56 protein-coding genes and 6 tRNA genes (1 of these 62 running past the window's edge) are annotated in these 57,671 nt (G+C 41.4%); 29 read left to right on the top strand and 33 right to left on the bottom strand.

The genetic code is table 11. The features are described 5' to 3' along the window. Positions 1-315: the beginning of a carboxy-S-adenosyl-L-methionine synthase CmoA gene (cmoA, locus tag L1068_RS17255; RefSeq protein WP_054978423.1), read on the bottom strand. 408 nt of this gene lie to the left of the window's left edge; only the first 315 of its 723 coding nucleotides appear in the window; it begins with the start codon at positions 313-315; its stop codon lies off the left edge, out of view. A gap of 448 nt (positions 316-763) precedes the next feature. On the opposite strand from cmoA, the gene L1068_RS17250 reads away from it, so the two are divergent. From L1068_RS17250 to L1068_RS17240, 3 genes are all read left to right on the top strand, one after another. Continuing rightward, positions 764-1,450 (top strand): DUF3334 family protein, encoded by a 687-nt coding sequence (locus L1068_RS17250; RefSeq protein ID WP_054978424.1) that lies wholly within the window; start codon positions 764-766, stop codon positions 1,448-1,450. A 167-nt stretch (positions 1,451-1,617) separates the two neighbouring features. Next, a complete protein-coding gene (locus L1068_RS17245; protein WP_054978425.1) occupies positions 1,618-2,355 on the top strand; it encodes a hypothetical protein in 738 nt (245 codons plus the stop codon). A gap of 23 nt (positions 2,356-2,378) precedes the next feature. After that, entirely contained in the window at positions 2,379-3,125 is a 747-nt protein-coding gene (locus L1068_RS17240; protein ID WP_237131231.1) for a zinc-dependent metalloprotease family protein, read from the top strand. A 17-nt stretch (positions 3,126-3,142) separates the two neighbouring features. Here the strand turns inward: L1068_RS17240 and L1068_RS17235 are convergent, their stop codons facing one another. Both L1068_RS17235 and L1068_RS17230 read right to left on the bottom strand, forming a co-directional pair. Further along, positions 3,143-3,673 (bottom strand): YgjP-like metallopeptidase domain-containing protein, encoded by a 531-nt coding sequence (locus L1068_RS17235; protein WP_082428472.1) that lies wholly within the window; start codon positions 3,671-3,673, stop codon positions 3,143-3,145. Between the two features lie 6 nt (positions 3,674-3,679). Beyond that, positions 3,680-4,528, bottom strand: a complete 849-nt coding sequence (locus tag L1068_RS17230) for a DUF72 domain-containing protein (RefSeq protein WP_237131230.1) — start codon at positions 4,526-4,528, stop codon at positions 3,680-3,682. A gap of 173 nt (positions 4,529-4,701) precedes the next feature. Between L1068_RS17230 and aspS the strand changes: the two genes are divergently transcribed. Further along, positions 4,702-6,468, top strand: a complete 1,767-nt coding sequence (aspS, locus tag L1068_RS17225; RefSeq protein ID WP_237131229.1) for an aspartate--tRNA ligase — start codon at positions 4,702-4,704, stop codon at positions 6,466-6,468. A gap of 68 nt (positions 6,469-6,536) precedes the next feature. Here the strand turns inward: aspS and L1068_RS17220 are convergent, their stop codons facing one another. After that, the gene (locus L1068_RS17220) at positions 6,537-8,387 is read right to left on the bottom strand and encodes a methyl-accepting chemotaxis protein (protein WP_237131228.1); all 1,851 of its coding nucleotides are present in this window, start codon (positions 8,385-8,387) and stop codon (positions 6,537-6,539) included. 575 nt (positions 8,388-8,962) lie between these two features. On the opposite strand from L1068_RS17220, the gene L1068_RS17215 reads away from it, so the two are divergent. From L1068_RS17215 to L1068_RS17125, 19 genes are all read left to right on the top strand, one after another. Beyond that, complete coding sequence (locus L1068_RS17215) at positions 8,963-10,054, top strand: DUF418 domain-containing protein (RefSeq protein ID WP_237131227.1); 1,092 nt, start codon at positions 8,963-8,965, stop codon at positions 10,052-10,054. A gap of 105 nt (positions 10,055-10,159) precedes the next feature. Then, entirely contained in the window at positions 10,160-10,684 is a 525-nt protein-coding gene (gene ruvC / locus L1068_RS17210; protein WP_010560443.1) for a crossover junction endodeoxyribonuclease RuvC, read from the top strand. After that, complete coding sequence (gene ruvA, locus L1068_RS17205; protein WP_010560442.1) at positions 10,681-11,298, top strand: Holliday junction branch migration protein RuvA; 618 nt, start codon at positions 10,681-10,683, stop codon at positions 11,296-11,298. Before ruvC ends, ruvA begins: the two co-directional genes overlap by 4 nt. Before the next feature lies 1 nt (position 11,299). After that, positions 11,300-12,307: a Holliday junction branch migration DNA helicase RuvB gene (gene ruvB, locus L1068_RS17200; protein ID WP_010560441.1), complete on the top strand. Its 1,008-nt coding sequence runs from the start codon at positions 11,300-11,302 to the stop codon at positions 12,305-12,307. A gap of 841 nt (positions 12,308-13,148) precedes the next feature. After that, positions 13,149-13,835, top strand: a complete 687-nt coding sequence (gene tolQ, locus L1068_RS17195) for a protein TolQ (protein ID WP_054978430.1) — start codon at positions 13,149-13,151, stop codon at positions 13,833-13,835. Next, positions 13,835-14,260, top strand: a complete 426-nt coding sequence (tolR, locus tag L1068_RS17190; RefSeq protein WP_237131226.1) for a protein TolR — start codon at positions 13,835-13,837, stop codon at positions 14,258-14,260. The genes tolQ and tolR overlap by 1 nt, the downstream gene beginning before the upstream one ends. Before the next feature lie 2 nt (positions 14,261-14,262). Further along, a complete protein-coding gene (tolA, locus tag L1068_RS17185; protein ID WP_237131225.1) occupies positions 14,263-15,150 on the top strand; it encodes a cell envelope integrity protein TolA in 888 nt (295 codons plus the stop codon). A gap of 8 nt (positions 15,151-15,158) precedes the next feature. Next, positions 15,159-16,514, top strand: a complete 1,356-nt coding sequence (gene tolB / locus L1068_RS17180) for a Tol-Pal system beta propeller repeat protein TolB (RefSeq protein WP_010560437.1) — start codon at positions 15,159-15,161, stop codon at positions 16,512-16,514. A gap of 38 nt (positions 16,515-16,552) precedes the next feature. Continuing rightward, a complete protein-coding gene (gene pal, locus L1068_RS17175) occupies positions 16,553-17,080 on the top strand; it encodes a peptidoglycan-associated lipoprotein Pal (protein WP_054978433.1) in 528 nt (175 codons plus the stop codon). Positions 17,081-17,096: 16 nt separating this feature from the next. Then, positions 17,097-17,855 (top strand): tol-pal system protein YbgF, encoded by a 759-nt coding sequence (gene ybgF, locus L1068_RS17170; protein WP_054978471.1) that lies wholly within the window; start codon positions 17,097-17,099, stop codon positions 17,853-17,855. Positions 17,856-18,064: 209 nt separating this feature from the next. Further along, positions 18,065-18,140, top strand: a tRNA-Lys gene (locus L1068_RS17165). A gap of 44 nt (positions 18,141-18,184) precedes the next feature. Then, a tRNA-Lys gene (locus L1068_RS17160) sits at positions 18,185-18,260 on the top strand. 23 nt (positions 18,261-18,283) lie between these two features. Continuing rightward, a tRNA-Lys gene (locus L1068_RS17155) sits at positions 18,284-18,359 on the top strand. A 23-nt stretch (positions 18,360-18,382) separates the two neighbouring features. After that, positions 18,383-18,458, top strand: a tRNA-Lys gene (locus tag L1068_RS17150). Positions 18,459-18,497: 39 nt separating this feature from the next. Next, positions 18,498-18,573, top strand: a tRNA-Lys gene (locus L1068_RS17145). Positions 18,574-18,699: 126 nt separating this feature from the next. Beyond that, positions 18,700-19,758: a quinolinate synthase NadA gene (gene nadA, locus L1068_RS17140; protein ID WP_237131224.1), complete on the top strand. Its 1,059-nt coding sequence runs from the start codon at positions 18,700-18,702 to the stop codon at positions 19,756-19,758. Between the two features lie 103 nt (positions 19,759-19,861). Next, positions 19,862-19,951: transfer RNA gene (locus L1068_RS17135), tRNA-Ser, on the top strand. Between the two features lie 757 nt (positions 19,952-20,708). After that, positions 20,709-23,312 carry an ExeM/NucH family extracellular endonuclease gene (locus tag L1068_RS17130; protein ID WP_237131223.1) on the top strand — a complete coding sequence of 868 codons (2,604 nt, stop codon included), beginning with the start codon at positions 20,709-20,711 and terminating at the stop codon, positions 23,310-23,312. Positions 23,313-23,375: 63 nt separating this feature from the next. Next, positions 23,376-24,359: a phosphotransferase gene (locus L1068_RS17125; RefSeq protein WP_237131222.1), complete on the top strand. Its 984-nt coding sequence runs from the start codon at positions 23,376-23,378 to the stop codon at positions 24,357-24,359. Between the two features lie 29 nt (positions 24,360-24,388). Here L1068_RS17125 and L1068_RS17120 read toward each other — a convergent pair whose 3' ends face one another. From L1068_RS17120 to L1068_RS17090, 7 genes are all read right to left on the bottom strand, one after another. Next, entirely contained in the window at positions 24,389-25,255 is an 867-nt protein-coding gene (locus L1068_RS17120; RefSeq protein WP_237131221.1) for an amidohydrolase family protein, read from the bottom strand. Further along, complete coding sequence (locus tag L1068_RS17115; protein WP_237131220.1) at positions 25,236-25,961, bottom strand: SDR family oxidoreductase; 726 nt, start codon at positions 25,959-25,961, stop codon at positions 25,236-25,238. Before L1068_RS17115 ends, L1068_RS17120 begins: the two co-directional genes overlap by 20 nt. Before the next feature lie 3 nt (positions 25,962-25,964). Continuing rightward, positions 25,965-26,444 carry a peptidylprolyl isomerase gene (locus L1068_RS17110; protein WP_010560427.1) on the bottom strand — a complete coding sequence of 160 codons (480 nt, stop codon included), beginning with the start codon at positions 26,442-26,444 and terminating at the stop codon, positions 25,965-25,967. Between the two features lie 60 nt (positions 26,445-26,504). Next, on the bottom strand, positions 26,505-27,860 hold the full coding sequence (locus L1068_RS17105) for a LysM peptidoglycan-binding domain-containing protein (protein WP_237131219.1): 1,356 nt from the start codon (positions 27,858-27,860) through the stop codon (positions 26,505-26,507). A gap of 95 nt (positions 27,861-27,955) precedes the next feature. Beyond that, entirely contained in the window at positions 27,956-28,270 is a 315-nt protein-coding gene (locus tag L1068_RS17100) for a hypothetical protein (RefSeq protein WP_010560425.1), read from the bottom strand. Positions 28,271-28,349: 79 nt separating this feature from the next. Next, positions 28,350-28,625 carry a cell division protein ZapA gene (locus L1068_RS17095; RefSeq protein WP_237131218.1) on the bottom strand — a complete coding sequence of 92 codons (276 nt, stop codon included), beginning with the start codon at positions 28,623-28,625 and terminating at the stop codon, positions 28,350-28,352. Positions 28,626-28,628: 3 nt separating this feature from the next. Continuing rightward, positions 28,629-28,853, bottom strand: coding sequence for a hypothetical protein (locus L1068_RS17090; RefSeq protein ID WP_054978442.1), 225 nt, complete (start codon positions 28,851-28,853; stop codon positions 28,629-28,631). A gap of 181 nt (positions 28,854-29,034) precedes the next feature. Here L1068_RS17090 and rlmJ point away from each other — a divergent pair, with 181 nt between their 5' ends. After that, positions 29,035-29,883, top strand: coding sequence for a 23S rRNA (adenine(2030)-N(6))-methyltransferase RlmJ (gene rlmJ, locus L1068_RS17085; RefSeq protein ID WP_237131217.1), 849 nt, complete (start codon positions 29,035-29,037; stop codon positions 29,881-29,883). 47 nt (positions 29,884-29,930) lie between these two features. Here the strand turns inward: rlmJ and L1068_RS17080 are convergent, their stop codons facing one another. Both L1068_RS17080 and L1068_RS17075 read right to left on the bottom strand, forming a co-directional pair. Continuing rightward, complete coding sequence (locus tag L1068_RS17080) at positions 29,931-30,722, bottom strand: META domain-containing protein (RefSeq protein WP_237131216.1); 792 nt, start codon at positions 30,720-30,722, stop codon at positions 29,931-29,933. Positions 30,723-30,879: 157 nt separating this feature from the next. Next, on the bottom strand, positions 30,880-31,410 hold the full coding sequence (locus L1068_RS17075; RefSeq protein ID WP_237131215.1) for a TetR family transcriptional regulator: 531 nt from the start codon (positions 31,408-31,410) through the stop codon (positions 30,880-30,882). A 122-nt stretch (positions 31,411-31,532) separates the two neighbouring features. Between L1068_RS17075 and L1068_RS17070 the strand changes: the two genes are divergently transcribed. Both L1068_RS17070 and L1068_RS17065 read left to right on the top strand, forming a co-directional pair. Further along, on the top strand, positions 31,533-31,730 hold the full coding sequence (locus L1068_RS17070; RefSeq protein WP_237131214.1) for a hypothetical protein: 198 nt from the start codon (positions 31,533-31,535) through the stop codon (positions 31,728-31,730). Beyond that, positions 31,696-32,217 carry a DUF2867 domain-containing protein gene (locus tag L1068_RS17065; RefSeq protein ID WP_237131213.1) on the top strand — a complete coding sequence of 174 codons (522 nt, stop codon included), beginning with the start codon at positions 31,696-31,698 and terminating at the stop codon, positions 32,215-32,217. The genes L1068_RS17070 and L1068_RS17065 overlap by 35 nt, the downstream gene beginning before the upstream one ends. Positions 32,218-32,284: 67 nt before the next feature. Here L1068_RS17065 and lipA read toward each other — a convergent pair whose 3' ends face one another. The 13 genes from lipA to leuS form a co-directional block, all read right to left on the bottom strand. Then, the gene (gene lipA, locus L1068_RS17060) at positions 32,285-33,250 is read right to left on the bottom strand and encodes a lipoyl synthase (RefSeq protein WP_054978448.1); all 966 of its coding nucleotides are present in this window, start codon (positions 33,248-33,250) and stop codon (positions 32,285-32,287) included. A gap of 3 nt (positions 33,251-33,253) precedes the next feature. Then, positions 33,254-33,898: a lipoyl(octanoyl) transferase LipB gene (gene lipB / locus L1068_RS17055; RefSeq protein ID WP_105171611.1), complete on the bottom strand. Its 645-nt coding sequence runs from the start codon at positions 33,896-33,898 to the stop codon at positions 33,254-33,256. Between the two features lie 5 nt (positions 33,899-33,903). Further along, positions 33,904-34,182, bottom strand: coding sequence for a DUF493 family protein YbeD (gene ybeD / locus L1068_RS17050; protein ID WP_010560415.1), 279 nt, complete (start codon positions 34,180-34,182; stop codon positions 33,904-33,906). A gap of 169 nt (positions 34,183-34,351) precedes the next feature. Beyond that, a complete protein-coding gene (locus L1068_RS17045; RefSeq protein WP_237131212.1) occupies positions 34,352-35,503 on the bottom strand; it encodes a serine hydrolase in 1,152 nt (383 codons plus the stop codon). Positions 35,504-35,562: 59 nt separating this feature from the next. Continuing rightward, the gene (locus L1068_RS17040; RefSeq protein WP_237131211.1) at positions 35,563-36,306 is read right to left on the bottom strand and encodes a septal ring lytic transglycosylase RlpA family protein; all 744 of its coding nucleotides are present in this window, start codon (positions 36,304-36,306) and stop codon (positions 35,563-35,565) included. 4 nt (positions 36,307-36,310) lie between these two features. Further along, positions 36,311-37,414 (bottom strand): rod shape-determining protein RodA, encoded by a 1,104-nt coding sequence (gene rodA / locus L1068_RS17035; protein ID WP_054978452.1) that lies wholly within the window; start codon positions 37,412-37,414, stop codon positions 36,311-36,313. Then, positions 37,411-39,285 (bottom strand): penicillin-binding protein 2, encoded by a 1,875-nt coding sequence (gene mrdA / locus L1068_RS17030; protein WP_237131210.1) that lies wholly within the window; start codon positions 39,283-39,285, stop codon positions 37,411-37,413. Before mrdA ends, rodA begins: the two co-directional genes overlap by 4 nt. Before the next feature lie 16 nt (positions 39,286-39,301). After that, a complete protein-coding gene (gene rlmH, locus L1068_RS17025; RefSeq protein WP_010560410.1) occupies positions 39,302-39,772 on the bottom strand; it encodes a 23S rRNA (pseudouridine(1915)-N(3))-methyltransferase RlmH in 471 nt (156 codons plus the stop codon). 4 nt (positions 39,773-39,776) lie between these two features. Then, positions 39,777-40,094 (bottom strand): ribosome silencing factor, encoded by a 318-nt coding sequence (gene rsfS, locus L1068_RS17020; protein WP_010560409.1) that lies wholly within the window; start codon positions 40,092-40,094, stop codon positions 39,777-39,779. Between the two features lie 62 nt (positions 40,095-40,156). Then, positions 40,157-40,771, bottom strand: coding sequence for a nicotinate-nucleotide adenylyltransferase (gene nadD / locus L1068_RS17015; protein WP_237131209.1), 615 nt, complete (start codon positions 40,769-40,771; stop codon positions 40,157-40,159). Next, positions 40,768-41,823, bottom strand: coding sequence for a DNA polymerase III subunit delta (gene holA / locus L1068_RS17010; RefSeq protein WP_237131208.1), 1,056 nt, complete (start codon positions 41,821-41,823; stop codon positions 40,768-40,770). The genes nadD and holA overlap by 4 nt, the downstream gene beginning before the upstream one ends. Next, positions 41,823-42,308 (bottom strand): LPS assembly lipoprotein LptE, encoded by a 486-nt coding sequence (gene lptE, locus L1068_RS17005; protein ID WP_237131207.1) that lies wholly within the window; start codon positions 42,306-42,308, stop codon positions 41,823-41,825. The genes holA and lptE overlap by 1 nt, the downstream gene beginning before the upstream one ends. Further along, positions 42,308-44,896: a leucine--tRNA ligase gene (gene leuS / locus L1068_RS17000; protein ID WP_237131206.1), complete on the bottom strand. Its 2,589-nt coding sequence runs from the start codon at positions 44,894-44,896 to the stop codon at positions 42,308-42,310. The genes lptE and leuS overlap by 1 nt, the downstream gene beginning before the upstream one ends. A gap of 238 nt (positions 44,897-45,134) precedes the next feature. Between leuS and L1068_RS16995 the strand changes: the two genes are divergently transcribed. Together L1068_RS16995 and L1068_RS16990 are read left to right on the top strand one after the other, a co-directional pair. After that, the gene (locus L1068_RS16995) at positions 45,135-45,611 is read left to right on the top strand and encodes a hypothetical protein (RefSeq protein ID WP_010560404.1); all 477 of its coding nucleotides are present in this window, start codon (positions 45,135-45,137) and stop codon (positions 45,609-45,611) included. Positions 45,612-45,702: 91 nt separating this feature from the next. After that, on the top strand, positions 45,703-48,093 hold the full coding sequence (locus L1068_RS16990) for an ATP-binding protein (RefSeq protein ID WP_237131205.1): 2,391 nt from the start codon (positions 45,703-45,705) through the stop codon (positions 48,091-48,093). 45 nt (positions 48,094-48,138) lie between these two features. Here L1068_RS16990 and L1068_RS16985 read toward each other — a convergent pair whose 3' ends face one another. From L1068_RS16985 to miaB, 7 genes are all read right to left on the bottom strand, one after another. Beyond that, positions 48,139-49,566: an ATP-binding protein gene (locus tag L1068_RS16985; RefSeq protein ID WP_237131248.1), complete on the bottom strand. Its 1,428-nt coding sequence runs from the start codon at positions 49,564-49,566 to the stop codon at positions 48,139-48,141. Beyond that, positions 49,485-50,492 carry an MASE3 domain-containing protein gene (locus tag L1068_RS16980; RefSeq protein ID WP_237131204.1) on the bottom strand — a complete coding sequence of 336 codons (1,008 nt, stop codon included), beginning with the start codon at positions 50,490-50,492 and terminating at the stop codon, positions 49,485-49,487. The genes L1068_RS16985 and L1068_RS16980 overlap by 82 nt, the downstream gene beginning before the upstream one ends. A gap of 84 nt (positions 50,493-50,576) precedes the next feature. Beyond that, positions 50,577-52,085 carry an apolipoprotein N-acyltransferase gene (gene lnt / locus L1068_RS16975; protein WP_237131247.1) on the bottom strand — a complete coding sequence of 503 codons (1,509 nt, stop codon included), beginning with the start codon at positions 52,083-52,085 and terminating at the stop codon, positions 50,577-50,579. A gap of 29 nt (positions 52,086-52,114) precedes the next feature. After that, positions 52,115-53,002, bottom strand: a complete 888-nt coding sequence (gene corC, locus L1068_RS16970; RefSeq protein ID WP_237131203.1) for a CNNM family magnesium/cobalt transport protein CorC — start codon at positions 53,000-53,002, stop codon at positions 52,115-52,117. Positions 53,003-53,099: 97 nt separating this feature from the next. Continuing rightward, on the bottom strand, positions 53,100-53,549 hold the full coding sequence (gene ybeY / locus L1068_RS16965) for an rRNA maturation RNase YbeY (RefSeq protein WP_237131202.1): 450 nt from the start codon (positions 53,547-53,549) through the stop codon (positions 53,100-53,102). Further along, positions 53,546-54,601, bottom strand: a complete 1,056-nt coding sequence (locus L1068_RS16960; RefSeq protein ID WP_237131201.1) for a PhoH family protein — start codon at positions 54,599-54,601, stop codon at positions 53,546-53,548. Before L1068_RS16960 ends, ybeY begins: the two co-directional genes overlap by 4 nt. A gap of 46 nt (positions 54,602-54,647) precedes the next feature. After that, positions 54,648-56,078: a tRNA (N6-isopentenyl adenosine(37)-C2)-methylthiotransferase MiaB gene (gene miaB / locus L1068_RS16955; protein ID WP_010560397.1), complete on the bottom strand. Its 1,431-nt coding sequence runs from the start codon at positions 56,076-56,078 to the stop codon at positions 54,648-54,650. Positions 56,079-56,302: 224 nt separating this feature from the next. On the opposite strand from miaB, the gene L1068_RS16950 reads away from it, so the two are divergent. Continuing rightward, on the top strand, positions 56,303-57,460 hold the full coding sequence (locus tag L1068_RS16950) for an FAD-dependent oxidoreductase (RefSeq protein WP_237131200.1): 1,158 nt from the start codon (positions 56,303-56,305) through the stop codon (positions 57,458-57,460). The last annotated feature ends 211 nt before the right edge of the window (positions 57,461-57,671 follow it).

Genomic DNA, 57,671 nt, shown 5'->3' with positions numbered 1-57,671 from the left:
AGAACGGAAGCCCTCAAGGTGAAGTTTACAGCGTTCAACCATTGCCGCAGAATTATCAACCGCGATAATTTGGCAGTTTTGCTTGTCGATATTACGGCGCATGCTCAGCGTTACCGCGCCAAGCGAGCTGCCTAAATCATATAAATTGGAATTGTTTTGCGCATATTGTCCCGCAAGCTTGCCCATTGTGCTTACAATGGTTGCGTAGCCAGGCACAGAGCGCTGGATCATATCTGGAAATACCTCAACAACGCGTTCATCAAAGGTAAAATCTTTAACCGCTTGTTGGTTTGCGTAAATATTGTCTTTACTCACTTGCGTGATCTCTCAAGCTTTTAATCGGCATATTTTACGTTTTTTCTTGTCATTAGTCAGTGCCTTCATACAATCATTAATTAAAATTTTGATGTTTTTAGTAAAATTTAGTTTTCTCTTTTGTTAATTAGGTGTAGTTTGCTGTCTATACTCAATATAGTTGCAGTTCTAGGGTCTGTTGACCTTTTAAGTTCGTTTTTGCAGCAGTTTGATTGGGTTTTATACAAGGCAGAGGCTGCGTAGTATAGTTGTTCTATGTAAGTCAGCCGATAACACAGTAGAAAACCCAATCAAGCGTTGCCGAACGGTTCTTTTGAGCGCACTTTTCTCATTGTTGCTCGATATTCGCTTAGATTGCTAGGCCACACATCGAGCGCCGCGATAAAAGCACGCTCAAAGAGAACAAAAATAGAACAGCAAAGATCAACAGACCCTAGGCAGAGTAAGAATGAGAAAAAATAATACAATCAGTACCGAAGATATTTTAGCGACCTTATGTAAATCCGTAACCGAAGTGCTGTCGGCGGCAACCAACAATAAAATCGCCTATTCTGCCATGGTGCAGAAAATAACACGCACCTGTATGCGTCCCGATATCGGCTGCTTTGTGCTGTTTGACGGTGGCTTTACTGGTCTTGTTGTGAAAAACTTCACGGCGCAAGCTGCGATGGAAATTTATGGCGACTATATGCGTAATATGGGTATGCCAGAAAGTGAGATTGCTAAGAGCCACTTATCAGACGACGTGTCAAATGTGCTTGGTGAACTTATGAACCAAGTTGTCGGTGATTTTACCAATAAGGTACGTGAGCAATTACATACATCCATTACGCAGAACCAGCCAAAAATGATGGCAATTAATAAGCAAGTTCAAATCTCTGTTGATACCACCATGGATAGACCGCAAGCACGCCGCGTCACGTTTACCACAGAAGATCAAAATATCTTTTACCTAGAACTCGCAATGGATAAAACCGAGTTTATAAAACTGCATGATTTTGATATTGCTGAAGCCGTTGATCCAGACGATATTATTGCCAACGAAAAAGCAAAGCCAACAAAAAAGAAGACAGAAGTAAAATCATCGGCAAACGATGATATTGATGACGACTTTATGGCAGACCTTGGGTTGTAACACCTTTTACCATTTTATTAAGGCCTCATTCGTGAGGCCTTTTTTGTATCTGCAGCTAAATCATTGTTCCTCATAACAAACTTAGTAAACAACTGTTAACAGGTGGTTGTTTATTGGTCATTTCTTTAATATTTTGTACCTAAAATAGATAAATTCAAAAGTAAGTTATGAAAATTAAAGTCGTGATTTTAATCCTAGTGTCTCTCGTTGTGGGTGCAGCCTATTTATACGGAATATCTGATGAGCACACGCAGCCTGCTCAGCAAGTTGAGTCTGTGGTTGTTGCCACAGAACAGCCTAGCGAATTAGTGCTCGCCGCTGGCACTTTAGGGGCAGGAAAAGACGTTACCACGGATGAAATAGAAATCACAGTTCAGCCAGCAAAGCCACAAGGCGCCGACATGCCTGAGCAAACAAAAAGTCATTACAGCAATATCATAAAATCGTCACCAGAAGCAAAACACTATTTAGCCGATGCTGGGCTTATTCCTTCTGATTTAAACGGTGAGCACTATGTTGAATTTGATCTCGACGCGTTACGGGCGCTTGAAGAGGGCAATACGTTTGATATGGCAATACCACAAACGGCTGAAGAATTTTCAGCGGAAGTCACTAAGGTAACGGTTTTCCCCAATGGGGATAAAAGTGTTCATGCCTTAGTGGTGGGTGGCGATGGGCGTTTTCATAATACCGTACTGACGGTTGGCAGTGACGCGCTTTATGGCCAATTTACGGTACCGTCAGGTAACTATGCATTTGAATCTAAAAATCAGCATGGTTGGATAGCCGCTAAACGTGATCTTTATAAAAATCATGTTGAGCATATGCCAAACCAAGGTGATAGCGATGACCACACGTCATCACATAATCATGACCCCATGTCGGTGGTCGATAATGGCAAATAAGCCAATCTAAAAGGGAAATCAAAATGAAGAAAATGGTAAAATCGGCTGCAGTAGCGGCAGCCTTACTTGCGTCTAACGCTTATGCAGCAACCATTGATATTGCAGTGTTATACACAGATGAAGCAGCGCGCAAAACGGGTAACATTAACACTAAAATCAACCAGTTAATCTCGTTTTCAAATCAGGTGTATAGCCAAAATGGCAATAACATTACATTACGCTTAGTAGGCTCTTCAAGTATTGGCAATGTTAGCGCACAGCCAACAGAAGGTATGCTACGTTCATTAACAAACAGTTCAAGCATTCAAAATTACCGTAACCAAACACGTGCAGATATGGTTGCATTACTGGGCACTAGTCAAGCTGTTGGTGATAATTCGGGTTTAATTTCATGCGGTATTGCGTGGGTTGGCCAAGGCAGCAACGGTCGCTTATACAATTCGTCAAGTGATCTAATGTATAGCATTACAGCGGTAGATTGTGGTGCTACGACCTTTGTTCATGAACTTGGCCACAATATGGGATTAGCGCACTCACGTAAGCAAGGTGATACGAGTGGTGGCGTGTATGTTGATGGCATGGGTCATGGTGTACAAAATGTATTTGCTTCAATTATGGCGTATCCGCATGTGTTTGGCAGTGCAACACAGTACGACTATTTTTCTAATCCAAATTGGAGCCTTGGTAGTTACCCGTATGGCGTAACAGGCCAATCATACGCGCACAAAACCGTAAATGCTGTGCGCGACCAAATTGCTAGCTTTAAATAATTTTTAAAGCATCCCTGTTAAGGAGAGTAAAAGTTCTCTCCTTTTTCACACAACACCATAAATAAGCGCAGATCCAATTCACATTCAAAATAGTTTGCTTGCATGTGGCAGCATAAGTTGTAAAAGCTCTTGTTATGGTCTTTTTCTTTAAAATGTGCGAGTTCATGAACGACTAACGCTTTTAAAACTTCTAAAGGGGCATATTTTAATTGATTTGCCACCGCGATATGGTGCTGAGCTTTAAGTTTTTTACCGTGTGCGTGTCGTTTAAAGGTATGCGTACCAAGTGCATTGAGCACCAAGTCTTTTCGCTTTTCATACCTTACCGAGTTCAATTTTGCGGCATTTTTCAAAAACTGTTGTTTTAGCGTGTTGGTATATTCATAAAGCGTTTTTTCAGAATTATATTGATGGCCGCTTGGGTATTTTTTCTTAAAGTACTGAATTAACTTACCTGAGCTTATCAGGGTGTTAACCTGCGCTTTTATTGGCTCAGGGTAACCGTTAAAGTAGTTCATGTACGGTGAGGTGTTATCGATTGCTGACATACATACCTAAAATAAGTCGTTTTGTTTTGCTTCTGTTTGCGCAGGAAAAGGCGCTAACACATTATGGTTAAAGCCACCATCTTGGCAAAACTGGCGCGCAAGTTGGGCTGAGTCGTGGTTGTCGGCAGTATGAAAAAATACATACGGTGTTTTACCTTCACTTTGCCATTGTTTTATTTTTTTGACCCAAGGCGCATAAAAGGCATGATTATTTTTTAATGTTGAACAGCCAACAAAACGGATAATCGGCTTTTCTCCGGTTGCGATAACATTGACAGGCACGCGTGGTTTTTTATTTTGCGCATCGATAATCGCATCTGTATTTGCAGGCTCAGAAAAAAGTGCTCGGGTATCCATTATAATGCGGTCAACATTGTGACGCATGAGTAGCTGATTAAAACGCTTTTCATTGTCGTCTTTTTGGAAAAAGCCAAGGTGTCTTACTTCAATGGATAATGGAATGTGCTTCGGCCAAATTTGAATAAATTGCTCAATTCGCGGCATGTAAGCGGGCGAACATGATTTGGGCAACTGCAGCATTACAGAACCTATTTTTGGCAGTAATGGGTCAAATAAGGTGAGCCAATCTTTGAGGTCTTGATTTATGCCTTCTAGCGCCATTTGATGCGAAATACGTTTCGGTATTTTAAAGGTAAAGCGAAATTCATCACCAGTGCTTTGATACCAGTTATTAATTGCTGTTGGCGTAGGGTCGGCGTAAAAGCTGGTATTGCCCTCCACAGTATTAAAAATTTGGGCATATTGCGAAAGCATTTCACTGTTTTTACAGTGGCGTGTGAACACACGACCTTTCCAGTGATTACTGGACCACTGTGGGCAACCTAAATACAGCATTTAGAAAATTATTTGATGAGCAATTTTTGTAGTTTATCAAAGACGGAATTTACTCTCTACACTCGCAATTTTAAAGCGCTTAAGTATAATTGGCGTTTATTTTTTAGTGATGACTAATTTCGAGCCGATTATGTGTTCGAAAAATTGATAAGTCTTTTACGGACAGGATAGATATGCGCTCTATATATTGCGGACAAGTAAATAAATCAAACGTAGAACAAACGGTCGAACTGTGTGGTTGGATCAATAAACGCCGTGACCTAGGTGGCTTAATCTTTATCGACTTACGCGACCGCGAAGGGTTAGTGCAAGTGGTATTTGATCCAGACGTTGAAGGCTTAATGGATACCGCTAACCAATTACGTAACGAGTTTTGTGTAAAAGTAACGGGTGTTGTACGTGCTCGCCCAGAAAGCCAAATCAACAAAGATATGGCAACAGGTGAAGTAGAAATTTTAGGTAAAGGGTTAGAGATCATTAACCGTTCTGAACCATTACCACTTGATTTTAATCAGCAAAACTCTGAAGAAATGCGTTTGAAGTATCGCTATTTAGATCTTCGTCGTATCGAAATGAGTGAGCGCATTAAGTTACGTGCTAAAGCGTCATCATTTGTTCGTCGTTTCTTAGACGATAACGGTTTCTTAGATATTGAAACACCAGTACTTACTAAAGCGACTCCTGAAGGTGCTCGTGACTATTTAGTGCCAAGCCGTGTACACAATGGTAGTTTTTACGCATTGCCTCAGTCGCCACAGCTGTTCAAACAGTTATTAATGATGTCGGGTTTTGACCGTTACTATCAAATTGTTAAGTGTTTCCGCGACGAAGACTTACGTGCTGACCGTCAACCTGAATTCACTCAAATCGATTTAGAAACGTCATTTATGAGCTCTGACGAAGTGCGCGCAATGACTGAAAAGCTGATCAAAGATATGTGGCAAGAGCTACTAAACGTTGACCTTGGTACATTCCCAGCTATGTCGTACGCAGATGCAATGCGCCGTTTTGGTTCAGATAAGCCAGATCTACGTAACCCAATGGAATTAGTTGATGTTGCGGATTTAGTTAAAGACGTTGAGTTTAAAGTTTTCTCAGGTCCTGCTAACGATGAAAAAGGTCGCGTAGCGGTACTTACTGTACCAGGTGGTGCATCACTTTCACGTAAGCAAATTGATGAATACACTAAGTTCATCGGCATTTACGGCGCGAAAGGCTTAGCTTGGATGAAGGTGAACGACCTTGCAGCTGGCGTTGAAGGCGTACAATCACCAATTGCTAAATTCTTAAGCGAAGAGGTGATCAGCCAATTACTTGAGCGCACTAATGCGCAAACAGGCGACATCATTTTATTTGGTGCCGACAAGCGCAATGTTGTTGACGAAGCAATGGGCGCGCTTCGTTTGAAAATTGGTTTAGATCTTGAAATTACTGACCTAACAAAGTGGGCACCACTTTGGGTTGTTGATTTCCCAATGTTTGAAGAAGACGATGAAGGCACATTGCACGCGGTTCACCACCCATTTACTGCACCAAAAGACGTTTCTGCGGCTGAACTAGAAGCAAACCCAGCAGCAGCGATTTCAGATGCATACGATATGGTACTTAATGGCTACGAAGTAGGTGGTGGTTCTGTTCGTATTCATAACAATGATATGCAACAAGCGGCATTCCGCATCTTAGGCATTGAGGCGCAAGAGCAAGAAGACAAGTTTGGCTTCTTACTTGATGCACTTAAGTACGGTACACCACCACATGCAGGTTTAGCATTTGGTTTAGACCGTTTAGTAATGTTGCTATGTGGCACAGAAAATATCCGTGACGTAATTGCGTTCCCGAAAACAACGCAAGCATCATGTTTATTAACAAACGCTCCAAGCGTTGCAAACCCAGATGCACTGGTTGAACTAGGTGTATCTGTGGTTGAGGCGGCTGACTAGTAATCGTTACCAAATCTAAAAAAGGCGCACGTTAATGTGCGCCTTTTTTGTTTGCTTGCAAAGGGAAACTAAACGGTAAAACGCGCGACATCTTGCTTCATATTTTGCGCATCGGTTTCAAGTGCATGACAATTTTGACTGTTTTCGCATGAATCAATAAACAATTGTTCAGCCGAAACAGAGATATTTTCGGTTGCACTTTCTACTTCCTTCACTGTGTACATTTGTTCTTGTGTGGCACCTGCAATTTGAATAACGCGATCCCGAATGGCATCGAGCGATTGTTTATTGCGATCCATACTTTCTCTCGCAGTATCAAGAGAGTCGTTCATTTCACTGGTGAGACTTAAACTTTGTTCCATTGCCTGTTCAGAACGAACCACTAGATCTTGCAATGTTTTAATCATTTTTCCGATTTCTACTGTTGATTGCTGTGTGCGTTTGGCAAGCGTTCTCACTTCATCGGCAACAACGGCAAATCCTCGGCCTGTTTCGCCGGCACGTGCAGCTTCAATTGCGGCATTAAGTGCAAGCAAGTTGGTTTGCTCAGTGATATCACTTATCACGCTCGTTACCCCTTCAATTTCACGACTTGATAGGGTTAATTCACTCATAATCTCGCTGGTGGACTCTACTTGTGACTTTAACAATCCCATATTGGTGTGTGTTTGGCTCATTACATCAGTGCCTTCACGCATATCTTGTTCCGCTTGCTCTACACTTGCCTCTACGTCAACACTGCTTTGGGCAATGAGCTCAACGGCTTTAACCAGTTCTGACACCGCTTGTTTGACTGCGAGCGTATTATTTTTTTGATCTTCAATTGCGGTTTGCGAACGTAAACTTAACTCGGCAGAGTGGTGGGCGCCTTTTTCAACGGCTTCACCTTTATGCTTAATTTCACGTACTATTTCTGCTGTGGTATCAATAAACTCGTTAATGCTGTCGGTAAACTCTGACAATTCATCTTCACCGTCTAATTCAATGTGTTGGGTTAAATCGCCATTGCCGTGGCTAATATCTGCCATTTTTTCATTGGCACTGTGTAGGCGATGAATAATGCGATAAGTTTGCCACAATAAAATAATTGAAATAACCACTGTGATAAGTCCAGACACCATTGCGCCTTGCTTTTTACTTACTTGCAATGTGTTAGAAATTTCAGCGTTAATGCCCGCTGTTAATTGGCTGAGCGTGGATTCTACTTGGTGAATGCTGCCTCGTAATGCACCGCGTAATCCTTCTTCTTCTGATAAACCTCGTTGTTTTAATGCATCAGCAAGGTTTGCTGCGGCATTTTCGAAGTTTGCAAGGGTGGCTGTGGCGCTTACGGTGTCATAAGTAGTGAGATAGGTTTTTACTGTGCTTAGTTTTTCTTGCGCTTGATTTTTGGCTGCAATATCCAGCGATGATTGAAAGTCGTTTTCAAGTAGTACGAGCCGCACCATAGAGCTTATTGCATTGGTGTCGCCAGTTGTTAGCACCGCTTCTTTTAATTGTGTTTCGGCTAAATTGAATGCCTGTCGCAATCCTTGATCTTTTGATAAGCCAATGCGCTTGTCGAGTGCCACTAAGGTAAGAAACTGAGTTTCGTATTGCTCGATTAAATCATGAGTATCGCTAAGTTGTAGCTTTAACGATGGAATGGTATCGAGCGCGTTGTGTAATGCATGAATGTTTTGCTTAATCAACACAATGCGCTGATTAAACTTATCAACATACTTTTCGTTTTTACGCAGTAAAAAGTCTTTTTCATGACGTCTGAGCATCAGCATGTTGTTGCTCAACTCTTTACTTAGCGCCAGTTCGCTTCCGAGTTCTGCCATTTGATTTGTTGAATACCAAATAAGACTCGCCATTACTGCCATAGCTAAAATAATTAGCGCCGATAGTGACAAAAATGATCGTTTGATAGACATGAACACTCCTTATTCATCAGTAGAATTGCTCGTAATTTAGTACGATATTTAACTATCAATAATGCTAGGATCAGTTTTTAATTCTTGCCACAAAAATGTCATATTAGCGGCTTTTTATCTTGCTTTGATAATTGAACTGAGCAAATAAATCACCTTTATCACGGTAAAAACGATGAGGTTGAGTTGTCTATGTATTGTGATAATGAGATTACAAACTACTTTCTAGCAGCTATTTGTAATCATTAAAGCGTTAAATTTGTTTGCGATATGCGAAGCGCGATTGATGCACACGTTTACCGAGTACTCAGACAAACGAACACACTAGAAAGCATAAAATACCAAAGCTCATATACTTTAACTGACGAGTTAACTTTTAAATCTAACTTTTGGCTAAATAAGTTATTTCCATTATTCCACTGGAAGTAGCCATATCACAGCGTTTTATCACATTGATACGGCTACCCATGGCAATTGTTATCATTTAATCTCGCCGTTTATCATTTAATACTTTACCAACAGTTACTTGAAGCACATTATGGCTGCGTTTTTAGTTTTCTCGAATGTAGGTTGTATGTATGCCACGTATTAAAACGCTAGATGTACTGAGAGGTTTTGCTGTGTTGGGTATTCTGTTTATGAATATTTACTATCATAGCGTTTTTGAATTAGGTTACGTGCCGCTTCAAGTCGCACCGCTTAGCGATAATGTGATTGAGGTGATAAATGCCTTTTTTATTGATGGTCGTTTTAGGGCCTTATTTTGTTTACTGTTCGGTGTAGGCTTAGCTATTTTGTATGATAAGCATGGTCAAGAGGATGCCTTTACGCTATTGAAGTCGCGTTTAAATTGGCTTCTTATTTTTGGCTTTATCCATAGCGTGTTTATTTTTTCTGGCGATATTTTGGTTAACTACGCACTAGCGGGGTTGATAGTTTATCGCGAAATCGGCAGTAGCCAAGAAGTGCTCTTAAAAAAAGCAAAAACTTATTTTGCTATAGGCTTTTCATTAATATTGCTGTTTGCGTTAATCCCAAACGAACCCATCTACCGCGATAGCGATGAGTACTTCGAAATTATTAACACCTGGCAATCAGGTTATGGCGAGCAATTAATTCAGCAAATTGTGTTTACCATTATTATGTTTGTGTTTAGCTGGGTGTGTTTTATTTGGATTACCGCAGGCATTGTATTGTTTGGTATTTATTTATATCGCGCCGATTTTTTCAATACGGGTTTATCAACAAAGCAATTGCTTGCATCTTTATTGGTGGTGATAACCATATCGAGTATCGACGCGCTGCTGCGTGTTAATTACGTTCACTTGGTTGAACTCACCATGTCCATTGCCACATTTTCAGGACTAGTGTGCGCGTTAATGTATTGCCATGTTTTTATTAAGTTAAATGAAAAGCTTACCGTATTAAACAGTATTTTTGCGCCTGCGGGACGTATGGCATTTACGCTTTATATTTTACAATCAATTGTCTTTGCGCTCTTCTTTCGCTATTTTTCACCTGAATTTGTGCATAGCGCAACGCGTTTAGACTATATCTACTTGTGTTTAATGTTCTCAGTTTTTCAGCTGGTATTTGCGTTTTTCTATTTAAAACTTTTTAAGTCAGGGCCAATAGAGTGGCTTTGGCGCAAAGCATATAGCGCAAAATAAGTTAAATTTTGTGCAACTGTGCGTAGTTTAAAAACTATTACTGGTAATCCATACAGTTATTAGTCATTATTAGTTATCACAAGAAAACATCGCAAAAGGTGTGCATTGGCAATAATACTTGGCATCGACCCTGGCTCTCGCTTTACGGGCTATGGTTTAATTAAACAGCAAGGTATGAAGTTTGAATACTTGGGTAGCGGCTGTATTAAAATGGGCGAAAAGCCAATGGCCGAGCGCCTTAAAATAATTTTTCAAGGTGTTACGCAGCTAATTGAACAATATCAGCCAGATAGCTTTGCGATTGAACAAGTATTTATGGCGCGAAATCCCGATTCTGCATTAAAACTTGGCCAAGCCCGTGGCGCTGCAATGGTGGCGGCTTCGCTTCAGTCACTTGAGGTATTTGAATATTCCGCAAGGCAAGTTAAGCAGGCAGTTGTTGGCACCGGTGGTGCTGATAAATCGCAAGTACAACATATGGTAAAGAGCTTTTTAAAATTGCCTGGTACACCACAAGCAGATGCCGCCGATGCGTTGGCAATCGCCATTTGCCATGGCCATTCACAACAACATTTAATCAAGCTTTCAGGGCAAGCGAGTAAAACAGTAAGAGGACGATTAAGACGATGATAGGGCGATTACGCGGAACATTAGTAGAAAAACAGCCACCGGAAATCTTAATTGAAGTGAGTGGTGTTGGCTATGAAGTGAATATGCCAATGACCTGCTTTTACAACTTGCCGAAAGAAGGTGAAGAAGCGGTTGTTTACACCCATTTTGTGGTGAGAGAAGATGCACAATTATTGTTTGGTTTTAACAATAAAACGGAACGTGCACTATTTCGTGAATTATTAAAAGCCAATGGTGTAGGGCCTAAGTTAGGTTTGGCAATTTTATCGGGCATGTCTGCCGAGCAATTTGTTGCCTGTGTACATAATGAAGATGCAACAAGCTTGGTTAAATTGCCGGGTGTTGGTAAAAAGACCGCTGAGCGTTTAGTGCTTGAAATGAAAGACAGGCTGAAAGATTGGGGTATGGATCTCTTTACTCCTTATACCGATGGTGCAATATTGGAAATGCAAGAAGATCCAACCGTTAAAGGGTGTGCACAAGATGATGCGATAGCAGCGTTAATGGCACTCGGTTATAAAGCAAATCAAGCAGAAAAAGCCGTTAAAGCAATTAAAGGCAGTGGCTTATCAAGCGAAGCGCTAATTAAAGAAGCGCTCAAGGCAATGATGTAAAATGATTGAAGCAGATAGATTAATAGAGCCCGAGAAAAAAGGAAATGAGGATGTTATTGATAGAGCGATACGTCCAAAGCTGTTGTCTGATTACCGTGGTCAACCCCATGTAAAGGAGCAGATGGAAATTTTTATTGAAGCGGCGCGCTCTCGTGAAGAAGCACTTGACCATTTGCTTATTTTTGGTCCGCCGGGTTTAGGTAAAACTACGTTAGCGAATATTGTTGCTAACGAGCTGAACGTAAATATTAAAACGACGTCAGGTCCGGTACTTGAAAAAGCCGGCGATCTTGCGGCGATGCTAACCAACTTAGAAGAAAATGATGTGCTTTTCATTGATGAAATACATCGTTTAAGCCCACATGTTGAAGAAATTCTTTACCCAGCAATGGAAGATTACCAGCTTGATATTATGATAGGTGAAGGCCCGGCTGCACGCTCTATTAAATTAGACTTACCACCGTTTACATTAGTTGGTGCAACAACCCGTGCAGGTTCTCTTACTTCGCCACTTAGAGATCGTTTTGGTATTGTTCAGCGTTTAGAGTTTTATTCAGTTGAAGATTTATCACACATAGTTAGTCGCTCTGCGGATTTCTTATCCCTTGAAATGGAAGATGAAGGGGCGGTTGAAGTGGCGCGTCGTGCTCGTGGTACCCCGCGTATTGCCAACCGATTATTACGCCGCGTGCGAGATTATGCGGAAGTGAAAGCCGATGGTGTCGTTACAGCTGAAGTCGCAGGCAGCGCCCTTGATATGGTAGATGTTGATAAAAGCGGTTTTGATTATATGGACCGCAAATATTTACTGTGTCTTATAGAGAAGTTTATGGGCGGCCCTGTAGGCCTTGATAATATTGCAGCGGCAATTGGAGAGGAACGCGAAACAATTGAAGATGTGATTGAGCCATATTTGATACAGCAAGGGTTTATTCAGCGTACGCCAAGAGGGCGTATTGCCCAAGAGTTTGCCTATAAACATTTTGGCTTTCCAATAAAAGACGCGTAACGTTAGTTTCGGTTAAATAATTAATAAAGGTCGCTTAGCGGCCTTTTTTGTTATGTAGCTTTCACTTTGTAACAGGTAATGCTTGTAAAACACTCTTTCATGTAAAGACGCTCTATTGCCAATCAATTAAATATAGCAGTTAGCAAAAGTATAGGTTACAAGTCGATTTGTTATTTATATCTGAGCGTATTTATAGTGGAATTAGTAGGGTTTTTATAAATTTTAGGCAAAAAAAAAGCCCGCTAGGGAGCGGGCAAACAACAAGTTGAAGGAAGTAATCCAGGGAACGCATTTTAAAAAATGCTACACAATGACAAATCAGTAATCACTGTGTATATGAAACTAGGGTTAGCACAGTGTGTGTGCATGTCCTCGTGTTTACAGGTGCTATATTACGGATTAGTGTGGTTTTCATCAAACTAGAAAAATTATTTTTTGATATAAAAAAAACTAATGTGACAGTGTTTTTTATTGTGTGTATAACCATCAGTTAATTAATTGTTAATGATTATACCCTTGTATTTAAAGGAAAAATAATTAAAGCGTAAAATTTGTTCTATAAGTTTTATTGTTTTGGTGATTTGTATATTTCAGGTTTTGAGTATTTATTCATATTTAGTGAATAAACGTTATGTTTTTGAATGTTTAGTGCGTTATAAAATCATCATTTAGTATCATAAAGTTAATTTGTGTGTTTTTTTTGTTCAGTTGACGTGATTCTTACTGTCTAGCCATTGTATGCAGGTATTAGTATGGTTAAACTAAATCTCATACTAACAAGGGAACTTTCCAAGCACTAAACGAACTAACCCTTGACTATCAATCATTTCAGGAGTGAGCAGTGGCCACCGAAATTTCAATTATTGACTTAATATTTAAAGCGAGCTTTTTGGTGCAACTTGTAATGTTGACTTTGGTATTAATGTCTATTTTTTCTTGGGCTATGATCATTCAACGTCGAAAAGCGCTAACAGCGGCAAAAACGAATGCTAAAAAGTTTGAAGACAAATTTTGGTCGGGTGTCGATTTAAGTAAATTGTATGCGGAACTGTCTGCCCGTAATGAACTTGATGGCCTAGAGGCAATGTTCACTGCTGGTTTTAAAGAATATGCACGCCTTGCAAAAAACAATCATGCATCACCAGGTTCTATTTTAGATGGCACGCACCGTGCAATGCGTGTAACGCTGTCTCGTGAAGTGGAAAAATTAGAATCAAGCTTATCATTCCTTGCAACCGTTGGTTCAATTAGCCCATACATTGGTCTGTTTGGCACGGTTTGGGGGATTATGACCGCATTTATCGCACTTGGCTCAGTAAAACAGGCAACATTACAGATGGTTGCGCCTGGTATCGCAGAAGCGTTGATTGCAACTGCAATGGGTTTATTTGCTGCAATTCCTGCTGTTATCGCGTTTAACCGTTTTTCACACACAGTAGAAAAAGTAGAGTCGTCTTACGGCAACTTTATGGAAGAGTTTTCTAATATTCTTCATCGCCAAGCTGTGGCAAAAGTGGAAGCAAACTAATGTACCAACGTAAAAAACGTCGTCCGGTCGCCGAAATCAACGTAGTACCTTATATAGACGTTATGTTGGTTTTACTTATTATTTTTATGGCGACAGCGGCTGTGATCACCCATGGTGTTAAAGTTGATTTACCACAGATGGACCAGTCGGAGCTTGTTGAAGCCACGGAAACACCGCCAATTGTGGTATCAATCGATGCTGATGGTAATTACTATGCCAGCATTGGTATTGATCCAGAAGCGCCAATGGAAGCGGTTGATATTGCTGCCCAAGTTAAATTGGCGTTAGATAAAGACCCAAAAACCCCAGTAATGTTAAAAGGCGATGGTAAGGTAACTTATCAAGAAGTGTTACTGTTAATGGATTTTCTTAAAAAAGCGGGCGTACCGTCGGTGGGATTGATGACGGAGTCTTTTGAGCAGTAATTATGAAAAACGACTTTAAATCTGCCCTGGTAAAATCATCAGCTTTGCATATTGGCATTATTGTCGCGCTTGTTATTGGCAACTGGTTACAGCCATCAACGCCACAAGTAATGGAAGTCACCTTAAATGCTCCCGTTAAGCCAGAGCAAAAAGCCGTTGAGGCCGTGTCGGTTGATAATAAAGCCGTAGAAAAGCGCATTAACGAACTAAAAAAGCAAGAAGCAGATAAAAAAGCGGCTGAGGCAAAACGCATTCGTGACTTAGAACGTCGTGCTGCAAACGCTAAAAAGAAGCGTGAAGAAGAGGCAAGACGTATCGCAAAGCTTGAAAAAGAGCGCGTGCGTAAAGAAAGAGAAAAGAAAAAAGCAGAAGCTGCAGCGCGAGCAGCGAAGAAAAAGCAGCAAGCTGAACAGAAAAAAGCGGCAGAAGCGAAGAAAAAAGCCGAAGCACTTGCGAAAAAACGCAAAGCTGAAGAAGAAAGACTGAAAAAAGCGGAGGCCAAACGTAAGGCCGATGCCGAAGCTGCGCGTCAAAAAGCACTCGCTGAAAAAATGATGCAAGAGCAACTTGCCGCGGAAGCTGCAGCGCGCAGTCGCGCTAAGCAAGCACAAGTACTTTCTGAAGTAGAAAAATACACCGCGCTTATTATCGCTAAAATCCAGCAAAACTTATTGTTAGAAGACAGCATGAAAGGCAAGCAATGTCGTCTTAACTTGCGCCTTGCGTTTAACGGTTTAGTAACACAAGTGGAAGCGCTTAGCGGCGATAAACAAGTGTGTGAAGCCAGTATTCGTGCAGTACGCAGAGCCGATACATTGCCAGTGTCTAAAGACAAAGCGGTTTTTGAAAAACTTAAAAACATTAACTTAACCATTAAACCAGATATTTAAGGGATAACATGATTAGCGCATTACAAAAATGGGCTTTGTTGGTTGTGCTATTAGTGAGTACAGCAGCGAACGCCGCTCTTGAAATTGTAATTACCGAAGGTGTCGATTCAGCACGCCCGATTGGTATCGTGCCATTTAAATATAGCGGAAATGGTATCGCGCCCAGCAACATTACAGACGTGATTGCTGCCGACTTACGTCGCAGTGGTCGTTTTAATCCAGTGGCGCCGGCTAATATGCCGCAGCAGCCAACAACGGATTTAGAAGTAGATTACAGCGCGTGGGTTTCTGAAGGTGTTGAAGCCATTTTAGTTGGTAGCATTACCGAACAAATGGGCGACCGTTACTTAGTGAGCTATCAACTAATTGATGTTATTCGCGGCCAAATTACAGGTGGCGATACAAAGATTTTAAGTAAAGGCCGCTTAGTTAATTCGGAAGACCATATTTTAGATGCGCGTCAAACCGTAATTGGTAGCGATAGTTTCCGCCGTTACGGTCACCGTATTAGCGATGTGGTATACGAAGCGCTTACCGGTGAGCGCGGTGCGTTTTTAACTAAAATTGCGTATGTAATTGTACGTGAAAATGAAGATCGTCCATATCAATTAGTGATTGCAGATTACGACGGTTACAACGAGCAAACGCTATTGCGTTCGAAAGAACCGCTAATGTCGCCAACGTGGTCACCAGATGGCACAAAGCTGGCGTACGTAACATTCGAAAATCGCCAGAGCCAGATTTATATTCAAGATATTTACACCGGTAAACGCGAGCGCTTAACAACCTTTAAAGGCATCAATGGTGCGCCACGATTTTCGCCTGACGGTAATAAGCTAGCAATGGTGCTGTCTAAAGACAAAAATGGTGCGACTGAAATCTATGTAATGGACTTGAAAAGTAAGAAAGCACGCCGCATTACAAGACACAGAAGTATCGACACTGAGCCAAGCTGGCATCCAAACGGTAAAGAAATCATTTTTACGTCGGAAAGGGCTGGTAATGCTCAGATTTATAGCGTAAATTTAGCAACTGGTAAGAAAAGAAGACTTACTTTTGACGGTGATATGAATTTAGCGGGTTCAATCACGCCTGATGGTAATAGCTTGGTGATGGTAAATCGTACCTTAGGTCGATACCATATTGCTAAAAAAGAATTAAAATCAGGTGACTTCAGTGTGTTAACACGTACTCGCTTAGATGAATCACCAAGCATTGCGCCAAATGGCTCAATGATTATCTATAGTACGTTACATAATAATAAACAGGTCCTTGCATTGGTATCAATGGATGGACGGTTTAAAGCTCGCCTACCGGTAGCGGAAGGTGAAGTTAAGGCACCCGCGTGGTCGCCATTTTTGTAAAGATTACAGGTTAGACTTTTAAAAAAGGAATCAACTCAATGCAACTTAACAAACTACTAAAAAGCCTACTCATTGCAGTGCCTGTAATGACGTTAGCTGCTTGTAGCTCATCTTCAACTGTTGAAGAAGATACATCTGCGAATCAAAGCAACCAAAGTCAAGAAGAAACAGTACAAGTTGAAACTGTTGCTAAAGAAAAGACGCCAGAAGAAATTCTTGCAGAAAAATATGAAGCGCTTCGTCAAGAGCAAATCATCTACTTTGGCTTTGATAAATCAACAGTTCGCAGTGATTACGTTGAGTTACTTCAAGCACACGCTGATTTCTTAGTTAAGAACCCAAGTGTTAAAGTACTTGTTGAAGGTCACGCTGATGAGCGCGGTACTCCTGAGTACAATATCGCACTAGGTGAGCGTCGTGGTGAAGCTGTATCTAAATACCTACAAAGCCTAGGTGTTGCGGAAAGCCAAATCTCAGTAGTTAGCTACGGTGAAGAAAAGCCAATGGTTAAAACACGTACTGAAGATGCTTTCGCGAAAAACCGTCGCGCAGTTTTAGTATACTAATATAGAAGATAATATGATTAAGCCGAAAGTTATTTTGGCAACCATGTTTCTTAGCGGGAGCAGTCAGTTACTGGCTGCTCCCGCTCCTGTTTCTGAGGTAGGCGCAAGTTCAAGCATGTCATCGACAGCACTTGAAACGCGTTTACAAACTTTAGAGCGCATGGTTGCAAATCGAAATGTACAATTTCTTCAATTGCAGCAGCAATTGGAATCATTACAAGATGAAGTAAGTCAGCTACGCGGTGTTACCGAAGAGCAAGGCTACCAATTGGAAAAAGTGCTGCAACGTCAGCGTGAGCTGTATCAAGAAATTGAAACGCGTGTATCGAGTTATAGCGCACCGACCCAAGTAGCAGACACAACTTCGGATGTTAGCTCTGGCACAATGAGCAACAACTTGTCTGAGAATGATGCTTACGATCGCGCTGTACAACTCATTATGCAAGATAAACGCTATGATGATGCGATCCCTGAGTTCAAAGCATTCTTAACAAACTACCCTGATTCAGTTTATGTGCCTAATGCGCACTATTGGTTAGGGCAATTGCTGACAATTAAAAATGACAGCAAAGGTGCACTTACGCATTTTGAAAGTTTAGTGAATGGTTTTCCTGACTCAAATAAGCGTTCAGATGCCATGCTGAAACTTGCAAACACCTATTTAAAAGAAGGTGAAACAGTACGTGCGAAAAAAATCTTAAACGATTTAGTGGCACAATACCCTGATTCAACCCCTGCGAAGTTGGCTGTTGAAAAATTAGCGAGTCTTAATTAAGACTCGCAACACCACTTATTTGTAAACGAAAAGTGAAAACATTATCACTTTTTAGGCTAATCTTAATTTGTTGGTATAAAATTAGCCAACTGAGTCACAAAACTTAAAAAAACCGTAATTTTAGGTTGCACTCATTTTTTAAATAAGTATTATAAGCGCCCGCAGCCGCTTGTTACGAAAGACAAAAACGCTGCGCAAAAAATCTGATTGGGTCATTAGCTCAGTTGGTAGAGCAGTGGACTTTTAATCCATTGGTCGATGGTTCGAGTCCATCATGACCCACCATTCAGATTTTTGCACTTCGAGTATTTCCCTTATGGGAATTGAGCGGGTCATTAGCTCAGTTGGTAGAGCAGTGGACTTTTAATCCATTGGTCGATGGTTCGAGTCCATCATGACCCACCATTCGAAATGCACTTGCTTAGAGCGGGTCATTAGCTCAGTTGGTAGAGCAGTGGACTTTTAATCCATTGGTCGATGGTTCGAGTCCATCATGACCCACCATTTTCTAAGCCTTCTCTTTGAGCGGGTCATTAGCTCAGTTGGTAGAGCAGTGGACTTTTAATCCATTGGTCGATGGTTCGAGTCCATCATGACCCACCATTCAAAGACCTTTCTATATGCAATACGCATTCTATGAGCGGGTCATTAGCTCAGTTGGTAGAGCAGTGGACTTTTAATCCATTGGTCGATGGTTCGAGTCCATCATGACCCACCATTCATATCTTATTTATATTTCTTAATTATATACATCGCGTTATTTTATCAATCACAAAACTGTCATTCAGTTGCCATTTTCAGTATAATGCGCGCCAATTTCCTGTAGCAGTTCACGGTCGAGAATATGAGCTTAGCTGAACAAATTATGCCTGAGGATTATATTTTTCCTCCCAAGCCAGCCCCTTTATCAAACGATGAAAAGCAGGCGTATAAAGAACGTATTAAATCACTTCTGAAAGAGAAAGATGCAGTATTAGTGGCACACTATTATACCGATCCTGAAATTCAAGCCCTGGCTGAAGAAACCGGAGGTTGTGTTGCAGACTCGTTAGAAATGGCGCGTTTTGGTAGTAAACACCCAGCAAAAACCATTGTGGTTGCAGGTGTGCGCTTTATGGGCGAGACAGCCAAAATATTAACGCCAGAAAAAACAGTCGTGATGCCAACGCTAGAAGCAACGTGTTCACTGGACGTTGGTTGTCCAATTGATGAGTTCTCAGCGTTTTGCGATCAGCACCCAGATCGCAAAGTGGTGGTGTATGCAAATACTTCAACAGCAGTTAAAGCTCGCGCAGATTGGATTGTTACCTCAAGTTGTGCACTTGAAATTGTTGAGCACCTTGACGAGCAAGGCGACAAGATTATTTGGGGCCCTGATAAACACTTAGGCTCGTATATTCAAAAGCAAACTGGCGCAGATATGATCATGTGGAATGGCGCATGTATCGTTCACGATGAATTCAAAACTAAAGCGCTAAAAGATATGAAAGCCCTGCACCCTGATGCTGCGGTATTAGTGCACCCAGAGTCACCTGCAGAAATTGTTGATTTAGCTGATGCGGTAGGGTCAACTAGCCAGTTAATTAAAGCAGCGCAAGAGATGGACAATCAAAAGTTCATCGTGGCAACAGATCGCGGTATTTTTTATAAAATGCAGCAACTGTGCCCTGAAAAAGAATTCTTTGAAGCACCAACTCAAGGTGAAGGTGCAACATGCCGTAGCTGTGCGCACTGTCCTTGGATGGCGATGAATGGCCTAAAAGCGATTGAAGAGGCATTACTTGATGCAAGCGGTAAAGAAGTGTTTGTTGATATGGAGCTTCGTGAAGGCGCGCTACGTTCGCTTAATCGCATGCTAGATTTTTCTTCATCGTTAAAGTTGGCAACGACAAACAATACTTAATGTGTTGTAATTTTAGGCACTCATAATCAGTGTTCTAAAAAGTACTTGCTTACAATCAAGGCTTTGCATAAGATACGCCACACATTGCAAGGCAGTGTAATGCGGAGAGGTGGCTGAGTGGCTGAAGGCGCACGACTGGAACTCGTGTATAGGTTAACCCCTATCGAGGGTTCGAATCCCTCCCTCTCCGCCATAATGATTTAAAGAAAACGCTTGAGTGTATGCTCAGGCGTTTTTTTATGCCCGCATTATGTCAGGGGGGTGAGGCCCTCGACTAGGGTTCGACACATTATCGGGAATAATTTGAACCGCGAAGGCGCCGCGAAGCGGGTAAATACAGGGAGGTATTTAAGTTTATCCCTCCCTCTGTGCCATTCTAGATTTAAAGAAAACGCTTGAGTGTATGCTTAGGCGTTTTTTATGCCTGCAGTTTACCTAAAAGCTTTTTTAGAGCGTGTGCTATCAAGCTCTTAAGAAAATGAGTCACGCTAGTGAGTTTGGTTTTACATAGTGGGCTGAAGTGGTTTAGGTCACAACGATATGTGATTTTATTCTGCGAAAAGGTAAAAAACGTTATAGGTTTATCAGCTTTTTTTATACAAAAGGTACGGTGTAAAGTTTGCTGTTTGTTATAAATTTCTTGCGAACTAAATACAATAAAACGGCTAATAGTATCGCCATGAATTTTTCATTGGTAGCAGCAAGGTCATATGTCCGAATAGAATTAAAAATAAGTAACGCTAATTCCATTTGGGAATTGATATTCTTTTCTTATTCCTAAAAATAGCTAAAACACCGGACATTCGTCCTTTCATTTTTAAATGTTTCAAAAATGTTAAATTAATCGTAAATCACTGTAAATAAACACTATTTTGTAATTGATTTGTCACTTTATATGCCTAGCATACGATGTTCCTTAGTCGGGTAAAACAAAATCGGGAACAATACTAATGTTAAAGAAAACACTTTTGGCAAGCGCAATTGCCTTGGCAACAGCCAGTGCCAATGCGAATGTGATCATTTCGGAATACGTTGAAGGCGGCAGCTACAATAAAGCGGTTGAAGTTTACAATGCTGGCGATACCGCAGTTGATTTATCAACTTACGCACTAAACTTTTATTTCAATGGTAAGACGGAAATTGGCCGTACCATTACGCTTGCTGGTGAACTTGCACCTAACACTACTTATGTTGTTGCACACTCACGTGCAGCGGAAGCGTTAAAAGCAAAAGCGCAGCTTGATACTGATGGCAGTTGGTTTAACGGTGATGACGCGGTTACATTAACTAACAGCGACACTGTGGTTGATAGCTTAGGCCAAATTGGTGTCGATCCAGGCTCAGCTTGGGTAAGCGGCGATGTACGCACTCAAGACCGTTCATTAGTTAGATTAGAATCTGTAAAATCTGGCCGTACAGATGCATTTGCAGCGTTTGATGGCGAACTTGAATGGATGGCATTGCCAAAAGATGATTTTTCAAATATAGGTAGTCACAATCAGCAAACAGAAGAGCCGGACCCAGTTGAATGCGGTGGTGATGCAACTCTTATTAGTGCTATTCAAGGTAATGGTGATGCGAGCTCGCTTGTTGGCGAAACAGTTGAAGTGCAAGCAGTTGTTACTGTAAGCCTGCAAGGTGACAATCAGTTAAAAGGCTTTTTCTTACAAGAAGAGTCATTTGACCAAGATAGTGACTTAACCACATCAGAAGGTATTTTTGTTTATTACAACAAAACTGAAGTAGCACAAGGTGATGTTGTAAAACTACGTGCAAAAGTAGAAGAAAAATATGGGCAAACTCAACTTGCTTATGTTGGTGATCTTAAAGTGTGTGGCACAGAAAGTTACAGCGCCACAGAAATAACACTACCAGCTGAAGGTGGCTTAGAAGCGTATGAAGGTATGCTTGTAAGTGTATCTAATGAACTAGTTGTAAATGACACTTATGGTCTTTCACGCTATGGCGAGTTAAAACTTGGCACAGAACGTTTATTCCAAAGCACACAAGTTGCCCTACCTGGTGATGCTGCAAATGCAGTAGAGGCTGAAAACAAGCTTAAATCTATTACATTAGATGATGGTTCAAGCGCGCAAAACCCTGAGGTGATCCCATACCCAACGCCAGAACTTGATGCTTACAATACATTGCGTCTAGGCGATAAAGTAAATGGCCTTACTGGTGTGCTTGGCTATGGCTATAGCCAGTACCGTATTCACCCAACAACAACACCAAATTTTATAGCAGAAAATGAGCGTAGCGAAGCACCAGACGTTGTTGAAAACAGTAATTTACGTATTGCTAGCTTTAACGTACTTAATTACTTCAATGGTGACGGCCAAGGCGGTGGTTTCCCAACGCCTCGTGGTGCAGATACAGCAGAAGAATTTGAACGTCAAAAAGCAAAAACAGTGAGTGCAATTTTAGCGCTAGATGCAGATGTGATTGGTTTACTTGAAATGGAAAACGATGGTTTTTCTGATTTAAGTGCAATTGCTGATTTAGTTGCATCACTCAATGCTGCTCAAGCAAACGATACCTATGCCTTTGTTAATTTAAACACGGAGCAGGTCGGTGGCGACGCAATTATGTCGGCGATTATTTATCGCAGTAACAAAGTGGCAGAAATAGGCACAGCTGCGTTCACTGAAGCAGTTCCGTTTGATTACGGAAACCGTCCACCAGTAATGCAAACCTTTACTGATAAGCTAACTAAAGAAAACTTCTCTGTAGTGGTTACTCACTTACGTTCTAAAGGTAGCTGTAGAAAAGCAGAAGGTTTAGATGCAGACCAAAAAGACGGTCAAGGTTGTTGGAACCAAACTCGCGTTAACGCAGTTAATAAACTGAATGAGTGGTTAGCGACTAATCCAACTACTGTTGCTGATGAAGATATGGTTATTCTTGGCGATATGAACGCGTATGGTGAAGAAGATCCAATCTATGCATTTGTTAACAATGGTTTTGTAAACATTAAAAAGCAACGCTTTGGCCATACACGTGATTACTCGTATGTTTATCAAGGTCGTATTGGTAGTTTAGATCACGCTTTTGCATCAAGCAGCATGTATGACAAAGTAGTTGGTATTCAAGATTGGCATATCAATGCTGACGAGCCAGTTTCACTTGACTACAACATGGAATACAAGTCAGATAAGCACCTAGCAAGTTTATATGCCGATCACGCTTATCGTGCATCTGATCACGACCCAATCGTAATTGACTTTGATACACGCCCAGCGCCAACAGTTATTGAAGGTACATTTGAAAACCTATCTGGTTGGTTCTGGTGGGATCACCGTACTATTGAACTGCCAGCGGGTTTTGATACGTTAGAAGTGTCAATTGAAGGCGATGGCGAAGCAGATTTATATGTGCGCCACGGTAAACAGCCTAACTTCTTTAAATATGATTGTCGTCCATATTTATGGGGCAGCAACGAAACATGTACGCTAGACAAGCCTGAAGAGGGTAAGTGGTATTTCCGTCTGCGTGGTATTTTACCGTATGCAAATGTGACACTGCGCTACAAAGCAACTAAGCAAAATTTCTAATTGTTACTCGTTGAACAAAAGAGCGGCATTTGCTGCTCTTTTTTTTGCAATATGGTAGCGTGTATGCGATTTGATAATATCGGTTACGCTATGCTAAATGACACCATTCAACAGCAAATATGCCAAACTCTTGGCAAGCCAAATATTTGCCAAGTAGATACCTTTAAAACAGTTTGGAGTGGCTTTGGTGCACTGCATCGTATTTCGTTTGCAAAAAATGATGAATCGGTGGTAGTAAAATCCATTTGCAAGCCAACTGAAATACACCACCCAAAGGGCTGGAATAGTGACTTTGCATCTGCTCGAAAGCTAAATTCTTATCGCAATGAACAATATTTTTATCGTCACTATAGCAACAAGCTAAATGTCGTCACGCCACAATTTTTAGGGTTTCTGGAAGCTGATAATACACAGTATTTACTGCTCAGTGATTTAGCATCAGCGGGGTTTGAAGCCATAGCCGAAGATGATGTCTCAGCGGTTAAAGGGATTCTTGATTGGTTAGCGTGTTTTCATGCGCAAAATATTAATGTCAGTGACGACAAGCTATGGCAGCAAGGTGGTTATTGGCATCTTGCGACGCGTCCTGATGAATTAAACGCAATGTCGCATACGGCGTTAAAAGCGGCAGCGACAGAGTTAGATAATCAATTAGGGAGCTGTCCGTATCAAACACTTGTTCATGGCGATGCTAAAATTGCTAACTTTATGATGTCGCAAAATACCGTTGCAGGGTATGACTTTCAGTATGTTGGCAAAGGCATTGGTATACAAGACGTAATGTTGTTACTCAGTAGCGCATTTACCAGTGAGCAATTATATGCTGTTGAGCATGAGTTGCTACTTTATTATCAAACGGCGTTTTTAAAGTATTGTGACGTGTTTGCTAAGCCGAGTGGTACGCAAATCTTATCGTGCTGGTTAGCGCTCTATAGCGTTGTGTGGGCCGACTTTGTGCGCTTTTTAAATGGCTGGTCACCGAATCATTGGAAATTACATGACTATGCGTGGCATCACGCTAACAAGGCTCTAGCAAATATCTCGTAAGAGTTAACCTGAGAGCTGGTTAGCTATCGCTATTTCTGTATCTGATATATTCGCTTCGCGTTAGCAAAACTGAGCTTTTGCCACAGTGCTTTATTAGGACATAGGCCGTAATAATGTTGCCAAAGCGAGGCATAACTTGATGTCATTAAACAAATTGGAAAGTTACTGGCAAACATAACGCGGTTTTCGCCAAAATGCGTAACTAGTGTGGTCAACACCGTTTTTCTAAATGGATCGCTTAATGGCAAATCGATCATTTCAAACCCAGAGTACTTTATTGAGATATTTTCAAAGCGTGCCAGTTTTTTGATTGCCGTGTGCCAATCGTCAAACGATTCAGGTGTAACCAGACCTGCGTGATTTAACACAATATTTAATGTTGGACATGCTTTTGCTAAATCACATAAGCGCTTTGTGATAGGGTGTTGGTGAAGTTCAAACTGCGCCTCAAAGATTAACTGATGGCTTTCAAGCAGGGAAAAGTTGCTTGCGACTTCTGGCTTTAATAATCGCTTGGCATCCGCACCTTCACTAATATCACGAATACCAACAAACGTAGCATAGCGTGAAAAATCCTGAATTTGCTCTTTAAAAGTATGCGGGTCTTGGTCAATCTGCGCATAACTTATCGCACAATGCGCGCATTTGTATTTTTGTTCTAAAAAGGCGATTTCGGCCGCGGGGTGAGCATTATTAAAACCCGCTTCAATATGCGCGTAGCCGTCAAGCTGAAAATGTGCCGGTAGTTTTAAATCGACTGGTGTGAAATTGCGTTGAATAAAACTAATTTTTGGCCAAGGGGGCAGTGCATTTTTGAGCCAAAAATAATCACCCTCATCTAAATCAAAAAGATGAAGGTGAGGGTCGAATATGGCGTTATTGCGCTGTGTATCCACCGTCAATAACCTGCAAGCTACCGGTGATAAATGTCGCCTTATCACTGACCAAAAAGCCAATGTAATCTGCTACCTCATTCGCCTGACCTAAACGGTTAAGCGGTTGTAGTGCTTCTTCTTCAGCGTGTACTTCGGCCTTGTTGGCGCCGCTTTTTTCACAGTAACTATCGATAGCTACATGATAAAGCGGTGTTTCAATGGTACCTGGACAAACAGCGTTGGCACGAATGTTATATTCGGCATAGTCTAACGCGGTGGTACGTGCCATTGAGGCAAGTGCCGCTTTAGATAAGTTATATGCGAAGGAGTTTCGCTTACCAATAAGCGCTTGATCAGACGCTACTAGCACAATTGCGCCGCCGTTTTGTTTCATAAAAGGTAGCGCATGCTTAATTAGGCTAAACGCGCCTTTCACATTCAACGAAAATAGCTCATCTAGCATTTGTTCAGACGTGTTCTCGATGTTAGCTGAAAGGTGGCGACCTGCATTAGATACAACCACATCAATTGATTGATGTTGTTGCCCTATATTTGCAATCACGTTGGCAACCGCATCAACATTGCTCACATCGCAGTCGATAAAATGCCCGACGTCTGAATGGCTAATATCAAGGTTGTATACGGTATAACCATCGTCAATTAATCGCGAAACGGTAGCAAGGCCAATGCCTTTACTACCGCCAGTAACTACTGCTACTTTACTCATAATTTAGTGGCCGCAACCGCCAGCGCCATGCACATGACCGTGCGATAACTCTTCGCTTGTTGCTTCGCGTACTGATACAACTTCGATATTAAAGGTTAAATCTTTACCGGCAAATGGGTGGTTTAAATCACAATCAGCGTTAAAGCGACCAACTTTAATGATTGTCACTTGGCGTTGACCTTGATCGGTATGCACAACGGCAGTCATGCCTGGCTTCCATACTTTAGCACCTTGCAAATGTTTTAAAGGAATACGCTGAACTGCATTATCGTGGCGTGGGCCGTACGCGTCTTTAGCTTCAAGCTCAACGCTAAATTTCTCATCAGCTGCTTTGCCATCAAGCGCATTTTCTAAACCTGGTAACATGCCTTCATGGCCATGAAGGTAAGCTAGCGGAGAGCCATCTTTGCTTGATTCTAACTGAGTGTCACCTTCAAAAACGGTGTAATGAAATTCAACAACGGCGTCTTTTGCTATTTGCATAATAATCCTAAATTTAACAATTTTTCGCAGTATATATGAATTCAGATTAAGACGCGAAAATCAATTGTTTAATGTCGCAGTATGGCTAATTGAAAAGTAGGGCAGTTGCTCGGTGATATCGCCAGATGTAAGGATGTTTTGCGGCGCCGCTTTAGCTTGCGTAATAATAATTTTTAATTCTTGCCCTGGTTTTATAATGCCTTTTCGCGGCAAAGCATTCCAATCGCGCAGTTGCTTGATGGTAACATCAAATAAAGTCGCAATATGCCAAAGGGAGTCGCTTGGTTTAACCTGGTAGGATACTTCTAATCTTTCGATTTCCGGTTTTGCCCGTTTGATGTAACGGCTAATGGCATATTCACGCACTAAACTCGGCATGCTTTTACTGCTGGCGGGTAAGATTAAACGCTGCCCAATATACAATACATCTGTTGTTAAACGATTAAGCGCTTTTAACTTTGAAATTGACGTGTTAGTGAGGTTTGCTAGCCGGTATAAAGAGTCCCCTTTTTTAACTGTGTATCCTTTATCTTTACCATAGCGGCTAAACAACAATACTTGTTTTAGTGTGATGCCGAGCTTTTTAGGTAGCAGCAAGTGAAAGGGGCCATTCGGTGCACTTTTATCGGCGATATAGGCGCGATTTAGTTTTAATATTTCCGCGCTTGGCACTTGGAGTAGTTCCGCAATTACAATAATGGAAAAGGGCTGCTCTACATCGATGATACGAGTAGGGGATGTGCTTTCCACAGGTGGAAAAAACGACGGATTGTTCGCAATTAGTTTATTAATTGCTAATAGCTTAGGTACATAATCTTTGGTTTCTTGCGGTAATGGCAAATGCCAAAAATCTACCGGTTTAGCGTTAAGTTTATTTATACGTATTGCTTCTTTTACTTTACCCTCACCGCAGTTATAGGCAGCGATTGCTAACAACCAGTCATTGTCAAAAGTCACATATAGTTCGTTTAAATAACTCAGCGCAGCATGGGTTGAAAGGGCTAAGTCAAAGCGGCCATCGTAATATCCGTTAATTGGCACATTATAATGCTGTGCAATCAGTGGCATAAGCTGCCAAATTCCCGCCGCGCCTTTTTGTGATTTAGTCATACGAAAATCACTTTCAACAATGGGCAGTAAGGCTAATTCTATCGGCATATTCCGTTTTTTAAGCTCTGCAACTATATAGGGTAAGTATGGCTTTGCACGCAATGAAATATTGCTGGCATAAAACGATTGTTGCGAATACCAGTGTAATTTATCGTCAATTCGCGGGTGTGATAGGTTTGCTAGTTGTCTATTTTCAGCAATAAGTTGCCAAATATTCGATTTGTCGCTCACGGCAGATACAGTTGGTGCTACTAATGCAATTAACAGCGATAGCAATAGACCTTTTAACTCGGGTGAGCGATACATAACCAGCATGCCTTTTCAGGAAAACTTGGTTTAAGTGTAGACAAGAAAAAAGTATCAGAAATGACAAAAAAGCAAAAAATTGATAACTGTAAGATTTAAAAGAAGTTAAAAAAACTTGTTACAGAATAAGGGCTTGTCGCAAAAACAAAGGGTAAGGCTATAAAAATCAAGGCCATAATTAAATAGCTTGATGCACGCATTGCGCTGATTTTTTTGAGCTGTAAAAGCGAAATGCCACTCACAATACCACCTGCTACCAAACAGCTTCCCCACAATTGAACTTGTAACACAGTTACCGAGTTTTGCGTATTTAAAAGCTGGCAAATAACCACTGCATCTACAATTAAAATGACAAAAAATACTAAACTAATAACGAGTAGTTTGATGCCAAATAGTTGAGATTTTTGCATGGCCAACGGTTTTTAGCGGTTAAAGGTGTGACATTAATATCGCAATAGTAAAATAATTTCCAGAACAATCTGAGATATATTATTCGACTGCTGACAACAACTTAACAATCAGTTGGTTCATTTGCTTGGTATATTGCGCGTCAGCACTGAGTAATTGGTGACAAAGATTCAAAGCGACCATCAGCAATACTTTATCATCGCTTTTGGTGTGTGCACGCTGTTTAAATTCGTTTAACTCATCGTTTAAACGGTTGGCTGCAGCAAGCAGCTCATCTTCTTTGCCTTTTGGGCAAGCAATCATATGTTGCTTGCCAAGTAAGGTTATTGCGAGGCCCTGATTATCACCTTGCGCCATAAATTAATTTGCCGCTTGCGAGAGCTTAGTAACAAGTTCGTTTAAAGAAGCTGCTTGTGAGCTGCTCGATTCTTCAAGCTCCATTAATTCAAGCTGTGATGTTTCAAGCTCGTCTTTTGCTTTGGCTAACGCAGTTTCAAGCGCTTGCTTTTCTTCTTTTAGGGTTTGGTTTTGGGAGATTAATTGGTCAACTAACGAATGTAGCGTAGAGTATAAATTGTCGCTCATAATGGCACGCCTTAAATAATAATGAATAAATGTGACAGTAATATGTAAATATGGGTATTGGATGGCGATAGCAAGGCTAAGTTCAAGGAAATTTAGCTAAAATCGTTCAACTGCACAAAATCTACCCGTAAAACATGTATAAAAGAGTTATAATGCAGCAAATTTACGTTTAGGGCTGTATATGCTTAGCTATCGTCACTCTTTTCATGCAGGTAACCCTGCTGATGTTATTAAACATTTAGTATTAATTGAAACGCTTACTTATCTTACGCAAAAAGATAAGCCACTTGAATATATTGATACCCACTCAGGTGTTGGCATTTATCGTTTAGCCAATGCAGACGCCCAAAAAACGCAAGAGTATTTAGATGGAATTGCTAAGTTATGGCAATACACAGGTGACAATCAAGCAATTGCAAATTATGTTGAGCGTGTAAAACAGTTTAATAAAGGGGAGCTTGAATTCTACCCAGGTTCGCCACTTGTTGCTGACAGCTTGTTACGTGATAGCGACAAGCGCTGGTTATTCGAATTGCACCCGCAAGACAGCGAAAGCTTAAAAAACAATATGGCTGAGCTTAGCACGCGTCGCAAGCAAACCTATGTTCGTAAAGAAAACGGATTTTCAGGATTATTAGGTTTACTACCACCGCAGGCAAAACGTGGTTGCGTATTAATAGACCCTCCTTACGAAATAAAGTCAGATTACGAGCAAGTTGTTAAAACCGTTAAAAAAGCCAACGCGAGATTTAACAGCGGCACCATTATGATTTGGTATCCTGTAGTAACACGCGAGCGCATTGAAAAAATGGAGCAGGGGCTTATTGCATCGGGTGTTCGCAATATTCAGTTATTTGAGCTTGCGACGAGCGCAGATAGTGATGAATTAGGTATGACGGCCTCAGGCATGATTGTGATAAACCCACCATGGACATTGAAAAAAACCATGGACGCATGTTTACCAGAACTTGTTTCCTTGTTATCGGATGACGGTGGTTTTTACCGTAGCGAACAACTCGTTGAAGAATAAAAAAAGCCGCAAAATGCGGCTTTTTTTATGTATTAAGCAAGCTTTAATTAGTTAAAATATACGGCACTAAACTGAGCAATTTTTTCTTTTTTCTCGTTAAATAAGGTTAATGATTCACCCTTTATTTTGTATTCAAAGGTATCTTGCAATACTTGATGCATTGCACTTTCAACGGTGTTCGCCGTACCTTGGCACATCATCATAGTACTGGCCATGCCTTTAAAGCGCAGGCCAAACTCTTTTGCTACATAGCCACCCATAAAGTTATTACAGCCAGCAAATCCACGTGCATTACCACCGGATTTTAACTGCACAAAGACTTCTCGTGCACCTTCTGGTGTATTCACTTGAGCATCTTGTAACATGGTGGCTTTCCAATAAGTATTTGTCAGCGGTACATCTGGTTTGATTGTTGGGGCGATTTTAGTCAGTTTTAGTCGTAGCGGATCGCTGTTATTTACAAACGGGTTATTTGATTGTGTCGTGGTATACAATAATTTACCGTCTTTTCGGATCTGCGCACGTACGTTGTAACGCATGTTGTCTTTGATAAGTGCTTCATCATAAGTCAATGCAACGCGATAAGGTGGCGCAGTATCGAGCGTGGTTAATTTACTACTGATCACGGTCGCGGCAACGTCCATCTTGGATACATCTTCAAGCGTTACTGTTAACTCGGCATTAGGCGGCAACATGCTTCGGTCTAAATAAAATACTTCCGTATTTAAGGTGCGCATTGTTGATTGCTGTACTTCAGGGGCAGATTGACACGCGGTTAATGTAATTGTGCTGGTGGCAATAAGTGAACATAAAAACAAAGGTTTAGCAAAGCGATTCATAGTAGTTCCTTTATCTTGTTTAACGAAATTAAGTGGACTTACACAAGTGCGTGTTGAGCTTTGCTCTTTGCAAGTTCAACACCGCGTATTTTATTAGCGCTATTATTAACTTTTGCTTAATGCTGCCTAGCTTAACTTATTTTAGTTGACCTGAATGTTAGTTAGGTACATTGAGCAAACTCAGCTTTTTTTCAAGTTGTGTAACTAATTCATTTTCATTTATTTCAGGGTGATTTAGCCCGTATAGCAAGGTCATAAAATAAAGATCAATGATCACATCAGCATGATGTGCATTTGCGTTGTTATCGTGTATTAGTTGGTCTTTAAATCGTGCTAACTGAGGGGCTAGTTCACTGTGTTGCCACATAATCGTGCCAAGTAACTCTCGACTAAACTCGCGCTGAGATAAGTAAAACGGGTAGAGCGCTTTAGCATAGTGCGACATACGTTCAATTGCAGTATGGCTTTTATCTTTTTTGCTGGCGTTTAACAGTACTTCATCTAATTGGTCTGAAAATCCCGCTTTTAATATGTCTATTTTACTTTTGAAATGACTAAATACTGTGCCGTTGGCAACACCAGACGCCATAGCAATATCGCGCGTGCTGGTATTTTGGTATCCATTTTCTTTAAAAAGCAGCCATGCAGTTGTAAGAATAAGTTGTTTTGTTTGTTCTTTTTTTGACACGTTTTCCTCCAGTACATGTGCTATTACACCAGCTTTATAAATTAACGCAATAAAAATTGTTGTTGATTTTTGAGCGTGCTCAACAATAAAATGAGCGCGCTCAATTAATTTTAGGAGTGAGTATGGAACATTTAAAACGATTACTTGGCTCGGTTATTTTTCTGCCGTTTATCTTTTGTTATAGCTATGTTGTTGGTCCGCTGCTTATGGCTGTTTTAGTGCCTGGTGGAGTAGTGCTGTTGCTACTTATTTTAGGCTTTAAAGATGGAAAAAAGGCGTTTAAAGATGCGTTTTTACAACAGCAGATCGGTAAAAAATAAAGTTACGGCAATTCAATTTCCAAGTGTTATTAGCAAAGGCTGCGGGGCGTGTTACAAAGACGCATTTATGTTTACTGCAAACAAAGCTGACTTAACTGCACAGCAGGTTTATTTTGCTATTTTTGCTGAGTTGCCACAGTGGGTGAAAGGCCTTTTGACACTGCGTAACAAAGTTGCCTCACTGTTTGGCTTTTTGGCAACAGATAATAATATGGGAAGTAGTTTTACCTCGATGAAAACAGGCGAGAGCGCGGGGTTTTTGCGTTATCAATTGGTAAGCGATGAGCAAGTTGTCAGTACCAGTGAGGAGCCCAATATGGCAATTTGGCTAACGGTAAAACGGGTGTCGCAAAGTCAATTTATTGTTGCGACAGAGGTGGAGTTAAGAACGTTAAAAGGGCGAGTGTATATGGCAATCATTAAGCCATTTCATCGATTTATCGCGCCATTTTGCATTCGTTACGCATTAAAAATGAATCGAATATAAAACATAAAAGCCAGCATATGCTGGCTTTTATTTGTAATCTATTTAAGTAATTTAGCTTGCGCTTTCGTTACTTAACCTCTTTACCTGCTGCTTGTAAATCAGCGTGGTAACTAGAGCGTACAAACGGACCACAAGCTGCATGGCTGAAGCCAATTTCATCAGCATAGTCTTTTAATGCATCAAACTCGACAGGCGGCACGTAGCGCTTAACTGGTAAGTGGTGCTTAGAAGGCTGTAGGTACTGACCCACAGTAAGCATATCTACATTATGCTCACGTAAATCGCGCAACACTTCTTCAATTTCGCTAATTTCTTCGCCTAAGCCAACCATTAAACCTGATTTTGTTTTAACGTTCGGGTGAGCTTCTTTAAAGCGACGCAGTAATTCAAGAGACCATTTGTAGTCAGCACCTGGACGTGCAAGCTTATAAAGGCGCGGCGCCGTTTCTAAGTTGTGGTTAAACACATCAGGTGGCGTTTCGGTTAAAATCTCAAGGGCTTTATCCATACGACCACGGAAGTCAGGTACTAAAATTTCAATCGTAATACCTGGATTGTGCTTGCGAATTTCGCGAATACAATCGGCAAAGTGCTGTGCACCACCGTCACGCAAGTCATCACGGTCAACAGACGTAATTACAACGTAACTTAGCTTCATATCTTTAATTGTTAAGGCAAGCTTTTCTGGCTCTTGTGCATCAGGCTTCAGCGGTCGACCGTGGGCAACATCACAGAACGGGCAACGTCGGGTACAAATTGCACCTAAAATCATAAAGGTGGCTGTGCCGTGGTTAAAACACTCAGACAAGTTTGGACAAGATGCTTCTTCACATACTGAGTGCAAACCATGCTTACGCATTGCGCTTTTAATGCCGTCAATACGTTCACTTGATTTAGGTAAACGAATTTTTAGCCATTCTGGCTTGCGCAGCATTTCTTCTTTTTCAGTTGGCATAACCTTGACGGGGATTAGTGCCATTTTTTCCGCATCACGAAGCTTTACGCCCGGTTGCATTTTTACAGGTTTACTCATTGATTAAAAACCTACTACTTGCTCATATTCAGTGGTACCTAATTTTTTAACTAGGTGCTTTACCAGCCCGCTTGACGCTTCTTCTAGCGTTTGTGGGCCATTAATTTGTTTGGTTTGTAGCATTTCCATTCCGGCATAACCACACGGGTTAATGCGTAAAAACGGTTCCATATCCATATCGATATTTAATGCAAGACCGTGAAAAGAACAGCCGCGACGAACGCGAAGACCCAAAGAGGCTATTTTCTTTTCGTCGACATATACGCCCGGCGCATCGGCTTTGGCGTACGCCTTGATACCGAAATCATTTAGGGTATCGATCACCGTTTCTTCAAGCCACGTAACCAATTCGCGCACACCAATTTTGAGACGACGTAAATTAAACAGTACATACAGTACTTGTTGGCCTGGACCGTGATAAGTTACTTGGCCGCCACGATCAACTTTAACTACCGGAATATCACCGGTCATTAATAAGTGTTCTTCTTTGCCTGCTTGACCTTGGGTAAATACAGGGTTGTGTTCTACCAACCAAATTTCATCAGCGGCATTTTCGTCGCGCGTATCGGTATAGTCCTGCATTGCCTGCCATACCGGCTCGTAATCTTGGCGATTAAGCTGTCGAACGATCAATTTAGGCATATTAATAGGCCTTACAGTACGTAACGTACGTCTGCGATTGAGCCAAGCTCAGTGTAAATTGTTTCGATATGTTCTTTGCTGGTGACTGTTGCAACTAAACTTACAGACTCATAATTACCTTTGCTGCTTGCTTTGGTTTTAGGTGCGTAGTCGCCAGGCGCTAACTTTTGCATCACAGTTAATACTTGCGAGGTTAAGTCAACATTTGCAAGGCCCATTACTTTAAAAGTAAAAGGACAAGGGAACTCTAAAAACTCGTCAAATTTAGTATTTTTAACCGGATTAACCACATTTCACCTCAGTAATTATAGGGTTATTACGACCATTTAGCTGGCCCTAAGAAAATGCCCGCTAGTCTATCATAAATTCAAAAAAACGCTTATTAATAATGTTTATCTGTCTTTGCCAATTTACAAATAAAAAAAGCGCCAAATGGCGCTTTTTTTATTAATTAACAGATTAGTTGTTAATTTGTAGACGAATATAATCGTAGATTTTGCTGAAGAAGCTACCTTCGTTAATTTCTTCTAACGTTACTAGTGGATATTGTGCAATATCTTCACCGTCTAGTTGTAAGAACAAAGTACCCACTTTTACACCTTTTTTAATTGGTGCTTCAAGTGTTTGGTCTAGCTCGAAATTCGCTTTTAGGTTTTTCATTTGACCACGAGGAATGGTGATCGGTGTATCTTCTAAAATACCTAGCGATACCGTCTCTTTGTGGCCCATCCAAATACGCTGCTCAGCAAAGCTGTCACCGGCTTTATACGGTGTTACTGTTTCGAAAAAGCGGAAACCGTAGTTAAGTAATTTGCGGCTTTCTGTTGCACGTGAACGTTCGCTCTTGGTACCCATAACAACTGATACTAAACGCATATTGCCTTTTTTAGCTGAGGTTACAAGGCTGTAGCCAGCTTCGCTAGTGTGGCCTGTTTTAATCCCATCAACGTTTAGGTTTTCATCCCATAACAGTGAGTTACGGTTATACTGCTTAATGCCGTTGTAAGTGAATGACTTCTCTGCGTATAGCGAGTACTCTGCAGGTACGTCACGAATGAGTGCAACACCTAAGGTTGCCATATCACGTGGCGTAGTATAGTGCTCTGTAGTATCTAAACCGTGGCTGTTGATAAAGTGCGTATTACTCATACCTAATTTTTGTGCATGAGCATTCATTAAATCAGCAAATGCTGGTTCGCTACCTGCAATGTGCTCTGCCATTGCTACACACGCATCATTACCTGATTGCACAATAATGCCACGGTTTAGGTCTTCTACCGATACTTGTTTACCTACTTCGATAAACATTTTTGATGAGTCTGGGAAGTTTTTTGCCCACGCTCTTTCACTGATGGTAACTTGATCATCAAGTGAAATGTTACCGTTTTCTACCTCAAGACCAATTACATAGCTGGTCATCATTTTGGTTAAACTTGCCGGTGCTAGCTTAGTGTCAGCCTCACCTTCGGCAATGACTTTACCTGTTGTGAAGTCAACTAAAAAATAGCCCTTGGCATTGATTTGAGGAGGCGCGGGGATGATTTGTGCTTGCAGTGAAAAGCACGACGCTGCTGCAATGGCAGCAATAACTGTTTTTTTAATTCGATTCATTGGCTCTTTGGGTCAATTGTATTAGTTTTGGGTATTTTGCGTTAATTATCCTAAAGCAATCAGTCACTGTAAAGCATGAATGCGTTTTCATGGCTATTTGCCTTAATTTTATCGAGTAATTCTTTCGCAACTTGCGCATTGTCGATTGGACCAAGGCGCAAGCGATAAATTCCATCTTTTTTCACAATTTTACTGTCTACCTGATGTTCTGCCGTTAACGTTTTAGCAAGCACACCTAAGTGCTCGATACTTTGCGCAGCGGCAATTTGAATATAGGCTTTGTGATGATTAGTTTCCGGAACTAGCGCTTCTATTTTTACTTTCGCGGTACCTTTGCGATGGTAGCCTAGTTTATATGCGGCGGCGTACGATAAATCGATAATACGGTCATCGTGAAATGGCCCGCGGTCGTTAACGCGTACCACTGCAGTATTGCCATTTTCTAAATTGGTAACGCGCACAAAACTGGGTAACGGTAAGGTTTTATGTGCTGCGGTCATGGCGAACATATCGTAAGGCTCACCATTAGATGTGGCGTAGCCATGGAATTTTCGCCCATACCAAGAGGCAACGCCAGTTTGGCTGAAGCCTACTTCACTGTGCAATGGCTGATAACGTTTGCCGCGTACTTCATAAGGTCTGCTTGCAGAAATGCTCTTTTTTTCAGATGTCACCGCAACATCTTGCATTTCTTCTGGCAATGGCGCGCGCAGTGGCGCTGCGTCATGACGCATACTGTAGCGACCAGACGGCGCACATGCGGTTATGAAAATTAGTATTGTTAAAAGTAGTAGGTGTTTCATTGTGTTATTTCACCAAAATGCGCTTATGGGTTGCAATAGACATAATAATACCGAACCCCGCAAGCAGGGTTACCATGGACGTACCGCCATAGCTGATAAGGGGAAGGGGAACCCCTACTACAGGTAATAACCCTGAAACCATACCAATGTTTACAAAAACATAAACAAAGAAGGTCAGGGTAATACTCGCTGCTAATAATTTGCCAAATGCATCTTGTGCACTGACGGCAATAAACAAGCCGCGAGCGATAATAAATAAGTACAAGCTAAGTAAAATTGTGACACCAATTAGGCCAAATTCTTCACTTAGCACGGAAAAAATAAAATCGGTGTGGCGCTCGGGCAAAAATTCTAATTGAGACTGCGTGCCATGCGTCCAGCCTTTGCCTTCAACACCGCCAGAGCCAATCGCAATTTTAGACTGAATAATGTGATATCCCGCACCAAGTGGGTCGCTCTCTGGGTCAAGCATGGTTAGCACCCGCGTTTTTTGGTATTCGTGCATGCCATAATGCCAAAAACCATAAATTGCCGCCGGTGCAATGGCTAACGCACCTAAAATAAGGCGCCAATGAAGACCTGCAAAAAACAACACAAATAGGCCAGAACTTGCAATCAGAATTGATGTGCCTAAATCGGGTTGTTTCATGATTAAACGTGTTGGAATTGCAACAATTAATAAGCCAATTGCTAAATGGCGATATTTCGGTGGTAAGTGATAACGACTAATATACCAAGCAACCATAATCGGCATGGCGAGTTTCATAATCTCAGAGGGTTGAAAGCGAATACCCACATTGAGCCAGCGCTGTGCGCCTTTACTTGATACACCAAAAAACATGACGGCAACCAGCAGGGCAACACCAACCACGTAGATGGGTAATGCCCAGCGCCGCATATTTGTGGGTGATACTTGGGCCAGGGCGAACAACACAAATAAGCCAAGTCCAATACGGGTTGCTTGACGAAATACTAAATCAATATTCTGACCGCCGGCACTGTAAACTACCACTAAACTGCCGCCCATTAAGGCTAAAATTGCCACAAGTAATGGCCAGTCTAAGTGTAATCTATCCCAAATCGTTTTATTGTGATTGAGCGCCTTCACGGTTTACCTACCAAAGATTCTGGTTTATTCGAAAAGTAATAGTCCATTAATGTACGCGCGATAGGTGCCCCAACCGATGCCCCGCCACCGGTATTTTCAACGGCAACTGCTATTACAATTTCAGGTTTTTCATAAGGGGCAAAACCAATGTACATTGCGTTATCGCGGTGGCGTTCGTCGAGTTTCTCTGCGTCGTAGCGCTCACCTTGGGCGATACTTTTCACCTGTGCTGTACCGGTTTTTCCACCTGCCGTGTATTGTGCGCCAATAAAGGCTTTGTGCGCCGTGCCCGTTTTCTTATGTACTGTGTTGTACATCGCACGTAGTGCAATATTCCAATTTTCGTCATTTTTAAGTTGTACGGGTGGCTTTTCATCACGGGCAATAATTTGTACTTGGTCGCTCAATTTAGTTGCTGACACTAAATGCGGCTGATAGCGCAGGCCCTTGTTCACCATGATGGCCATGGAGTTGGCTATTTGCATTGGGGTGGCGGTCCAATAGCCCTGACCAATTGAAATATTGGGTGTGTCACCTGGGTACCAAGGTAATTTGTAAGTGACTTCTTTCCATTCACGCGACGGCAAGTTGGCTGTTTTTTCTTCGTGAATATCAATGCCTGTGCGCTGACCAAAACCAAATTGATACATAAACTCGCTAATTTTATCGATGCCTAAGCGGTAGCCCACTTCATAAAAGTAGGTATCGCAACTTTCTTCAATTGCTTTATATACATCGACTTTGCCGTGCCCCCAAGGTTTCCAGTCACGCCAACGGTGATCCGCTTTCGGTAATTTAAAAAAGCCAGGGTCGTACAATTCGGTTGTTTCAGTAACAACGTCTTCATCAAGAGCCAACATTGCAAGGTGTGGTTTAATTGTTGATGCGGGTGGATAAACCCCTTTGGTTACACGGTTAACAAGAGGTCTATCGGGGTTGAGCAGTGCTTTGTAATCTTTGCTACTAATGCCGTGAACAAATAAATTAGGATCGTAACTTGGGTTTGAATAAAAGGCTAAAATACCACCGTCACGAGCATCCATCACCACAATTGCACCGCGCATACCATCTAGCGCCGCTTGTGCTATTTGTTGTAAACCAATATCCAAAGTAAGAATGAGATCTTTGCCAGGTTCGGGCGCGGTTGATTTTAGGGTGCGTAAAATTCTCCCGCGATTATTAATTTCAACCTCTTCGCTGCCGACGGTGCCATGTAATATTTCTTCGTAGTATTTTTCGATACCTAATTTACCAATATCACGAGTTGCCCGATAGTTTACGTCGCGACCTTCCATTTCGAGCTCAAAGTGTTCGGTTTTATTCATCTTGGCAACATAGCCAATCGCGTGGGTTAGGGCATCGCCATAAGGGTAATGACGCGCTAAGCGTGCTTCAACGCTAAAACCTGGGTATTTGTGTTGGTTTACAGAAAATAATGCAACTTGCTCTGGGGTTAAGCGCGACTTTAAAATTTGGCTTTTAAAACGACGTTTGCGTTTACTGTTTTTAAGAAATTCTTGTTGCTGCTCTTGGCTAATATCAAAAAGAGCGGATACTTCACTTAAACTTTTTTCTAGGTCGTCTGATTCTTCTGGAATTACTTCAAGATTATAAACAGGGCGGTTTTCCGCGAGTAGTACGCCATTACGGTCGTATATAAGGCCACGGTTTGGCGCAATTGGAATGACTTTAATGCGATTTTCGTTAGAGCGAGTTTGGTAACTTTGGTGTTGATTAACTTGTAAATTAAACACGTTAACAAATAAGATGCCAATAACAATCATGACAAACACAAACGCCACAAACGCGCGGCGGGCGACTAAATTAGCCTCCGCTGAGTGATCCCTGATAGTAGCGCGTTGTTTTAGCATCTAATTGTTTTTGTTCTTATTCTCGGTGATAAGGGTGATTGTTATTCAAACTCCATGCACGATACAAGCTTTCTGCGACGATTATTCTTACCAGTGGGTGCGGCAAGGTCAAATTAGATAAAGACCATTTTTGCTCAGATGCGGCAATACATTCGGGTGCTAAACCTTCAGGGCCACCAATTAGTAAGCTGATATCGCGTCCATCAAGTTGCCATTTACTCATTTCCTTGGCAAGTTGATGGGTATCGAGTGCTTTACCTGTGACCTCTAAAGTAACGATTTTGTTCCCTTTAGGAATTGCGGCTAAGGTCTTTTCACCTTCTTGCTGTAAAATACGCTTAATATCGGCATTTTTACCGCGTTTACCAGCGGGAATTTCAATAAGCTCTAAGCTCATATCGCGCGGAAACCGGCGCTGATACTCTTGAAAGCCGGTTTCTACCCACGCTGGCATTTTCGTACCAACAGCAATTAGCTGAATACGCACAGAATTAGCTCCAAAGTTTTTCTAACTGGTAGAATTCACGTGCACTTTCTTGCATTACATGAAGTACTACATCACCTAAATCAAGTAAAACCCATTCGCCTTCTTGTTGGCCTTCGGTACCGATGATTTCAATACCTTGTGCTTTTGCTTCAAGTGCAACGTTGTTGGCAATTGACTGTACATGGCGTTTTGAAGTGCCTGAGCACACAACCATATAGTCGGTAATTGATGATTTATCTGTCATATCTAACGTGGTGATATCAACGGCTTTGATGTCGTCTGCTTTGTCGATTACAAAGTCTAATAACTCGCGAGGATCCAAAAGTATTTCCTAGTAATTGGTTTATTTGGCTTAATTGTTAAATTTTAACACGTGCAGAGGGTTTATTGGTAGAGACGATGCTGTTTTATATAGTCAGAAACCGCTTCTGGCAGGAAATCATTTTTGTATTGGGTAAGATTTGTACGCAGTGCCGAAGATGAAATGGCAACTTGTTGGTGCTGTGCAAGAAAGATATGGCCAGCAAGCGGTAAGTCCTTTATCGCATCGTTAATATTGCCACTAATAAATGACGCGACTTCAGGGGTTGGTTGAAATGTTTCGCCAGGTCGTTGAAAGACCAAAAAATTACTATTGCTGATACAGTCTTGCCATTTATGCCATTTATGCAAGGTGTTGAGTGAATCCATTCCGATAATAAAAAATAAAGGCTCTTCCGGGAACTCTTGTCTGAAGCTACTTAGGCTTTCTAGCGCGTAACTTGGTGTTTTGCGGTTTATTTCACGCAAATCAATAGCAAAGTTGGCCTCAGCTTTAATTGCGAGTTTAATCATATTAATGCGGTGCGTGCTTGTTATGCCCGACGTGGCTTTATGTACAGGTTGCTTGCACGGCATAAACAGTACTTTGCTTGGCGCCAGTATTTGATCCGCTTGTTTCGCTAATGCAAGGTGCCCGGTGTGTATTGGGTCAAATGTGCCACCTAAAATAACAATCATAGGTTGGCGTATTGTTCTACTTTTGCGTTAAACGGTACAGAAAAGGGCAGTGGACCAACAAACATTAGGGCAATATGCAGCAAGTGTTGGTAGGCATCAATATGTTGGTGTTGTTTGTAGGCTAAATCAAATTCGGCCAGTACATCACCGAGCGCGTTCAGTTCAACGTGTGTTAAACGCCTTAATGCTTGCTCTGTAATGGCTTGCTTATTTTTCCACACCTTAAATTGGCTGAAAATTGCATTGAATGATTCGCCGTTTGCTATCGCGTGTTGCATTGCTTGTAAGCTGTCAAACTCGCGTACCAGTGCCCATAAAATAATGGTTGGTTCGACGTTTTCTTGTTTTAGCTTAAGCATTACTTTACTGATCTGAACACTGTCACCTTTTAAGAGGGCGTCGCTTAAATCAAATACGTCTAAACGCGACTGATTGACCAGCGTTGGTGCTAAGGTTTGGGCGTTAATTTCACCGGAAATATTGAGTAAAGAGAGCTTTTCAAGTTCTTGGGATATTGCGAATAAATTATCTTGGTTGTAGTCAACTAATAAGGTTTTAGCATCAGCAGATAATCGCAAATTCAAACTTTGGCACTGTTGTTCAAGCCACGCGAACAGTTGCTTTCCTTGAAGCGGGTAACACGGCACAAATAACCCGTGTTTATCTAATGCTTTAAACCATGCACCACGTTGAATGTCGTTACCCACTTTTTCGCCTTTGATAACGAGAATGCAATCGGGGTTTGGGTTTTGCGCAAGCGATTGTAATAACTTGCTGGCTGCAGCATTGGGCTTGCTGTCACCCAGTTCTAATTCGATAATTTTGCGATTAGCAAAGAGTGACAAGCTTGCATATTCTTGCACAATTTCTTGCCAGTCAAACTGGGGAGAAGCGGCAAAGCGAATGATTTCATCAAATCCTTGTGCTTTTGCAATTGATTTAACTTGGTTTGCAGCTTGGTTTAATAAAAATGCTTCTTCACCAAAAAGTAAGTAAAAAGGCGTTAAGCCTTGTTTTAACTGAGCAACTAATTGGTTCGGATAAATACGCATTAATATTGGCCTAACTGACGAATAATCAAGTTACTTGCTTGTTGGCGCAATTCTGACAGGATCAATTCCATTTCTCGCGATTTAGCTAGCGCGTTATCAGGGTCGTCTTGATAATTACGGGTAAGCTCAAAGCTATTGGTAATTGGCTTTTGCTTGTCACGAATAAGTTGGTAACTGACAGTGTAAATAAGTTCATGCTCGGCTACTTGGCCGTTTGGGAACAAACTTAGCGTACGACGGTTAAGAGAGTCGTTTAGTAGCTTTAGCTCAGCAGTAGCGTACTTTGAATCAGTATTAATATTGCTCAGTGCTAAACTGTTTTGTAGCTCGGTAAAAAGCTGAGAGTCAGGGTTTGTCGCCGTGACCACTAAGTTTTGCAGATCGTCAGGTAATACTGATGCGGTACGCAATTTGAAACCGCAGCCAACTAAAAGCACAAAACACAGCAATAATGCTGTGTTTTGTAAAAAGCGTGGTGCAAACATTAGTTTGCAACCACGTTTAGCAATTTACCTTTAATAAAGATAACCTTGCGAATAGTTAAACCGTCTGTGAATTTAGTCACATTAGGTTCTGCAAACGCTGCTTTTTCAACAGCGTCTTGGTCTGCATCAGCTGCAACGGTAATTTTACCGCGTACTTTACCGTTAACCTGCACGACAACTAGCTTTTCGTCTTCAACCATCGCTGATTGATCAACCACAGGCCATGGTGCATCAACGACTTCATCTTGCTTGCCAAGGTTTAGCCATAATTCATGACAAACGTGCGGTGTAATCGGTGAAAGCATTACTATTAATGCTTCAAGCGCTTCATAACCAATCGCGATATCGTTGCTATCGTTTAATGGGGCTTTAACAAGCTTGTTAAGTAACTCCATTACCGCAGCAATTGCTGTGTTAAATGTTTGACGACGATCTAAATCATCAGACACTTTCGCAATCGCTTTATGCAATTCACGACGAAGCACTTTTTGCTCGTTTGAAAGCGAAGCACTATCAAGCGTTGTACGCTCATTTGCCATTACTTCATTTGCGAATTTCCAGACACGTTTAATAAAGCGATGTGCACCTTCTACACCTGAGTCAGACCATTCTAATGTTTGTTCTGGTGGTGCGGTAAACATCATAAATAAACGCACTGTATCGGCACCGTATTGGTTAATTACCGTTTGTGGGTCAATACCGTTATTTTTCGATTTAGACATTTTGCTCATACCAGCAGATTCAACTGGTTGGCCGTCGTCTTTGTGCCACGCTTTTACAACGCGACCTTTGTCGTCTTTTTCGCTTTCAACGTCGCTTGGTGCAATCCAAACGTCGCCGCCTTTTTCGTCTTTACGGAAGAAGGTTTCTGCTAATACCATGCCCTGACATAATAAACGCTCAAACGGCTCATCTGAATTTACTAGGCCAAAATCACGTAATAGCTTGTGGAAGAAACGCGCATAAAGTAAATGCAAAATAGCGTGCTCAATACCACCGATATACTGGTTTACAGGAAGCCAGTAGTTAGCTGCACCTGGCTCTAACATGCCTTCATCGTAGCGCGGGCTACAGTAACGTGCGTAGTACCAAGACGATTCCATAAACGTATCGAACGTATCAGTTTCGTGGAATACTTGCTCACCATTAACGGTTGCTTTCGCCCATTCAGGATCAGCTTTGATTGGTGATGTAACACCATTCATTACCACATCTTCAGGAAGGCGCACTGGTAACATGTCTTCTGTAGCTGCAAGCTCAGAGCCATCTTCTTTGTTTAACATTGGGATTGGTGAACCCCAGTAACGCTGACGGCTTACACCCCAGTCACGAAGACGGAAGTTAACTTTGCGCTTACCTGCATTGATACCTTCAAGTTTGTCGGCAATGGCATTAAATGCTGCTTCAAACTCAAGACCATCAAATTCGCCAGAGTTAATTAACACGCCTTTTTCAGTGAATGCTTCATTGGCGATATCTGCTGTTAGTTCAGAACCTTCAACAGGCGCAATAACTTGCTTGATTTCGAGGCCGTAGGCAGTAGCAAATTCAAAGTCACGTTGGTCGTGACCTGGTACAGCCATTACTGCACCCGAACCGTAGTCCATTAGTACAAAGTTAGCAGCCCATACCGGTACTTCTTCGCCCGTTAATGGGTGAATTGCTTTAAAGCCAGTGTCTATGCCTTTTTTCTCCATTGTTGCCATATCAGCTTCAGCAACTTTGGTGTTTTTACATTCTTCAACGAAGGCAGCAACCGCTGGATTATTTTTCGCAGCTTCTTGTGCAATTGGGTGACCGGCTGCAACACCAACATAGGTTACGCCCATAAAGGTATCTGGACGCGTTGTGTACACAGTGAATGTTTCACCGTTATCAGCACGTTTAAAGTCGATTTCTAACCCTTCGGAGCGACCAATCCAGTTGCGCTGCATGGTTTTAACTTGCTCAGGCCAGTGCTCAAGTTTGTCTAAGTCGTCAAGTAGCTCTTGCGCATAGTCAGTAATTTTAATAAACCACTGCGGAATTTCTTTTTGCTCTACAACGGCACCTGAACGCCAACCACGACCGTCAATAACTTGTTCGTTAGCAAGTACGGTTTGGTCTACTGGATCCCAGTTAACCGTAGACATTTTTTTGTATACAAGGCCTTTTTCGTACAGTTTTGTGAAGAACCATTGTTCCCACTTGTAGTACTCAGGGTGACAAGTCGCGATTTCACGATCCCAGTCGTAACCAAAACCAAGTTGCTTTAACTGGTTGCGCATGTAGTCAATGTTTTCGTAAGTCCATTTTGCAGGGGCCGTATTGTTTTTAATAGCGGCGTTTTCAGCAGGTAGACCAAATGCATCCCAACCCATAGGTTGCATTACGTTTTTGCCTTGCAAGCGTTGGAAACGTGATACTACATCACCAATGGTGTAGTTACGTACGTGACCCATGTGCAGGCGACCACTTGGGTAAGGGAACATTGAGAGACAGTAAAACTTTTCTTTACCTTCTTGCTCAGTTACTTTAAATGTTTGATTTTCATCCCAATATTTTTGAACTTTTTGTTCGATATCCTGCGGGCTGTATTGCTCTTGCATTCTAATTTCCAAACTACTTGCAAAATAAATAAAAATTGGCGCTTAGCATAGCGTAAATTGCGGCGCTAATACACCCTTAGCTGCGCATTAAAAGTAAGTTTTTTGTGTCTTTAATCGCACCTCAAACGCTGTTTGATTTTGCTACTTGATTGTTGTTTTAATAAGCAGTTAACTGTTTGATACAAGATATTTTTTATATCGCTACTATACTTATAGAAACAGCAAAAGGAGGAATAGAATGAAAGACAGTTACGACAATTATTTAAAGCGCTTTCAACAGTGGTTACAGGACGTAAACGATCATGAACTTAAAAGCTTGCAAAAAGCCTTCTATGACTTTCAAAAAGAGCTGGCAGCCCTTGGCAAATATTCAAAAGAACAAATAGAAGATTACAGTTATTACGTAAAACGCGATATTGAGGAGTTTAACCGGCTCAGAAAGGCGCAAAAAGACAATGACTTCGCAAATGAAGAATTTAATGAAGAGTGGTGGTTAGCGCTGTCACATTTAGTTGATAAAACCCAATTAGAATGGTCACTATTACTTGATGATTTTGAACACAATGGTGTTTACAAACAAGGCGAGTGGGTATCGTTTGGTGAGTTTCAATGTAAAGCTTGTGGTGAAGTGAAACACATCACGCATCCAAGCCAATTAAGCGCGTGTATTGAGTGTGATGCCATTGAGTTTCACCGTATCGCCAGCGCGCCATAAATATTTTAACTTTCTGATGTTATTTTTTAAGGACTTAAGTAGACTCACACAAAAGCTATAGCGAGCAAGCGCTAATAAGGACGGTAGTATTATGAAAATTGGCGAACAGAACAAACTTGGTGTTGATGTACTTGCACCGCAAATAGAATTGCACGCAATAGAAACTTGCATGGCGCAAGCATACCCTGATGAATACACAATTATTGGACAAAAGCGTGCACAAAGTGCCATTGATTTTGCGCTAGGAATGGAGCTGCCTGGTTACAATATTTACGTGATGGGTGAACCAGCACTAGGTCGTTTTACCATGGTGCAATCAAAACTAGCTGCGCAAAGTCGTACCAAACAAACCCCACCAGATTGGCTTTACTTAAACAACTTTGACGAACACCGTCAGCCAAGTGCGATTTTTATGGCTGCGGGCGAAGGTAAGCTATTTAGTGAAGATATTGATTCATTTATTGACGAGATTTTAGATACCTTTCCAGCCGCATTTGATAACCCTAATTATCAACGTCAAAAGAAAGCAATTGATAGCAGTTTCAACGAGAAATACGATGAAGCGCTCGAGATCGTAGAAAAAATTGCTAATCAACATAATGTGGCGTTGTTTGAAGAGTCGGGTGTGATCAGCTTTGCCCCGGTAGTTGACGGTAAGCAGTTAGATGACGCTGAGTTTTCAAGCCTTGATGACGAGCAAAAGCAATATTTTTACGATGTAATATCTCGTTTAGAAAACGCACTTAATGAAGCATTAATAGAATTACCAAGATGGAAGCGTGAATCATCGGAAAAGCTACGCGAACTAAAGCAAAAAACGGTAGAAACCGCAATAAAACCGCTGCTAAAAGATTTAGAGCATAAATACACCAGCCATTTAGGCATTGTGAAGTATTTAAAAGAACTCAAAGCTGAGCTAATAGACGCTGTACTAGAGTGGCTGGCAGAAGAGAGCGACGAAAATAATAAAGAAGACTTAGATAAGCGCGCAATGCTAACTGAATACATTGCACCAAACATTTTAGTGAGCCACAAAGAAGAGGGTGCACCTGTTGTCTATGAGCCAAATCCAACGTTTGGCAATATTTTTGGCAAAGTAGAATACACCTCGCAATCAGGTTCCATTGTTACCAGTTTCCGCTCGATTCAATCGGGTGCGCTACATCGTGCTAATGGTGGTTACTTAGTGATGGATGCGGAAAAACTGATGGCCAATAGCCAAGTTTGGGACGCGCTAAAATTAAGTTTAAAGAGCAAACAAATTAAAACAGATCTTGCCGCACAAGATTCAAGTGTGGGTGCAAGCTTCACGTTAAAACCACAGCTTATTCCGCTAGATGTGAAAATAATTTTGCTTGGTTCACGTGATTTGTATTACGTAATGCAAGAGTATGATGATGAGTTTAATGAACTTTTTCGTGTGCTTGCCGATTTTGATTACCATATTCCGGCAACCGATAAATATCAGTTCCAACTGATCAGTCGGGTGCAAAAATATGCGACAGAAACATTAAAAATGTCACTTTCAGCCCATGCGTTTGCAGCGCTTCTGCGTTTTAGTCACCGCCAAGCTGAACACCAACGCAAGCTTTCAGCACGCTTTGCCGATGTGATTGAATTAACCAACGAAGCCGCGTTTTTTGCACGGCAAGACGGTGAAACCACAATTGAAGCAGCACATATAGACGAAGCGCTTGCTGGTAAACAATATCGTACTGGGCAAATAAGCGAATCTTTTATGACTGAAATTAAAGAAGGTCATGTGCTTATACAAACTGAAGGTACGCAAGTGGGCTGTGTTAATGGCTTAACTGTTCTGCATATTGGAGATACCAGCTTCGGTACGCCAGCGCGCATTACCGCGACTGTCTACGCAGGCAGTGATGGCATTGTTGATATTGAACGTGAAGCTGACCTCGGTAAATCGATTCACAGTAAAGGCGTAATGTTGCTAACAGGTTATTTAGGTAATAAATACGCGCAAGATTTTGCCCTTACTTTGAGCGCTAATATTGCCATTGAACAAAGTTATGGTTCGATTGATGGTGATAGTGCATCACTTGCTGAGCTGTGCGCATTGGTTTCAGCCATCACGCGTTTACCGATTAATCAAGGTATTGCGCTTACTGGCTCAATTAACCAGCACGGTGAAGTGCAGGCAATTGGCGGCGTAAATGAAAAAATTGAAGGTTTCTTTAAGCTCTGCCAGATGCGTGGTTTAAATGGTGCACAGGGCGTTATTGTGCCGCAATCTAATGTGCATAATTTAGTGCTTAATGCACAAGTGCTGGAAGCGGTTGAAAAAGGGCTGTTTAGTATTTATGCGGTGAGTACAGTTGACCAGGCGTTTGAAATCTTACTGGGTAAACAAGCTGGCGAACTCTCTGCCAAAGGCACTTATGGTAAGGATACAATTCACGACTTAGCGTTACGTCGCTTAAGCCATTTTGCCGAAGTGATTAATGGCGGTGTTGAAGAATAAACACCTAGCTAATAAACCGATAAAAGCAGCGGAATCGCTGCTTTTTTATTTTAAGTACTGCTGTAGTTTGTCTAGCAACAGGGTTTTTTCTATTGGTTTTCCAATCCAGTCATTACATCCAATCTCGTGATAACTTTGAATGTCTGACTGCATAATATTCGCAGTAAGCGCGATGATTGGCGTGCTGGTATCGTTTTCTCTGATTTTGGTGGTTGCAGTTTTGCCATCCATAACCGGCATTTGCATATCCATTAAAATTAAATCAAATGATTCACTCACCGTTTCTAATGCTTGTAAACCATTGTTCACTATTGTTAGTTGCGCTTGCGTTGGCTGTAACATTGCTTTAACTAATACTTGGTTAATTGGATTGTCTTCAACTAGCAATAAGCGCTTTTCGCTAAGGTTGATAATTTCTTCGGCTTGCAAGTGCTGATTTTGTGCATCCTCTTTGGCCTTTGTCAGTGGAATATCAATGGTAAAGTTTGTGCCTTTATTTAATTCACTCGTAACACTTATGGTGCCACTCATTAGTTTTATCAACGATTGTGCGATTGGCATACCAAGGCCTGTGCCACCGTACTTACGGGTAATGGAATCGTCAGCTTGTTCAAAACGCAGGTACAGTTTATCAATGCATTTTTCACTCATACCTATGCCCGTGTCATTAACTAAAAATGTGATATATGGTTTATTGGCATTTGGCAAAATAGACAGAGTAACGCTGCCTTGTTGGGTAAATTTAATCGCATTAGAACAGATATTCAGTAGTACTTGTTTAATACGCGTTGGATCGCCAATCCATAGGTCGTGCTCTACCTGATTTAAAATATTAAACGCGATGTTTTTTACCAGTGCAGTTTGGACCAAATCGGCATGTAAATTAGCGAGTAGTTCACTAAGTTTAAATGGTGTGCGCTCTAACGATAATTTACCGGCTTCAATTTTTGAAAAATCAAGAATATCGTTTACCACCGTCATTAATGCTTTTGTTGAATCAAGCGCATCTTTGACATAGCCGTTTGCTACTTTGTTGAGGTGCATTTCATTTAACAGTTGCAAATTGCCATACACGCCGTTCATTGGTGTGCGTATTTCATGGCTGGTGTTAGCCAAAAAGGCACTTTTCGCATTGTTAGCACTCTCGGCAACTTCTTTAGCGTGCTTTATAAAACGCTCTTGCTCTTTACGCTCAGTAATATCGCGTATTACACCTACAAAGTGGTGTTCTTCGTCGAGTAAAAGATGGCTAATCGTTAATTCAATGGGAAACTCATCACCATTTTTACGTTTTGCAATTAAATCACGATTTTTACCAATAGCAGAGGGGGATTGTTTAACGCGATAGTTGGCAACAAACTCGTCGTGCTTTTCTGCAAACGCGTTATTCATTAGCAAGGTAACGTTTTTGCCAAGCACATCGCGTAATTGCCAACCAAACATAGATTCGGCACTTGTTGAGAAGAGTTTAATATGGCCTTTTTGGTTAATAACGATAATTGCATCTGTGAGGCTAGCAAGTACCGCGGCTTGCTGTTGTTCGGTGATTGCGATACGTTTTTTGCGCTGTCGAGGAATGCTTGTGTGGCTTTCTCTTGCTGTAATAACGACTCGTTAGAGCTTTGCAACTGAAGAAACAAGTATCGCTCGTTTTGTAGGGCAAACCATAGTGCCACGCCATACGCTAAGAGCCTCAGTAAGTGCCATCCCCACCATGACACATCCCATAAGAACGATTGCTGAAACATGATAGCGGCAAAGCCAAACATTGAGCAGTGCAAAATAAACAGTAAGTCGTCACTTTTCTTATATTGCTTATAAACAAAGAAAAGCTTGATTGCGGCGAATAATAAGGCAATACCACCAAACATGTTCATAAAGGTGGCTAATGAGGCAAAGCGCGTTTGCTGCACCATAATCGGTACGTGCTGAGGAAAGATAATCGAAACTATCGAAATAATGAGGCTTAACAGCAAAACCACAAAGACAAAACGTGTGCTGATGGCATTTGTAAATTTCGGCTTAAGCAATACTATCGCGAAGAGTAGCCCGCCAAAAAATGTGGCTAACGAATGTAACCAAACAAATAAGTTTCCAGGTTTGACTAAAGCATGGGCAATATCGAAGACACCCATCGTGCCAATCGCCGCAGCGATAACTAAATTAAAGCTAGTACCGCGTTTACTTTGTTCCAAATTGATTAATAGAAAACACACTAATAGCGCAATAACGCTACCGATTACTTCCACTGCGCTGTGAAATGGAATATGTTGCCAACGCCATTGAGACAAGGTGGTCTTTGCTAGGGCAAAGGTTAACAGGTGAATAAATGCACTTAGTAAAATCGTAATGACGATGGTTTTACTAAAGCGCAATGGCGAATTGGGCTGTTTGAGCAAATGTGTGCCTTAAGTATCTGACAAAAAAGGTAACACATTAAATTTAGACGTCATTGCGTGATAACACAATAACGTCGTCATTGATTATGGCATGCTCTTTTGTTTTTGCCGTTGGGTAATTAAACTTGCAATAAAACAAAGCAGTAGAGCTATGTATAACGTACGGTCGCCATACTGGCTGTAAAATGTTTTACCAGTGGTAAGTGGCAGGGTAAAACGTTCTAACGCCGCTTCAAATTGGGGTAAATACTGTCCGTGTTTAGCGATTGGGTCGTACACGCCGCTTACGCCGTTATTGGTGACACGAACCAAGGGCATACCCAACTCAAGGGCACGCATGCGTGCAATTTGCATATGCTGGTGGGGGCCATGAGAATTACCAAACCATGCATCATTACTTACCGTAAATAAAATATCAGAATCTTGCTGATAGTTACCACGTACTAAGCTACTAAATGCAATTTCATAACAAATAGCCGGTAACACGTGATAACCATTAGCAATTAAATTAGCTTGCTTCGCTTCGCCTCGGGTGAACGAGGAATGGTCAAGGTCAAACAGCGGTGCAATCGGTCTTAATATTTCTTCAAACGGTACAAACTCACCAATGGGAAGTAATTGGTGTTTATTATAGCGATTGTGATGCAAATAACGGTAATGACCCTGTTGGTCATCAGCATGCTTTTTGCCTACTACAATTAAGTTGTTATAAACCGTTTTTGTACCGAGCTGATAATCTATAATGCCGGTAATAAGCGCGGTATTATTAAATGCCGCAGCTTTATCAAGATTACCAAGGTAATCGTCTACGAGTACTTCAATCTCAGGAATTGCAGCCTCAGGCCAGACGATTAGATCAGCCTGCCAATTTGGACGAGTCATATCTTGATATTTCGCCATGGTTGGCCAGAAATTTTCAGGCGCGAAGCGTAACTCTTGTTTGATATTGCCTTGCACCAGTACGACATCAATCGATTTGTCTCGGTAGCTTACAGAAGGTGAAAAATGCGCTGAACCAAGTGCCAATAAAAGCAAAGATGCAATCACAACTGCAGGCTTAAAACTGCGTTGGCTCAGTGTGTAAATAGCAAAACCTAGCAATAAACTCACAGCAGTTAACCCTGTTTCACCTATCCAAGGGGCAAGGTTATTAAGTGGACTGTCTGTTAACGTATAGCCAAAACTTAACCATGGAAAGCCTGTAAGTAACGTACCGCGCAAGTATTCCATTAAGATAAATAACGGAATAAAAAGTGCCAAATGCGTTATAGACTGGGTGTTTTTGTTACCGAATTTATGGCTAAGCCAGCAGGCAAGGGTTGGGTATAGCGCAAGGTACGAAACCAAAATCAACATCAATAAGAGTGATGCAATTAGCGGTAAGCCACCAAATTTTGCAATGGATACATGTACCCAACTTATGCCCGCACCAAACCAACCTAGACCAAAGATAAAACCATGGCTAGCAGCCGTTTTAGCGCTGACATTACGATTAAGGTAAAAAAGAGTGGCAATAGCAAAGGGCGCGATTGGCCAAAGGTTAAACGGTGAGTAACTAAATACCATTAAAATGCCGGCGATAAGCGCCAGCATTTTGTCTTTCATTGATGATGAGATCACGTTTAATTATCTGTTGATTCGTCTTCGTTGGTATCATCACTTTTTGGCAATGTAACCTGTACTTGAAGAATACGGCGGCTATCTGCGTTGGTGATCTTAAATTGAATTCCTTCAATTTCAATGGTTTCACCACGAGATGGCATATGACCAAAGGCATGTAGAATAATGCCACCTATGGTGCCGGCTTCATCGGTATCGAAATACGTTGAAAAGTGCTGATTAAAATCTTCAAGTGGCGTAAGCGCTTGTACTAAGTATACGTGCTTTGCAACTTGACGAATATCTTGTGTTTCTTCTTCTTCGTCGTGCTCATCTTCAATTTCACCAACGATGATTTCAAGAATATCCTCGATGGTAACAAGTCCAGAAACACCACCGTATTCATCAATTACAATCGCCATATGATAGCGTTGCTGACGAAACTCATTGAGTAGGGTGTCTACACGTTTACTTTCTGGCACAACAACAGCTGGGCGTAAGTAATCGCGAAGTGGTGGATGCTCTTCTTGATTTTTTAAAATAAGCGGTAATAAATCTTTAGCGAGTAAGATGCCTTCTACATGATCTTTATCTTCACATACCACAGGAAAGCGTGAGTGCGATGATTCAACCATAACTGGCAACAATTCGGCAATTGTTTGTTCTACATCCAGTGTAATCATTTGCGAGCGAGGGATCATAATATCGCGAACTTTCAGTTCAGATACGCCCAAAACACCTTTCATCATATCTTTGGTTTCTGGGTCAATAAGATCTCTTTCTTCAGCGTCGATAATAACTTCGACTAACTGCTCTTTATTCTGGGGTTCCCCTTGTAACATTTGGGAGATTTTGTCTAACCAAGTTTTACCAGAAGAACCCTGACTAGATTGCGAATTTTCGTCGCTCATAAGCGCTTTATTAGCTCCATTTAAATAAAATTAAGGATTAATTATTGGCTAATCCAAGCCTGTTATACCAAATTTAGTTTGAATTTCAAAAACAAAATTAGTCGCGATAGGGATCGTCGATGTTTAAATCAGCAAGTAACTGTTTTTCTAACGATTCCATCTCTAATGCTTCTTCGCTATCTATATGGTCATAGCCCATTAAATGCAAGCAGCCATGTACTACCATATGAGCAAAATGGTCATGAAATGCCTTTTCTTGCTCGATAGACTCTTGTAACACAACTTCAGGGCAAATAATTAAATCACCAATTAATGGCAGCTCAATGCCTGGAGGTGCCTCAAACGGAAAGCTCAGCACATTTGTTGGCTTATCTTTACCGCGATATTCGTGGTTTAGTTGTTGGCTTTCGTTTGCGTCGCTAATACGAATGGTTAATTCGGCGTCGGGCTTTAAATTTGCCAGCGCTTTATTTGCCCAAAGTTCAAATTGCGCGAATGTTGGCAAGTTGTCACATTCATGGGCGATTTGTAAATCCAGTTCTATCATGTTGCGTCTGACTCATTTTGCGCGTTGGCTTTATCAAGCTCTTGCTGCTTTTTCTTTTCGATTTTCTTTAAGCGCTCAACTTCATCGTGTTTTTCGTACGCTTCTACAACTGCAGCAACAACAGGGTGACGCACAACATCGTGTGACTTAAAGAAGTTAAAGCTAATCGCCTCTACATCGCTTAATACTTCAATGGCATGACGCAGCCCTGAGCGCGCACCGCGGGGTAAATCAACCTGCGTAATGTCGCCAGTAATCACTGCCTTAGAGTTAAAGCCAATACGTGTTAAGAACATTTTCATTTGTTCAACGGTAGTGTTTTGGCTCTCATCTAAAATGATAAAGGCATCGTTTAAGGTACGACCACGCATGTAGGCAAGCGGGGCAACTTCAATCACATTCTTTTCAATTAAACGCTCAACTCGCTCAAAGCCTAACATTTCAAAAAGAGCATCATAAAGTGGGCGTAGGTATGGGTCGACTTTTTGACTTAAATCACCCGGTAAAAAGCCCAGTTTTTCACCTGCTTCTACCGCAGGACGAGTAAGCAAAATACGGCGAATTTCTTGACGTTCAAGGGCATCTACTGCCGCTGCCACCGCCAAATAGGTTTTACCTGTACCTGCAGGGCCAATCCCAAAGGCAATATCATGCAACAGTACATTTTTTATATACGTTGCTTGATTAGGATTACGAGGCTTTACAACGCCGCGGCGGGTTTTGATAACAAGTTCGTCACGATATAAATCATCGTCTTGCTCGAGTACCGTGGTTTCTTGAATCGTTAAATGCACCAAGTCAGGTTCGATATCTTTACTGATACCTTTAACCTGTTGTGTTTCGATGTAGAGATTTTTAATAATATCAGTTGCCGCGATCACGTTATGTGCGTTGCCGGTGATTTTAAAGTGGTTCTCACGATGGGCGATTTCCACACCAAGTCGACGTTCGATTTGTTTTATATTTTCGTCGAATGGACCACAAAGTGATGCTAGACGTTTATTGTCTGAGGGTTCGAGGTAAGTTTCTAACGTTTTTAACTGGTTACTCAAAATGGGTTCCTTGATTGGTGTGGCATCTGCCACACCAAATTAACATTTAGGGTGTAAATGTTGCTACACCCAGCTCATTCGCTTCTTGGCTTTGTGCTTTACCTAAAATATCGCTTGGTGCTACGTCTTTACGTAGGTCCATTTCAGCTTCAGTGCGAATTAACTCACCACGCAGTGAATTTGGTAAGGCTTCGGTAATTTTTACATCAACAAACTGACCAATTACAGAGTGCGGACCTTCGAAGTTAACTACGCGGTTGTTCTCAGTACGACCACGAAGTTCCATTGGATTCTTTTTCGATGGGCCTTCAACTAAAATACGTTGCTCAGTTGCAAACATTTTACGGCTGATATCTTGCGCCATTTGCGTAATACGGTTTTGTAAAATGTATAAACGCTCTTTCTTTTCAGATTCAGGTACATCATCAGGTAAGTCAGCGGCTGGTGTACCAGGGCGTGCACTGTAGATAAAGCTAAAGCTCATATCAAAACCAATATCATTGATAAGGTTCATCGTCGCTTCAAAATCTGCTTTCGACTCGCCTGGGAAACCGATAATAAAGTCAGAGCTCATACTTAGGTTAGGACGAATCTTACGTAACTTACGAATAGTTGATTTGTATTCAAGCGCCGTATGACCGCGCTTCATTAACGCAAGTACTCGGTCAGAGCCGCTTTGTACAGGCAAGTGTAAGTGGTCAACAAGCTCTGGCACGTCAGCATAGGCTTCAATGATGTCAGGTGTAAATTCTACTGGGTGAGATGTGGTATAACGAATGCGGTCGATACCATCAATTGCCGCTACATAGCGCAGTAGATCTGAGAAATAACAAATTTCACCATCGTGCGTTTCACCACGATATGCATTTACGTTTTGACCTAGTAGGTTTACTTCACGTACGCCTTGCTCGGCAAGTTGTGCAACTTCAAGTAATACGTCATCAAGTGGGCGGCTTACTTCTTCACCACGCGTGTATGGTACAACGCAGAACGTACAGTACTTAGAACAACCTTCCATAATCGATACGAACGCGCTTGGGCCTTCAGCTTTTGGCTCAGGCAAACGGTCGAACTTTTCGATTTCAGGGAATGAAATATCAATAACAGAGCCGCTTTCTTCTTGTACTTGTTTGATCATTTCAGGAAGACGGTGCAATGTTTGTGGACCAAAAACAATGTCTACGAAAGGTGCACGTTGGCGAATTGTGTCGCCTTCTTGTGATGCTACGCAACCACCTACACCAATCACAAGATCAGGGTTGTCATCTTTTAACAGTTTCCAACGGCCCAACTGGTGAAATACTTTTTCTTGTGCTTTTTCACGAATCGAACACGTATTTAGAAGAATAACATCTGCATTTTCTGCTTCTTCAGTTAATTCATAACCATTGCTAGCATCTAATAGGTCTGCCATTTTTTGCGAGTCGTACTCGTTCATTTGACAGCCCCATGTTTTGATATGCAGCTTTTTACCCATGTTTTCGTGCCTCAACAAATTACTTACAGCTTAAAGGACGCGTATTTTATCCTTAAGCGTAGGTGGATTCAAATATGTTTGCAAAATCATCAGTGCTTATTTAGAAAAACAATTTATGAGTTAAATTTAACGCGATTTTTCTTAAAAAATATGAATCAAAATCAAACTTTTGTTAGAGGCTTACGTTAGAATAGACGGCATATCAATCTGAAGGATTATGTCTTATGAGTTTATCTATTTGTATTGTCGGTGGCGGCATGGTGGGCGCAGCGGCCGCAGTGGCGCTTGCAAAACAAGGTCACACCATAACGTTAGTGGAAAATAAACCAATAGATGCCGTAAAAACACTCGAAGATGAACAAATTGATATTCGCGTGTCTGCACTTAATCTTTTCTCTGAAAATCTGTTGCAAGACTTAGGCGCATGGCAATATGTTAAGGCCGCGCGCAATGTGCAATATAATCGCTTAAGTGTACAAGACCATCACCAAGCACCTTTGGTATTTTCCAATGAGGAAATTGGCGAGACTCATCTTGGACACATTATTGAAAATAGCATTATTCAGGCGAGTATCTGGCGTACGTTTTCTGATTTAGCGATTTCAGTAAAAAGTGATTTAGGCCCGTTAGAGGGAATACTTGAACATAGTAACACCGTGAGTGTGTGTTTTTCATCACAGACGATAGACGCTGATTTAGTGATTGTTGCCGACGGTGCAGGCTCTAAAACACGAGAGCTGTTAGGGATTGGCACTACCGGTTGGCAATATCAACAAGCATGCATGGGTGTGTTAATAAAGCTAGATGCACCAGAGCAAGAGATTACATGGCAAGAGTTCCAACCAACGGGCCCTGTTGCATTTTTGCCGATGCAGGCACCTTATGCGAATTTAATTTGGTATAACCACGAAGACACACTGAATAAGCTAGCGACTGGCAGTAAAGAGTCACTTAAAAGCGCGATTTTGACGCATTACCCTGAGTTACCGGGGGACTTTGAGATTCTAAACACAGCGGTATTCCCGTTAACACGCCAACATGCAAACAATTACAGCAAAGGACGATGTGTATTAGTAGGCGATGCAGCACATGCAATTAATCCGCTTGCAGGGCAGGGCGTAAATCTAGGTTTTAAAGATGTGGCACAATTAGTTAGCAGTTTATCAAAAGAAGCTGATGTATTGAGTGCGTTAAAAGATTATGAGAAAAAACGACGTTTACCTAATCTTGCTATGATGAGCATGATGGATGCGTGTTATTTTGCATTTTCTAATGAATTAACACCGTTGAAGCTATTGCGACAAGGCGCTATCGCTGGACTCAATAGAGTCAGTCCGATAAAAAGTCAGATGCTAAAATACGCAGTAGGCCATTATTTATAATGACCTTTTTTATGCTTTTTGTTTTTAAGGCTCGATGAGTCGTGTAGAGACACTAGCAAGTCAATTCTCTTTCGGCGAAATCTAATTAAACGTTCTAGTTATACTTAGCTTGGCGTATTATTTTTTACGCCCTAGAGAGTAACATTCGTTATAGTTCTGACACTTCCTTAACCTAGCTGAAAGAACTATTGGACTAAATATTGTAAGAGTC

Source organism: Pseudoalteromonas sp. MMG024, assembly GCF_021654175.1.
GTDB lineage: Bacteria > Pseudomonadota > Gammaproteobacteria > Enterobacterales > Alteromonadaceae > Pseudoalteromonas.
The sequence above is the reverse complement of the archived record's forward strand: the minus strand, read 5'-3'. Positions and strand labels throughout refer to the sequence as shown.

Bases quoted from the DNA above. Each gene is read 5' to 3' on its own strand.
- L1068_RS17250 (WP_054978424.1), top strand. From the start codon at position 764: ATGAGAAAAAATAATACAATCAGTACCGAAGATATTTTAGCGACCTTA.
- L1068_RS17245 (WP_054978425.1), top strand. From the start codon at position 1,618: ATGAAAATTAAAGTCGTGATTTTAATCCTAGTGTCTCTCGTTGTGGGT.
- L1068_RS17240 (WP_237131231.1), top strand. From the start codon at position 2,379: ATGAAGAAAATGGTAAAATCGGCTGCAGTAGCGGCAGCCTTACTTGCG.
- L1068_RS17235 (WP_082428472.1), bottom strand. From the start codon at position 3,673: ATGTCAGCAATCGATAACACCTCACCGTACATGAACTACTTTAACGGT.
- L1068_RS17230 (WP_237131230.1), bottom strand. From the start codon at position 4,528: ATGCTGTATTTAGGTTGCCCACAGTGGTCCAGTAATCACTGGAAAGGT.
- aspS (WP_237131229.1), top strand. From the start codon at position 4,702: ATGCGCTCTATATATTGCGGACAAGTAAATAAATCAAACGTAGAACAA.
- L1068_RS17220 (WP_237131228.1), bottom strand. From the start codon at position 8,387: ATGTCTATCAAACGATCATTTTTGTCACTATCGGCGCTAATTATTTTA.
- L1068_RS17215 (WP_237131227.1), top strand. From the start codon at position 8,963: ATGCCACGTATTAAAACGCTAGATGTACTGAGAGGTTTTGCTGTGTTG.
- ruvA (WP_010560442.1), top strand. From the start codon at position 10,681: ATGATAGGGCGATTACGCGGAACATTAGTAGAAAAACAGCCACCGGAA.
- ruvB (WP_010560441.1), top strand. From the start codon at position 11,300: ATGATTGAAGCAGATAGATTAATAGAGCCCGAGAAAAAAGGAAATGAG.
- tolR (WP_237131226.1), top strand. From the start codon at position 13,835: ATGTACCAACGTAAAAAACGTCGTCCGGTCGCCGAAATCAACGTAGTA.
- tolA (WP_237131225.1), top strand. From the start codon at position 14,263: ATGAAAAACGACTTTAAATCTGCCCTGGTAAAATCATCAGCTTTGCAT.
- tolB (WP_010560437.1), top strand. From the start codon at position 15,159: ATGATTAGCGCATTACAAAAATGGGCTTTGTTGGTTGTGCTATTAGTG.
- pal (WP_054978433.1), top strand. From the start codon at position 16,553: ATGCAACTTAACAAACTACTAAAAAGCCTACTCATTGCAGTGCCTGTA.
- nadA (WP_237131224.1), top strand. From the start codon at position 18,700: ATGAGCTTAGCTGAACAAATTATGCCTGAGGATTATATTTTTCCTCCC.
- L1068_RS17130 (WP_237131223.1), top strand. From the start codon at position 20,709: ATGTTAAAGAAAACACTTTTGGCAAGCGCAATTGCCTTGGCAACAGCC.
- L1068_RS17125 (WP_237131222.1), top strand. From the start codon at position 23,376: ATGCGATTTGATAATATCGGTTACGCTATGCTAAATGACACCATTCAA.
- L1068_RS17115 (WP_237131220.1), bottom strand. From the start codon at position 25,961: ATGAGTAAAGTAGCAGTAGTTACTGGCGGTAGTAAAGGCATTGGCCTT.
- L1068_RS17110 (WP_010560427.1), bottom strand. From the start codon at position 26,444: ATGCAAATAGCAAAAGACGCCGTTGTTGAATTTCATTACACCGTTTTT.
- L1068_RS17105 (WP_237131219.1), bottom strand. From the start codon at position 27,860: ATGTATCGCTCACCCGAGTTAAAAGGTCTATTGCTATCGCTGTTAATT.
- L1068_RS17100 (WP_010560425.1), bottom strand. From the start codon at position 28,270: ATGCAAAAATCTCAACTATTTGGCATCAAACTACTCGTTATTAGTTTA.
- L1068_RS17095 (WP_237131218.1), bottom strand. From the start codon at position 28,625: ATGGCGCAAGGTGATAATCAGGGCCTCGCAATAACCTTACTTGGCAAG.
- L1068_RS17090 (WP_054978442.1), bottom strand. From the start codon at position 28,853: ATGAGCGACAATTTATACTCTACGCTACATTCGTTAGTTGACCAATTA.
- rlmJ (WP_237131217.1), top strand. From the start codon at position 29,035: ATGCTTAGCTATCGTCACTCTTTTCATGCAGGTAACCCTGCTGATGTT.
- L1068_RS17080 (WP_237131216.1), bottom strand. From the start codon at position 30,722: ATGAATCGCTTTGCTAAACCTTTGTTTTTATGTTCACTTATTGCCACC.
- L1068_RS17070 (WP_237131214.1), top strand. From the start codon at position 31,533: ATGGAACATTTAAAACGATTACTTGGCTCGGTTATTTTTCTGCCGTTT.
- L1068_RS17065 (WP_237131213.1), top strand. From the start codon at position 31,696: ATGCGTTTTTACAACAGCAGATCGGTAAAAAATAAAGTTACGGCAATT.
- lipA (WP_054978448.1), bottom strand. From the start codon at position 33,250: ATGAGTAAACCTGTAAAAATGCAACCGGGCGTAAAGCTTCGTGATGCG.
- L1068_RS17045 (WP_237131212.1), bottom strand. From the start codon at position 35,503: ATGAATCGAATTAAAAAAACAGTTATTGCTGCCATTGCAGCAGCGTCG.
- L1068_RS17040 (WP_237131211.1), bottom strand. From the start codon at position 36,306: ATGAAACACCTACTACTTTTAACAATACTAATTTTCATAACCGCATGT.
- mrdA (WP_237131210.1), bottom strand. From the start codon at position 39,285: ATGCTAAAACAACGCGCTACTATCAGGGATCACTCAGCGGAGGCTAAT.
- nadD (WP_237131209.1), bottom strand. From the start codon at position 40,771: ATGATTGTTATTTTAGGTGGCACATTTGACCCAATACACACCGGGCAC.
- holA (WP_237131208.1), bottom strand. From the start codon at position 41,823: ATGCGTATTTATCCGAACCAATTAGTTGCTCAGTTAAAACAAGGCTTA.
- lptE (WP_237131207.1), bottom strand. From the start codon at position 42,308: ATGTTTGCACCACGCTTTTTACAAAACACAGCATTATTGCTGTGTTTT.
- leuS (WP_237131206.1), bottom strand. From the start codon at position 44,896: ATGCAAGAGCAATACAGCCCGCAGGATATCGAACAAAAAGTTCAAAAA.
- L1068_RS16995 (WP_010560404.1), top strand. From the start codon at position 45,135: ATGAAAGACAGTTACGACAATTATTTAAAGCGCTTTCAACAGTGGTTA.
- L1068_RS16990 (WP_237131205.1), top strand. From the start codon at position 45,703: ATGAAAATTGGCGAACAGAACAAACTTGGTGTTGATGTACTTGCACCG.
- lnt (WP_237131247.1), bottom strand. From the start codon at position 52,085: ATGCTGGCGCTTATCGCCGGCATTTTAATGGTATTTAGTTACTCACCG.
- corC (WP_237131203.1), bottom strand. From the start codon at position 53,002: ATGAGCGACGAAAATTCGCAATCTAGTCAGGGTTCTTCTGGTAAAACT.
- ybeY (WP_237131202.1), bottom strand. From the start codon at position 53,549: ATGATAGAACTGGATTTACAAATCGCCCATGAATGTGACAACTTGCCA.
- miaB (WP_010560397.1), bottom strand. From the start codon at position 56,078: ATGGGTAAAAAGCTGCATATCAAAACATGGGGCTGTCAAATGAACGAG.
- L1068_RS16950 (WP_237131200.1), top strand. From the start codon at position 56,303: ATGAGTTTATCTATTTGTATTGTCGGTGGCGGCATGGTGGGCGCAGCG.